The sequence below is a fragment of the Amycolatopsis sp. 195334CR genome, from assembly GCF_017309385.1.
Taxonomy (GTDB): Bacteria; Actinomycetota; Actinomycetes; order Mycobacteriales; family Pseudonocardiaceae; genus Amycolatopsis.
Genome location: NZ_JAFJMJ010000003.1, coordinates 508579 through 566249 on the forward strand (window position 1 = coordinate 508579; position 57671 = coordinate 566249).

The 57671-nt window shown below is 71.5% G+C and carries 46 protein-coding genes and 1 pseudogene (2 of these 47 only partly in view); 17 read left to right on the top strand and 30 right to left on the bottom strand.

Features of this window, described 5'->3' with window-relative positions:
* On the bottom strand, nt 1-518 hold the beginning of the coding sequence (locus tag JYK18_RS39465) for a GMC family oxidoreductase (RefSeq protein ID WP_206808960.1). Its footprint begins 1000 nt before the window's first position; the window shows 518 of its 1518 coding nt (coding positions 1-518); its start codon is at nt 516-518; its stop codon lies off the left edge, out of view.
* A 169-nt stretch (nt 519-687) separates the two neighbouring features.
* Between JYK18_RS39465 and JYK18_RS39470 the strand changes: the two genes are divergently transcribed.
* On the top strand, nt 688-1647 hold the full coding sequence (locus JYK18_RS39470; protein WP_206808961.1) for a helix-turn-helix domain-containing protein: 960 nt from the start codon (nt 688-690) through the stop codon (nt 1645-1647).
* Here the strand turns inward: JYK18_RS39470 and styD are convergent.
* Nucleotides 1631-3097, bottom strand: a complete 1467-nt coding sequence (styD, locus tag JYK18_RS39475) for a phenylacetaldehyde dehydrogenase StyD (protein ID WP_206808962.1) — start codon at nt 3095-3097, stop codon at nt 1631-1633. The two genes, JYK18_RS39470 and styD, sit on opposite strands and share 17 nt — an antisense overlap.
* 182 nt (nt 3098-3279) lie before the next feature.
* Here styD and JYK18_RS39480 point away from each other — a divergent pair, with 182 nt between their 5' ends.
* The 7 genes from JYK18_RS39480 (at nt 3280) to JYK18_RS39510 (ending at nt 10988) form a co-directional block, all read left to right on the top strand.
* Entirely contained in the window at nt 3280-4428 is a 1149-nt protein-coding gene (locus JYK18_RS39480; protein WP_206808963.1) for a helix-turn-helix domain-containing protein, read from the top strand.
* A 100-nt stretch (nt 4429-4528) separates the two neighbouring features.
* On the top strand, nt 4529-5488 hold the full coding sequence (locus JYK18_RS39485; RefSeq protein ID WP_206808964.1) for a thiamine pyrophosphate-dependent dehydrogenase E1 component subunit alpha: 960 nt from the start codon (nt 4529-4531) through the stop codon (nt 5486-5488).
* Between the two features lie 4 nt (nt 5489-5492).
* On the top strand, nt 5493-6440 hold the full coding sequence (locus JYK18_RS39490; protein WP_206808965.1) for an alpha-ketoacid dehydrogenase subunit beta: 948 nt from the start codon (nt 5493-5495) through the stop codon (nt 6438-6440).
* Nucleotides 6437-7195: a ferritin-like domain-containing protein gene (locus JYK18_RS39495; protein ID WP_206808966.1), complete on the top strand. Its 759-nt coding sequence runs from the start codon at nt 6437-6439 to the stop codon at nt 7193-7195. Before JYK18_RS39490 ends, JYK18_RS39495 begins: the two co-directional genes overlap by 4 nt.
* A 155-nt stretch (nt 7196-7350) precedes the next feature.
* Nucleotides 7351-9177, top strand: coding sequence for a RiPP maturation radical SAM C-methyltransferase (locus tag JYK18_RS39500; RefSeq protein WP_206808967.1), 1827 nt, complete (start codon nt 7351-7353; stop codon nt 9175-9177).
* Nucleotides 9178-9744 carry a DUF5825 family protein gene (locus JYK18_RS39505; RefSeq protein ID WP_206808968.1) on the top strand — a complete coding sequence of 189 codons (567 nt, stop codon included), beginning with the start codon at nt 9178-9180 and terminating at the stop codon, nt 9742-9744.
* Between the two features lie 2 nt (nt 9745-9746).
* Nucleotides 9747-10988 carry an MFS transporter gene (locus JYK18_RS39510; RefSeq protein WP_206808969.1) on the top strand — a complete coding sequence of 414 codons (1242 nt, stop codon included), beginning with the start codon at nt 9747-9749 and terminating at the stop codon, nt 10986-10988.
* A 52-nt stretch (nt 10989-11040) separates the two neighbouring features.
* Here JYK18_RS39510 and JYK18_RS39515 read toward each other — a convergent pair whose 3' ends face one another.
* The 5 genes from JYK18_RS39515 to JYK18_RS39535 form a co-directional block, all read right to left on the bottom strand.
* The gene (locus JYK18_RS39515) at nt 11041-12621 is read right to left on the bottom strand and encodes an alkaline phosphatase D family protein (protein ID WP_307796262.1); all 1581 of its coding nucleotides are present in this window, start codon (nt 12619-12621) and stop codon (nt 11041-11043) included.
* Between the two features lie 125 nt (nt 12622-12746).
* On the bottom strand, nt 12747-15485 hold the full coding sequence (locus JYK18_RS39520) for a glycoside hydrolase family 78 protein (RefSeq protein ID WP_206808970.1): 2739 nt from the start codon (nt 15483-15485) through the stop codon (nt 12747-12749).
* On the bottom strand, nt 15482-16888 hold the full coding sequence (locus JYK18_RS39525; RefSeq protein WP_206808972.1) for an L-fucose/L-arabinose isomerase family protein: 1407 nt from the start codon (nt 16886-16888) through the stop codon (nt 15482-15484). The genes JYK18_RS39520 and JYK18_RS39525 overlap by 4 nt, the downstream gene beginning before the upstream one ends.
* Nucleotides 16885-20442: a hypothetical protein gene (locus JYK18_RS39530; protein WP_206808974.1), complete on the bottom strand. Its 3558-nt coding sequence runs from the start codon at nt 20440-20442 to the stop codon at nt 16885-16887. The genes JYK18_RS39525 and JYK18_RS39530 overlap by 4 nt, the downstream gene beginning before the upstream one ends.
* Nucleotides 20439-21728 carry an MFS transporter gene (locus JYK18_RS39535; protein ID WP_242583971.1) on the bottom strand — a complete coding sequence of 430 codons (1290 nt, stop codon included), beginning with the start codon at nt 21726-21728 and terminating at the stop codon, nt 20439-20441. Before JYK18_RS39535 ends, JYK18_RS39530 begins: the two co-directional genes overlap by 4 nt.
* A gap of 176 nt (nt 21729-21904) precedes the next feature.
* Here JYK18_RS39535 and JYK18_RS39540 point away from each other — a divergent pair, with 176 nt between their 5' ends.
* Nucleotides 21905-22900, top strand: a complete 996-nt coding sequence (locus tag JYK18_RS39540) for a LacI family DNA-binding transcriptional regulator (protein ID WP_206808976.1) — start codon at nt 21905-21907, stop codon at nt 22898-22900.
* A 42-nt stretch (nt 22901-22942) separates the two neighbouring features.
* Here JYK18_RS39540 and JYK18_RS39545 read toward each other — a convergent pair whose 3' ends face one another.
* From JYK18_RS39545 to JYK18_RS39585, 9 genes are all read right to left on the bottom strand, one after another.
* Nucleotides 22943-24025 (bottom strand): IS110 family transposase, encoded by a 1083-nt coding sequence (locus JYK18_RS39545; protein ID WP_206806962.1) that lies wholly within the window; start codon nt 24023-24025, stop codon nt 22943-22945.
* 385 nt (nt 24026-24410) lie between these two features.
* Entirely contained in the window at nt 24411-25904 is a 1494-nt protein-coding gene (locus JYK18_RS39550; protein ID WP_206808977.1) for an aldehyde dehydrogenase family protein, read from the bottom strand.
* On the bottom strand, nt 25901-27001 hold the full coding sequence (locus JYK18_RS39555; RefSeq protein WP_206808980.1) for a C45 family peptidase: 1101 nt from the start codon (nt 26999-27001) through the stop codon (nt 25901-25903). Before JYK18_RS39555 ends, JYK18_RS39550 begins: the two co-directional genes overlap by 4 nt.
* An 11-nt stretch (nt 27002-27012) precedes the next feature.
* Entirely contained in the window at nt 27013-28011 is a 999-nt protein-coding gene (locus JYK18_RS39560) for a P1 family peptidase (RefSeq protein WP_206808982.1), read from the bottom strand.
* Nucleotides 28008-28757, bottom strand: coding sequence for an ABC transporter ATP-binding protein (locus JYK18_RS39565; RefSeq protein WP_206808984.1), 750 nt, complete (start codon nt 28755-28757; stop codon nt 28008-28010). The genes JYK18_RS39560 and JYK18_RS39565 overlap by 4 nt, the downstream gene beginning before the upstream one ends.
* Nucleotides 28754-29692, bottom strand: a complete 939-nt coding sequence (locus tag JYK18_RS39570) for an ABC transporter ATP-binding protein (protein WP_206808986.1) — start codon at nt 29690-29692, stop codon at nt 28754-28756. Before JYK18_RS39570 ends, JYK18_RS39565 begins: the two co-directional genes overlap by 4 nt.
* Nucleotides 29689-30510, bottom strand: coding sequence for an ABC transporter permease (locus JYK18_RS39575; protein WP_206808987.1), 822 nt, complete (start codon nt 30508-30510; stop codon nt 29689-29691). The genes JYK18_RS39570 and JYK18_RS39575 overlap by 4 nt, the downstream gene beginning before the upstream one ends.
* The gene (locus JYK18_RS39580; protein WP_206808990.1) at nt 30510-31478 is read right to left on the bottom strand and encodes an ABC transporter permease; all 969 of its coding nucleotides are present in this window, start codon (nt 31476-31478) and stop codon (nt 30510-30512) included. The genes JYK18_RS39575 and JYK18_RS39580 overlap by 1 nt, the downstream gene beginning before the upstream one ends.
* Nucleotides 31479-31494: 16 nt before the next feature.
* On the bottom strand, nt 31495-33102 hold the full coding sequence (locus tag JYK18_RS39585) for an ABC transporter substrate-binding protein (protein ID WP_206808992.1): 1608 nt from the start codon (nt 33100-33102) through the stop codon (nt 31495-31497).
* Nucleotides 33103-33348: 246 nt separating this feature from the next.
* On the opposite strand from JYK18_RS39585, the gene JYK18_RS39590 reads away from it, so the two are divergent.
* Together JYK18_RS39590 and JYK18_RS39595 are read left to right on the top strand one after the other, a co-directional pair.
* The gene (locus JYK18_RS39590) at nt 33349-35301 is read left to right on the top strand and encodes a primary-amine oxidase (protein ID WP_307796263.1); all 1953 of its coding nucleotides are present in this window, start codon (nt 33349-33351) and stop codon (nt 35299-35301) included.
* Between the two features lie 10 nt (nt 35302-35311).
* Nucleotides 35312-36028: an FMN-binding negative transcriptional regulator gene (locus JYK18_RS39595; protein WP_206808993.1), complete on the top strand. Its 717-nt coding sequence runs from the start codon at nt 35312-35314 to the stop codon at nt 36026-36028.
* On the opposite strand, the gene gabT is transcribed toward JYK18_RS39595, so the two are convergent.
* The gene (gene gabT, locus JYK18_RS39600; protein ID WP_206808995.1) at nt 35935-37287 is read right to left on the bottom strand and encodes a 4-aminobutyrate--2-oxoglutarate transaminase; all 1353 of its coding nucleotides are present in this window, start codon (nt 37285-37287) and stop codon (nt 35935-35937) included. The genes JYK18_RS39595 and gabT overlap by 94 nt on opposite strands.
* A gap of 118 nt (nt 37288-37405) precedes the next feature.
* Between gabT and JYK18_RS39605 the strand changes: the two genes are divergently transcribed.
* Both JYK18_RS39605 and JYK18_RS39610 read left to right on the top strand, forming a co-directional pair.
* Nucleotides 37406-38521 carry a CoA transferase gene (locus tag JYK18_RS39605; RefSeq protein WP_307796264.1) on the top strand — a complete coding sequence of 372 codons (1116 nt, stop codon included), beginning with the start codon at nt 37406-37408 and terminating at the stop codon, nt 38519-38521.
* Nucleotides 38518-39678, top strand: coding sequence for an acyl-CoA dehydrogenase family protein (locus JYK18_RS39610; RefSeq protein WP_206808999.1), 1161 nt, complete (start codon nt 38518-38520; stop codon nt 39676-39678). The genes JYK18_RS39605 and JYK18_RS39610 overlap by 4 nt, the downstream gene beginning before the upstream one ends.
* On the opposite strand, the gene JYK18_RS39615 is transcribed toward JYK18_RS39610, so the two are convergent.
* Nucleotides 39669-41084 (bottom strand): PucR family transcriptional regulator, encoded by a 1416-nt coding sequence (locus JYK18_RS39615; RefSeq protein ID WP_206809001.1) that lies wholly within the window; start codon nt 41082-41084, stop codon nt 39669-39671. The two genes, JYK18_RS39610 and JYK18_RS39615, sit on opposite strands and share 10 nt — an antisense overlap.
* Nucleotides 41085-41417: 333 nt before the next feature.
* Nucleotides 41418-41993 (bottom strand): TetR/AcrR family transcriptional regulator, encoded by a 576-nt coding sequence (locus JYK18_RS39620; RefSeq protein WP_206809003.1) that lies wholly within the window; start codon nt 41991-41993, stop codon nt 41418-41420.
* Between the two features lie 188 nt (nt 41994-42181).
* Here JYK18_RS39620 and JYK18_RS39625 point away from each other — a divergent pair, with 188 nt between their 5' ends.
* The 3 genes from JYK18_RS39625 to JYK18_RS39635 are packed head-to-tail and all read left to right on the top strand — an operon-like array spanning nt 42182 to nt 45748.
* Nucleotides 42182-42634 (top strand): (2Fe-2S)-binding protein, encoded by a 453-nt coding sequence (locus JYK18_RS39625; protein ID WP_206809005.1) that lies wholly within the window; start codon nt 42182-42184, stop codon nt 42632-42634.
* Nucleotides 42621-43580, top strand: a complete 960-nt coding sequence (locus JYK18_RS39630) for a xanthine dehydrogenase family protein subunit M (protein ID WP_206809006.1) — start codon at nt 42621-42623, stop codon at nt 43578-43580. Before JYK18_RS39625 ends, JYK18_RS39630 begins: the two co-directional genes overlap by 14 nt.
* Complete coding sequence (locus JYK18_RS39635) at nt 43580-45748, top strand: xanthine dehydrogenase family protein molybdopterin-binding subunit (RefSeq protein WP_206809007.1); 2169 nt, start codon at nt 43580-43582, stop codon at nt 45746-45748. The genes JYK18_RS39630 and JYK18_RS39635 overlap by 1 nt, the downstream gene beginning before the upstream one ends.
* On the opposite strand, the gene JYK18_RS39640 is transcribed toward JYK18_RS39635, so the two are convergent.
* The 4 genes from JYK18_RS39640 to JYK18_RS39655 are packed head-to-tail and all read right to left on the bottom strand — an operon-like array spanning nt 45731 to nt 48811.
* Nucleotides 45731-46378, bottom strand: coding sequence for a phosphonatase-like hydrolase (locus JYK18_RS39640; protein WP_206809008.1), 648 nt, complete (start codon nt 46376-46378; stop codon nt 45731-45733). The two genes, JYK18_RS39635 and JYK18_RS39640, sit on opposite strands and share 18 nt — an antisense overlap.
* Complete coding sequence (gene phnE, locus JYK18_RS39645; RefSeq protein ID WP_206809009.1) at nt 46375-47202, bottom strand: phosphonate ABC transporter, permease protein PhnE; 828 nt, start codon at nt 47200-47202, stop codon at nt 46375-46377. The genes JYK18_RS39640 and phnE overlap by 4 nt, the downstream gene beginning before the upstream one ends.
* The gene (locus tag JYK18_RS39650; RefSeq protein ID WP_206809010.1) at nt 47199-47909 is read right to left on the bottom strand and encodes a phosphonate ABC transporter ATP-binding protein; all 711 of its coding nucleotides are present in this window, start codon (nt 47907-47909) and stop codon (nt 47199-47201) included. The genes phnE and JYK18_RS39650 overlap by 4 nt, the downstream gene beginning before the upstream one ends.
* Nucleotides 47909-48811, bottom strand: coding sequence for a phosphate/phosphite/phosphonate ABC transporter substrate-binding protein (locus tag JYK18_RS39655; RefSeq protein ID WP_307796265.1), 903 nt, complete (start codon nt 48809-48811; stop codon nt 47909-47911). Before JYK18_RS39655 ends, JYK18_RS39650 begins: the two co-directional genes overlap by 1 nt.
* 169 nt (nt 48812-48980) lie before the next feature.
* On the opposite strand from JYK18_RS39655, the gene JYK18_RS39660 reads away from it, so the two are divergent.
* A complete protein-coding gene (locus tag JYK18_RS39660; RefSeq protein WP_206809011.1) occupies nt 48981-49712 on the top strand; it encodes a GntR family transcriptional regulator in 732 nt (243 codons plus the stop codon).
* 92 nt (nt 49713-49804) lie between these two features.
* On the opposite strand, the gene JYK18_RS39665 is transcribed toward JYK18_RS39660, so the two are convergent.
* From JYK18_RS39665 to JYK18_RS39695, 7 genes and pseudogenes are all read right to left on the bottom strand, one after another.
* Entirely contained in the window at nt 49805-50851 is a 1047-nt protein-coding gene (locus JYK18_RS39665) for a zinc-binding dehydrogenase (protein ID WP_206809012.1), read from the bottom strand.
* Between the two features lie 65 nt (nt 50852-50916).
* Entirely contained in the window at nt 50917-51966 is a 1050-nt protein-coding gene (locus JYK18_RS39670) for an LLM class flavin-dependent oxidoreductase (protein ID WP_206809013.1), read from the bottom strand.
* Nucleotides 51967-51981: 15 nt separating this feature from the next.
* Complete coding sequence (locus JYK18_RS39675) at nt 51982-53406, bottom strand: gamma-aminobutyraldehyde dehydrogenase (RefSeq protein ID WP_206809015.1); 1425 nt, start codon at nt 53404-53406, stop codon at nt 51982-51984.
* A 118-nt stretch (nt 53407-53524) separates the two neighbouring features.
* A pseudogene (locus JYK18_RS39680) lies at nt 53525-54871 on the bottom strand (APC family permease); the annotation flags it as partial.
* On the bottom strand, nt 54868-55131 hold the full coding sequence (locus JYK18_RS39685; protein ID WP_206809016.1) for a hypothetical protein: 264 nt from the start codon (nt 55129-55131) through the stop codon (nt 54868-54870). The pseudogene JYK18_RS39680 and the gene JYK18_RS39685, both read right to left, overlap by 4 nt.
* Entirely contained in the window at nt 55128-56639 is a 1512-nt protein-coding gene (locus JYK18_RS39690) for an FAD-binding oxidoreductase (protein WP_206809017.1), read from the bottom strand. The genes JYK18_RS39685 and JYK18_RS39690 overlap by 4 nt, the downstream gene beginning before the upstream one ends.
* On the bottom strand, nt 56636-57671 hold the 3' portion of the coding sequence (locus JYK18_RS39695) for a (Fe-S)-binding protein (protein WP_206809018.1). Its footprint extends 197 nt past the window's final position; the window shows 1036 of its 1233 coding nt (coding positions 198-1233); its start codon lies off the right edge, out of view — the gene reads right to left on this strand; it ends in the stop codon at nt 56636-56638. The genes JYK18_RS39690 and JYK18_RS39695 overlap by 4 nt, the downstream gene beginning before the upstream one ends.

Sequence of the window (57671 nt, forward strand, 5' to 3'; positions counted from 1 at the left end):
TCCTCGTTGCGCTTGTGCCCGGCGGCCACCGCCGCGTCCACGAAGGCCCGCGCGGCCGGGTGCGGGCTGGTGATCGGGCTGACCGGCAGCGGGCCGCCGGTGCGGTGGTGCGCGTTCGCCCCGGTCAGGTGGTCCTCGGACCGCAGGAACAGCGGCAGCACGTCGTCCCACGCCCAGCCGGTGCAGCCCTGCGCCGCCCACCCGTCGTAGTCGCTCCGGTGCCCGCGCATGTAGATCATGCCGTTCAGCGAGCTGCTGCCGCCGAGCACCTTGCCCCGCGGCCAGAACAGCGACCGCCCGTTCGCGAACTCCTGCGGCACGGTCATCACGGCCCAGTCCTGCGGACCGGCCAGCAGCGCGGGCCAACCCTGCGGGCGGTGGATCGCCTCGGCCTCGTCGGCGGGACCGGCTTCGAGCACGTGCACGGTGCGGCCCGCGTCCACCAGGCGGCGGGCCAGCGCGCTCCCGGCCGACCCCGCGCCGACGATGACGTAGTCGCTGCTGGACCCAGAACCCATCGCGCACACCTCTTCGCTCGTCGTTGAACCAGGGAACCCAGTGTGGCCGCGGATCCCCGTCCGACTTGACTCCGCACGCACCGGACTTGGCTGGCCGCGCACGGTTGACTGACCGACCGTTCGGTGTTGTACGGTGCCCTGACCAGCGTTTACTCACCGAGGAGTTCGCATGGCAGGTGCAGCCGCGATGCCTGTCCCGCCGTCGAGCGGGTTCGACGACTGGGAGCACCGGATCTGCCGCACGTTCGTCCCGCTGCGGGCGCACCGGCCGGACGGACCGGAGTTCCGCGGCGGGGTGGGCTCGGCCAACCTCGGCTCGGTGGTGCTGGCCGGAGTGTCCGCCTCCTGCGCGGTGGTCGAACGCACCCGCCGCCTGATCCGCCAGGACGACCCCGAGCTGTACAAGTTCGGCCTCCAGGTCAGCGGCACCAGCGTGGTCGAGCAGGACGACCGGCAGGCCAGGCTGACCCCGGGCGACCTGGCCATCTACGACACCTCGCGGCCGTACCGGATCTCCTTCAGCGACGACTTCCGGATGACCGTGGCGATGTTCCCGCGCAAGCTGGTCCGGCTGCCCGAGCAGCGGATGGCTGGGCTGACCGCGGTCCGGCTGGCCGGCGACTCCGGGCTCGGCTCGCTGATCGCGCCGCTGCTGAAGGGGCTCGGCGGGGAACTCGACGCCACCACCACGGTGATCGCCACCCATCTCGGGGACGCCGTGGTCGACCTGGTCACCGCCGCGTTCGCGCAGCAGTTGCAGCAGCCGCTCGACGAGGACGACTCGGCGGCCCGCCGCGCGCTGCGGGCCAGGGTCGGCCGGTTCATCGACGACCACCTGGCCGACCCGGACCTCACCTCGACCGCCGTCGCCGAAGCGCACTTCGTCTCGGTCCGGCACCTGCAGAAGGTGTTCGAGGCCGAGGGCGTGCCGGTGTCGGCGCTGATCCGGTCGCGGCGGCTCGAGCACTGCCGCCGCGACCTCGCCGACCCGCGGTGCGCGCACCTGCCGATCGCCGCGATCGGCCGCCGGTGGGGGTTCACCGACGCCGCGCACTTCTCCCGCCTGTTCCGCGGCACCTTCGGCCGGTCGCCGCGGGAGTACCGCCGGGCGGTCACAGCACGATCGTGACCACCTTCTCCTCGGTGTTCGCCAGGATGCCGCTCCAGCCCAGTTCGCGGCCGATGCCGCTGCTCTTCATCCCGCCCCACGGCAGCGCCGGGTCGATCGCCGCCCAGCCGTTGACCCACACCGCGCCCGCGCGCACCTTCGCCGCCAGGTGGTGCGCGTTCGACACGTCACGGGTCCAGATGGTCGCGGCCAGGCCGTAGCGGGTGTCGTTGGCGATGGCGATCGCCTCGTCGAGCGTGTCGAACGGGAGCACCGCGCCGACCGGGCCGAAGATCTCCTCCTGCGCGATGGCCGAACCGTGGTCGACGTCGGCGAAAATGGCCGGGCGCACGAAGAACCCCGGCCCGTCGTGCGGTTCACCGCCCACGACCAGGCGGGCGCCGGAGGCCTTGCCCCGCTCGATGTAGTCGAGCACGCGCCGCTGCTGTTCGGCGTTGACCAGCGCGCCCATGGTGGTGTCCTCGGCGAACGGGTCGCCGAGCACCTGTGCCCGCGCGGCTTCGGCGAGGGCTTCGACCACCGTCTCGTAGTGCGACCGGTGCACCAGCACGCGGGTGCCCGCCGCGCAGACCTCGCCCTGGTTGAAGAACAGGCCCATGGCGATGCCCTGGATCGCGGCCCGCACGTCGGCGTCCTCGGCGACGATCTGCGGGCTCTTCCCGCCCAGTTCCAGCGTCACGCGCTTGACCGTGTCCGCCGCGGACTTCTGGATCAGCCGCCCCACTTCGGGCGAACCGGTGAAGCTGATCTTGTCCACGTCCGGGTGGGCGACGAGCGCGGCACCGGCGCCGCTGCCGAGGCCGGGCACGAGGTTCACCACGCCCGCCGGGAAACCGGCCTCCTCGATCAGCCTGCCCAGGTGCAGGATCGACAGCGGCGCGTCCTCGGCCGGTTTGACCACCAGGGTGTTGCCCGCGGCCAGCGCCGGGCCCAGTTTCCAGGCGGCGATCATCAGCGGGGTGTTCCACGGGATGATCGCGCCGATCACACCGACCGGTTCGCGCACGGTGTAGGAATGCGTCTTCGCCACGCCCAGGTACCCCGCGGTCGGGATGGTGGCACCCTGGATCTTGTCGGCCCAGCCGGCGAAGTGCCGGAAGGTGGCGATCGCGTTCGGCACGTCCAGCATCGCCGGTTGCCCGGCGGGTTTGCCGATGTCCAGCGCTTCGAGCCGGACGAGTTCCTCGGCGTCGCGTTCGACGAGGTCGGCGAGCTTGTTCAGCAACCGGCCGCGCACCACGCCGGGGGTTTCGCCCCAGGCACCGTCGAGCGCCTTGCGCGCCGCCCGCACGGCCCGGTCCACGTCTTCGGCACTGGCGTCGGCGACCTTCGTCAGCACCTCGCCCGTCACCGGGTTGAGGTCGTCGAAGGTGGCCGCCGCCTCCGACCACTCGCCGTCGATGAACAGTCCGCTGGTGAATCCGGCCCGGGGCTCGGCGGTCAACGTCATCGGGTTCCTCCTGCTCGCACTGGTTTCCGGCGCCCACGGTGGCAGGACCGGCGGTACCGGACTTGCCCGCCGCCGCACACGGGTTGACCAGCGGCGCACAACCGCTGCTGACGAGCGGAACGGCGGCTTTTCCCCTTCCGCCGATCGCCCTTACGCTTTTCCCATATCGAGGGGAGCCCGGGGTGGATGATCTTTTCGGGGTGCTGGCGAAACGCGCGGAAGCGAACGCTATCGCCGCGGTGGAAACCTTCGTCAGTCAAATACCGGATTACCGGCGGGAGGCGGCGAATCCGCGGGGGAAGGCGAAGTTGCTCGACCACGCCCTGTGGTTTCGAAGACACACCGCGGAAAAGGGGCGGACCGGCGAACCGCTGGACGAAAGCACGCTGGCGTTCATCGGCGCCATCGGCCGGTTGCGGGCGGCGGGCGGGTTCACCACCAGGTCCGTGGAATCCGCGCTGGCCCTGCACACCAACCTGATGCTGAGTGAGATCCAGGCGGCCGCGGCGGAAAACGGGGACGTGACCGAACTGCTCCGGTTGACCGCGTGGTTCGGCGCACAGGGGCTCCGTGGTTGCGCCGCTTATCTCAACGGTTATCTGGACGAGCACGCGTTGCGGGTGAAACTGGCCCAGCGGGTCCGGGATCTCGCCGAATCACTGCTGGCCAATGCCACCAGCACCGCCGAAATCGCCCACCGGCTGAGCATTGACGTGCACCCGGAGTATTTTGTCGCGGTACTGCGTTTCACCGCGAAATCAATCGGGGCCGCGGACGAAATCATCGAAGCCGCCTTCAAACAGCATTCGGTGGTGGCGACGTGGCACGAACCGGGTGAACTCGTCGCCCTGCTCCCGGTGGACCACGACCGGGCGCTGGCGGTGGTCCGGGAGATGGTGGCGCTGGGCCGGGTGCCGTGCGCGGTGGGCGCCGCGACCGGCCGCGCGGGCGCGCTGGCCGCGGCCGCCGAGGTGGCCAGGCGGGTGGCCGACGTCGCGCCACCCGAACGGGTGCCCAGCACGCTGTACGGCATTCCCGAGGTGTTCGTCGAGCTGGGCGTGGCCGGGGTGCCGGAGATCGACCACTGGCTGGGCGAACTGGTGCGGCGGCTGGCCGGCGGCCCGGAGCTGGTCGCGACGCTGGATGCCTACTACCGCAACGACATGAACCGCCTCGGCGCCGCGCTCGCGCTGCACATCCACCCGCGGACGCTGGACTACCGGCTGCGGCGGGTCCGCGAACTCGTCGGTGTCGATCCCGGATCCGTGCGCGGGGTGCGCATCCTGAGCAGCGCGGTCGCCCGTGCCGCGCACCGCGGTTGTCACAGATGACAACGGGCGCCGCGGCGCTTCTCACCTTGTCACGATGACGCGCCGCGGCCGGGCTTGCGATGGTGGGCTCAATCCCCCCACCACCCTCCCGGAGGTCTAGATGACGCTGGCGGACGCCGCAACCGCTGTCCAGCGCCGCGACCTGCCGTTGTACGAGACGATGCTCCGGATCCGCGCGTTCGAGGAGACCGCGCTGGAACTGCAGCGGCGCGGGGAGGTCCCCGGCGCGCTCCACCCGGCCACCGGGCACGAGGCGATCGCGGCCGGGGTCTGCGCGCACCTCGGCCCGGCCGACCACGTGGTCAGCTACTACCGCTGCCACGGGCACGCGCTGGCCGTCGGGGTGGACCCGGCCGCGATGTTCGCCGAACTGCTCGGCCGCGCCACCGGGCTCAACAAGGGCAAGGGCGGTTCGATGCACCTGGCCGACCGCTCGCACCGGTTCCTCGGCGGGAACTCCATCGTCGGCGCCAACGTCGGCATCGCCGCCGGAATGGCCGCCGCACTGCGGATCCGGCAGGAACCGGGCGCGGTGGTGGTGTTCTTCGGGGACGGCGCGGTCGGTGCCGGGGTGGTGCTGGAGACCCTGCGGATCGCCGCCCACCAGCGCCTGCCGCTGTTGTTCGTCTGCGAGAACAACGGGTACCAGGACCGCACGCGCAGCGAACTGGTGTCCGGCATCGCGCCGGGTGCCGTCGCCGCCGGTCTCGGGGTGCCTTCGACGAGCGTCGACGGGAACGACGCCAGGGCGGTCGCCGACGCCGCCGGCGCACTGCTCCCGATCGTGCGCGAGGAACGCACCGCGCGGTTCCTCGACGCCGCCACCTACCTGCGCGACTTCCACTGCCAGTTCGGTCCCGAACCACCCGGCGAATACCGCCCGGTGGACGAGGTCCGGCGGTGGCGTGCCCGCGATCCGTTGTCCCGTGCGGACTTCGACCTGACCGAGCCTCGGCGGCGCGCCGTCGACGAGATGCGCCTGGCCGCCGCGCACGCGCTCGCCCAGCCGGAGCCGTCCGTGAACACGGTCGACGACGACCTGACCGCGGCCCGGTGGTGAACCGATGATCGCCCTGCACGCCGCCCTCGTCCAGGCCCTGCGCCGCGATCCCGACCTGGTCTACCTGTGCACCTGGCAGCCGGACCTGTTCGTCGACGAGTTCGGGCCGGAGCGGATCCGCAGCATGCCGATCGCCGAGAACGCCACGCTCGACTTCGCCGTCGGGCTGGCCGCCGCCGGACTGCGGCCGGTGGTCGACCTGGCCCGGGCCGCGTTCCTGTTCACCGCGATGGATCCGCTGGTCAACCAGGCGACCAAGCTGCGGTACCTGACCGGTGGCCAGTACGCGGTGCCGCTGACCGTGCGCGCGCAGACCCGTGGCGGCGGTGAATCCCTTGGCGCGCAACACGAACACCTCCCGTACGCGATGCTCGCGCAGGTCCCGGGACTGGTGGTCGCGGTACCCGGCAGCGGTGCCGAAGCAGCCGGGCTGCTGGCGACCGCGATGACCCACCCCGATCCGGTGGTCATCCTGGAGTCCCCCGCGTTGTTCACCGACGAACCGCACTGGGCTGGCGGAGACGTCGCCGGAGTTCCGTTCGGCCGGGTCCGGATCGCCCGGCGCGGCAAGGACATCACCATCGTCGCCATCGGGCTCGGCGTGCGGCACGCGCTCACCGCCGCCGACCGGCTCGCCGAGTTCGGCGTCAGCGCGATGGTGGTCGACGTGCGCACGGTCGCCCCGCTGGACATCGCCGGGCTCGCCGAATCCGCCGCGGCGACCGGGTCCGTGCTGGTGGTCGACGAGGCCATCGGCCCCTGTTCGGTCGCCTCGGAGATCGTCGCGAACCTGGCCACCGCGGAGGTGGTGCGGCCACGGCAGGCCAGGCGCTGCACCGCGCTGCCGGTGCCGTCGCCGTTCAGCCCGGCGCTGCAGCGGGCGGTGTACCCCGGCCCCGAATCCATCGAACGGCAGGCACTGGCCCTGCTCGGCGAAAGGTCACCGGCATGACCCTGCTCAAACCCGAGATCACCGCACTGGACGACACCTCGTTCCAGCTCTTCGCCAGCGGCCGGAACAGCGAGCAGTGGTCGGCGCGCGAGATCATCGGCGACGGCGCCACCGAACTCGACGAGGCGGACACCGAGCGCGCCTGGATCCTCGCGTCCACTTCGTACTTCGCCGAGCAGGCCGGACTGGTGGCCGCCGCGGAACTGGTGTCGGAGACCGACGACGTCGCCCTGCGCCTGAGCTTCGCCACCGCGGTGTCCGACGAAGCCAGGCACGCCGACGCCTTCCTCGCTTACGCCGTGGCCCGCGGTGGTGACCTGGCGAACGTCTCCGAGGACGGCTTCCTCGACGAACTGCACGAGACGCTGTCCACCGTGAGCCATCTGGAGAAGTTCCTGATGCACACCACCTTCGAGGGTATCGCCGCAGACGAGTTCGTGTTGCTGCAACGAATCTTCGCCGGTGACCCGCTCGGTGAGATCTACCGGCACGTGCGCTCGGACGAGGTGCGCCACGTCGCGATCGGGCTGAACTACCTGCGCCGCAGTTACGCCACGCCGGAGGGCCGCGAGGAGTGGGACGCGCACTTCGGCGACTGGTCCGAGCGCGCGCTGCGGATCGCCAGGCTGCCGGAGGTGGCCGCCGGGCTCGGCGCGGTGATGGGCAAACCGGCCGAGCCGATCGAGCAGTGGTTCATGCGCCGGCATCGCGCACGTCTGCGCGGGGCCGGAATCCCCGTCCCGGAAAGGAGGTGAACCCATGGCGATCAAGAAGGTCCGGCTCGAGAAGTCGGTGACCGGCACCTGCCGGTACCTGGTGCCGATCAAGACGCAGGCGCGAACCGTGAAGAAGCACTGACCCACCCGTGGGGGGCGTGTGACCGCGCCCCCCACTCCGGCTTGGAGGCCCGATGCGCAAGCTCAACGTCCGGCTGGCCGCGATGCCGTGGCAGGCCCTCGACATGCCCTCGCTGCCGTTGGGCCTCCTCCGGGCGTCGTGCCGGTCGGCGGGCCGCGAGGCCCCGGCCTGTTACCACGGGAACATGCACTGGGCGGAGTTCCTGCTGGAGCGGTCCGACGGTGAACTCGGCCCGAACGAGTACCTGGAGGTGGCCGAGAACGGCATCTTCCACGGGATCGGCGACTTCGTGTTCACCGGGGTGCTGCACGGCGGCGACTTCGGCATGGCCGAGTTCACCGACCTGCTGCGGCGCCGGGGTTTCGACCCGGGCCGCGCGCTGGACATGCGCCCGCACGCCGAGGAGTTCATCGACCTGGCGGCCCGCGAGATCCTGGCCGGCGAGCCGGACCTGGTCGGGTTCAGCAGCACGTTCATGCAGAACGTGCCGAGCCTGGCGCTGGCGGCCAGGATCAAGCAGTACGCCCCGGGGGTATTGACCGTGCTCGGCGGCGGCAACTGCGACGGGCCGATGGGCGCCGCGCTCCACCGCAACTACGCCTGCCTGGACTACGTGGTGCGCGGTGAAGGCGAGGAGATCTTCCCGGCGCTGCTGGACGCGATCGAGCGCGAGGTGGAACCGGTGGACCTGCCCGGGCTGTGCTGGCGTCGTGACGGGGAAAGCGTCGCCAACCCCGACCGGCGCGAACCGCTGCCGCCGGGCCGCATCCCGATGCCGGACTTCGACGACTGGTTCGAGCTGGTCGAGAGCTCCCCGCTCGAAGGGCACGTCCAGCCGAAGCTGGTGCTCGAATCGGCCCGCGGCTGCTGGTGGGGCGAGCTGCACCACTGCACCTTCTGCGGGCTCAACGGGTCGCTGATGCAGTTCCGCAGCAAGGCGCCGGAGCGGGTGCTCGGCGAGATCTCGCACCTGGTGGCCCGGCACCGCACGCTCGACATCATCATGGTGGACAACATCATCGACAACGCCTACTTCACCACGCTGCTGCCCGACATCGCCGCGCTGGACTGGGACCTCCGCATCCACTACGAGGTCAAGGCGAACCTGACCCCGGCGCAGATCGGGGCCCTGCGCGACGCCCGCGTGGCGCACCTGCAGCCCGGCATCGAGTCGCTGAGCACGCGGGTGCTGAAGCTGATGGACAAGGGCGTGGACGCGATCCGGAACGTGCGCACCCTGCGCGACTGCCATTCCGCGCAGCTCGACACCACCTGGAACCTGCTCTTCGGCTTCCCCGGCGAGACCGACGACGACTACTGGCCGCTGATCCGCCAGCTGCCCGCGCTGGTCCACCTCCAGCCGCCGTCGGACGCCACGCCGATCCTGCTCGAACGGTTCAGCCCGAACTTCGACCGGCCGGAGCTGGGCTTCGGCTGGCGACGGCCCGCCGAGATCTACCGGCACGTCTACGACCTGCCGCAGCGGGAGCTGGAAGATCTGGTGTACCTGTTCGACAGCGAGGAGCTCGGCATTCTCGGCGAGGTGGTCGAGGCGCTCGAAGAGGCCATCGAGGAGTGGAAGAAACGGCACCACGAAAGCAGTCTGCTGCGCGTCGACTTCGACGGCGGGATCCTGCTGGAGGACCGCCGCAGCGGGTGGCCGGTGCGCGACCACCACATCGAGGACCCGGCGCTGGTCGCCGCCTACCGGGAGCTGGAGCAGGGCCGGTCCAGCCGGGCTCTGTTGTCCAAAGTGGAGATCACCGCGGCACGGCTGGAGGCCTGGCTCGGCGAACTCCGCGAGGCGGGCCTCGTTTTCCACGAGGGCGACCGGTTCCTCGCGCTCGCCACCACCAGCGTTCCGGTGAGGATCAAGTAGATGGACGTTTCGGTCGATCCACGGGTGCGCCACGTCGACCCGGTGGACCTGCTCGCGCTCGACCCCGCGGCGTTGTCCGCGGCCGGGGTGCAGCTGCTGGTGCTGCCCGAACCGGTGAGCTTCGGCTCGGACGACGAGCGGGACCTGCGGTTTCTGCGGTTGTTGCGGGAGGCGGTGTCCTACACCCTGCGGATCGAGTGGCGGGCGCGGGCGGTGCCGTTCGACCTGACCATGGTGGGGCACCTGCCGCCGCCGCTCGGGGACGAGGGCCGGGAATGGCGGGACACCTACCGGTTCGGCCTCTGCTACTACCAGCGCGGGCCGAACTTCGTGCTGTTGAAGGACGTGCGCGGTGAGGGCGGGGCGCGGTACCGGATCGACGACGAGCAGGCGATGTCGGTGTGGCCGGAACTGGAACCGGTGCGGCACCGGGATTCCCTCACCCCGGCGGCGCGGGAACTCTGCGCGCTGCTGGAGGAAGAGGAACTGCTGATGCGCCGCGGTGACTGGGTGACGCACCTGCCGTACCGGCTGCGCCGCTGGCCGGTGCCGTTCGACGCGATCTGACCGTGGCGCCGGGCCTGCTTCGCGCGCATCCGGTGTTCCGCTCGGTGCTCGCGGCGCGGGCGGTCAGCGCGCTGGGTGACCGGTTCTCGCTGGTCGCCGTGCCGGTGCTGGCCCTGTCGTCGGCCGGGGCGACGGCGGGGCAGGTGGCGCTGCTGTGGACGGTGCAGCTGCTGCCCGGCGCGGTGCTGGCCCTGCCCGCCGCCGCGAACCTGGTCGGCCGGCCGGAGCGGGCCGCGATGATCGCCTGCGACCTGCTGCGGGCGGTGTTGCTGCTGGGCGTGTTCGGCCTGGCGGCGGGCGGTGAGCTGCGGTTGTGGCACCTGTTCGCGGTGGTGCCGGTGATCGGCGTGCTGACCACGGTGTTCGACGTGGGCGCGCAGGCCTACGTGCCGCGGATCGTCGACCGCGCCGACTACGCCGAGGCGAACAGCCGGTTCACCCAGGCCGAAAGCGCCGCGGACGTGGCCGGACCGCTCATCGCGGGCGTGCTGATCGGTTTCGCGGGCGCGGGCACGGCGTTGCTGGTGGACGCGGTGAGCTTCCTGCTGTCGGCGGTGTTCCTGGCCCCGATCCGGCCGGTGCACGACCAGCCGGTCGAAGTGGCGCCTTCGGGGTGGTGGCGCAACCTGCGCGACGGACTCCGGTTCGTCGCGGGCCGCCCGGTGCTGCGGGCGCTGGTGGCGGCGTTCGCGTTGTTCAACTTCGGGGGCGCGGTGGTCAGCTCGCTCTGGTTCGCCTACCTGCTCGACCACCTGCGGTTGTCGCCTTCGGTGACCGGCGGGCTGATCACCGTCGGCGGGGTCAGCGGGCTGGTCGCGGCGCTGGCCACGGGCCGGGTGCTGCGGCGGGCCAGCCCGCGCGTGGTGTTGCCGGTGTCGCTGGTGGTCATCGTGGTTTCGCTGTGGTTCGTGCCGCTGGCCGCCCTCGGGTCACCGATCGCCCTGCTGGCCGCCTACCAGGCCTTGTTCGGTGCGGGGGTGGCTTTCTTCGCGGTCACCGCCGCCACGGTCCGGCAGCTGCTGACGCCCGTCGACCAGCAGGGGCGGGTGTACGCGGTGTTCTACACATTCTCCTTGCTGACCGTGCCTTTCGGCGGTTTGCTGGGCAGCGCGCTCGCCACGTCGTTCTCGCCGGTGGTCGCCATCGCGGTGGGCGCGGGCGTCGCGGCCACCAGCCTGCTCACGCTGCGCCGCTATCATTCGCGGGATGTCGACCTGGCTGACCGACACCCGGACCTCCTATGACACCGTCGCCGTTTGAGGTCGGCTCAATGACCAGCCTGCCCCTGGCCGAATGTCACGCGGGTTGCACGCCGGGACGGTGGTCTTCGACGACGTAGCTGGCTCGCGTCGAGACAGGCGCGCCCGGCTTCGTGACGTACGGCAGGACCCGGAAGTCGCTGCGCCACCGGTGCCGGTCGACGTCGACGCGCACGTAACCCCGCTGGGCGTTGAAGAACTTCATGTGCGGGTTCGCCGCCAGGAACTTCACGCCGTCGTCGTTCAGGTCCGCGCCGTCGGCCCCGCTGCTCACCGAGGTCCCGACGAACTCACTGGCCACCACCGGCGAATCCGGGTCGGCGAAGTCCCGCTTCAGGTCCCACGCGTAGTTCTGGTGCCGGTCCCCGGTGATCACCACCAGGTTCCGCACGTTCCGGTCCTGCGCGGCGGCCAGCACCCGGTCGCGGTCGGCCACGTACCCGTCCCACGGGTCGTACCAGACGTCGACCGCCGGGCCCGGGTCGCGGTCGGTCTGCCCGATCGGCGCCTGGTTGCCCAGGATCTGCCACCGCGCGTCGGACCGGCTGAAGCCGTCGAGCAGCCACTCGCGCTGTGCGGCGCCGAGGATCGTGCGGTCGGTGTCGAACCGGTCGGCGCAGTCGACCCCACCACCGTCACCGCACGGCTGGTCGTCCCGGTACTGCCGGGTGTCGATCATCGTGAGATCCGCCAGCCGCCCGTACTTCAGGCGGCGGTGCATGCGGATGTCCGCGCCCGACGGCATCTGCGCCCGCCGCAGCGGCAGGTTCTCGTACATCGCCTGGAAAGCCGCGGCCCGCCGCGCCCGGAACACCGCGGGGTCCTGGTCGGGTTCGGTGTCCGCCTGGGAGATGTCGCCCGCCCAGTTGTTCTCCACCTCGTGGTCGTCGAAGGTCACGATCCACGGGAACCGCGCGTGCGCCAGCTGGAGCGGGGCCTCCATTTTGTACAGTGAGTACTGCAGCCGGTACCGGGCCAGGTCGAAGGTCTCGGTGTGGAACCGCGGGTCGACGGTCACCCCGCGCTTGTTCGTGCCGACCCCGGTTTCGTAGAGGTAGTCCCCGAGGTGCACCACGAAGTCGAGGTCCTCGGCGGCCATGTGGTCGTACGCGGTGAAGTACCCGTCCTGCCACGCCTGGCACGAGGCGAACGCGAACCGCAGTTCGTTCGGGTTGGCCCACGCCGCGGGCATCGTCCTGGTCCGGCCGACCGGCGAGACCTCGCCACCCACCCGGAACCGGTAGTGGTACTCACGATCCGGCGCCAGGCCGTGGATCTCGGGGTGCACCGAATGCCCCAGCTCGGGCGTGGCCACCACGCTGCCGCGGCGCACCACCTGCCGGAAGCGCTCGTCCCGCGCGAGTTCGTACTCCACCCGCACCGGTTTGGCCGGCATGCCACCCGCACCGTCCACAGCGAACGGATCCGGGGCGAGCCGCGTCCACAGCACCACGCCGTCCGGCGCCGGATCGCCCGAGGCGACCCCGAGGGTGAACGGGTTCGACGTCCCCGCCGGCGCGGCGAAGGCACCCGCCGCGTTCCACACTCCGTTGCCGAGCAGCACCGCCCCGATCCCGGCTCCGCCGTACCCGAGCAGCTGCCGACGCGAAATCGTCACTTCAGGATCTCCTGTCCTCACCGAACTCGCGGAATTTCATAACCCGGGCCGTTAGCGCGCAACAAGGGTTCTGCCCGAAGTACAGGCCGTGTTCACGTCGCCGACGCCGGATGGAACGGCAGAAGTCACCCGAGGACCGCGGCGAGCGCGGCTTCGGCGGCGGATCCGTCGCGGGACGGGTCCTTCATCGCGAGCAGCCCGGCGAGTTCGGCGGCGGGCCGGTCGAGGAACGGCGCCGCCTCCTTGGCGATCTCCGCCGAACCCGCGCCGAGGCCCAGTTCTCCCAGCAGCGCCACCGCTTTCGGCCACAGTTCCGCGTGGTCCAGCAGATCCCGGACGGTCACCGGGACGGGACGCGGGGTCACCGGATCCGGCACCGTCCACTCGTGACGGCCGTGCCGCACCTCCACCGGCTCTCCACCGGGAAGCCGCACTTCGGCCGAAGCACCCACCGGTACCTCAACCTCCACAGTGAACTCCCCGCCGTCCCGCCGCCACGACACCGACGCCGTGCCGTACGGCGTCTCGTGCCGCGCGGAGGCGTGCGTCAGGGCGGCGTCCGGAACGGGTTGAACGGTGATCCGCCGGTAGCCCGGCGCCGCCGGGGCCAGGCCCGCGACCGTGCGGTGCATCCAGTCGGCGACCGCCCCCAGCGCGTAGTGGTTGAACGAGGTCATCTCGCCGGGGTTGATCGAACCGTCGGGCAGCATGCTGTCCCAGCGTTCCCAGATGGTGGTGGCGCCCATGGTCACCGGGTACAGCCACGACGGGCAACCGCGTTCGAGGAGCAGCCGGTACGCCAGATCGGGGCGCCCGGCCGAGGTCAGCGCGTCGGTCACCAGCGGCGTGCCGACGAACCCCGTACCGATGCGGAACCCGTTGGCCCGCACCAGGTCCGCCAGCCGCTCGGCCGCGTGCGCGCGCTGATCGGCGGTGGGCAGCAGGTCCCACGCCAACGCCAGCGCGTACACCGTCGGCGCGTCGCTGAGCACCCGTCCCGAATCGGTGACGTAGTGCCGGACGAACGCTTCCTTCGTTTCGGCGGCCAGTTTCTCGTAGTGCCCGGCGTCCCGGCCGAGCACGCGCGCGATCTCGGCGACCATTTCCGCCGACCGGATCAGGTACGCCGTGGCCACCACATCGGGATCTGCCTTGGCGGCGAAGGGGTTCTCCGGCGGGGCGGTCGGATCGAGCCAGTCGCCGAACTGGAAACCGCCCGCCCACACGCCGTCCGTGGTCAGTGAGGCGATCTTGTCCACCCAGGCGCGCATGCTGTCGAACTGCCGCGCGAGCACGCCCGTGTCGCCGTTGCGCCGGTACAGCACCCAGGGCACCACGGCCGCCGCGTCACCCCACGCCGTGGCGGTCGGCGACTTCCCGTAGAGCACGTCCGGGATGACGTACGGGACCGAGCCGTCCTCCTGCTGGTCGGCCGCGAGATCGGCCAGCCAGGTGCTGAGGAAGCCCGCGGTGTCGAACAGGAACCCGGCGGTGGGCGCGAAGACCTGGATGTCGCCGGTCCAGCCGAGGCGCTCGTCGCGCTGCGGGCAGTCCGTCGGCACGTCCAGGAAGTTGCCGCGCATGCCCCAGACCACGTTGCGGTGGAACTGCTCGAGATCGTGCTCGGAGCAGGAGAACCAGCCGGTCCGCCGCAGGTCGGTGCCCACCACCACGGCGGCCAGGTCCTCCACCGCCACCTCGGCACCGGTGATCTCCGCGTACCGGAAGCCGTGGAAGGTCAGGTTCGGTTCCACCACCACTTCGGCCGCGTCGGCGAGCACGTAGGTGTCCGTCGCCTTCGCCGTGCGCAGCGGCCGCACGCCGAGTTCGTCGTGCTCCAGCACCTCCGCGTGCCGCACCACGACCTCTTGCCCGGCCCGGGTGTCGTGCAGGTGGATCCGGACCCAGCCGACCACGTTCTGCCCGAAGTCGACCAGCGTTTTGCCCGACGGTGACTGCCACACCTTCAACGCGGGCAGCACCTCGGTCGCCCGCACCGGCGGCCCCTCGGGCGCGACCAGCCTGCCCAGATCGGCGTCCACCACTTCGACTCGATCCACTGTGGACGACGTGGCCCCGAGGTCGGTGAGCTGACCGTCGTACAGGTCGTCGGCCAGAACCGTGCTGTTCCGGGCGGTCCACTGCTCGTCGGTGCCGATCACATCGACCGTGCCGTCCGCGTAGGTGACTTCCAGCTGGGCGAGCAAGGCCAGCCGGTCACCGTAGTGCGCGCGCTTGCCCGCCCAGGCCAGGCGGCCGCGGAACCAGCCGTTGCCCAGCAGGACATCGAGTTCGTTCTCGCCCTCGCGCAGCAACGCCGACACGTCGTGGGTTTGGTACCGCAACCGGGCCTGGTAGCTGGTCCAGCCCGGCGCGAGCACCTCGTCACCGACGCGCTCGCCGTTCAGCCGAGCCTCGTACACCCCGTGCGCGGTGGCGTACAGCCGGGCGGACGCGATACCGGACCGCAAGGTCACCGCTCGGCTCAGGATCGGCGCGGGGGAACCGATTCCGCCCAGCGTGACCGGACTGACGAACCGCGCGGACCAGTCCGCCGTCGACAGCAGCCCTGTTTCTACAGTGGACGATTCGCTCCACGGCGACCAGTCGCCACCGGAAGCCACGCGCACGCGGACCGCGGCACGCGCGCGCGAGGGCAGCGGCTCGAACGGCCACGGCACGAGCACCTGCTCGGCGGAGTCCACCCGGACCACCGAGCCGTCCAGCTCCAGCTCGTACGCGGTCTGCGTCCATTCCGGATCGTCGGTGCGCACCTGCCAGGACAGCCGCGGTGTCGCGGTGCCCAGCCCCAGCGGGTCGTCGCGGTGCTCGAAGCGGACCGGGCCGGCGGTGGTGGCTGTCAACGGATGCCCTCCTGCGTGACGGTGACCAGTTCGTGGCCGCAGAGATCCGCGACCGCGCGCAGTTCGGCTGCGCGATGCCCGACGCCGAGCGCCCAGTGGTGGCCGATCCCGGTCATGCTCCAGTCGTCGGTCCACTCGCCGGGATGCCGCCCGAAGTCCACCCGGGACGTGGTGTTCCCGATGCGCAGCAACGGCCCGTCCACCACGGTGCCCTCCGAGGCGACGAAGCGGAACGAACCGTCGGGCTGCTGGCCGAGGCCGAACGCGGTGACCGGCCCGTGCTTGACGTCGAACTCCACGGACACGCCCCAGCCGCGTTTCCCGTGGTAAACGCCCAGGCCGCGCAGGATCGGCTTCCCGTCGCTGATCGCCAGGTGCGCCGGCCCGTCGTGGCCCATCTCCACCACGTCGTCGCGGAAGCTCAGCGCCTGCAACTCGGTGAACGAACCACCCGCGCCGAGCTGGTCGAGGATGAGCATGGCCAGCGAGGTGCGCAGTTCGTACTCACCGGCGGCGGGGATCCCGCGGGCGGTGAGCAGGGAGGCGCCGAGGATCATGCCCGCGCCCACGCGCTCGTGGGTTTCGCCGTTCAGGCCGCGGTGGTAGTAGGCGAGACTGTCCAGGCCGAAGTCGTCCACGAGCTGGTCCAGCGCCACGGAAACCTTGGCCGCCCAGCGGAGATCGTCGTCCACGACGGACGAGTCCACTGTGAACACTTCACGTGCGTGCGCCACCCTGTCGTCGGTGGCGGCGTCGCCGACCTGCTCGACGCGCACACGCAGATCGTCGATCTCCAGCACCTCGACGTGCCCGCCGAAGGCACGCGGAACCAGCGTGAGGTCCGTGGACACGTCGAGCATGCCCGGGTACAGGTGCCCGAGGAGGCCGTGCCTGCCGCGCCGCAGCTTCGCCCGGACCCCGGCCGCGCGCACCCAGCGGCCGATCTTGTCCCACGCCGCGGGTTCCTCCAGGTACCCGCTGACACAACGAGCCTCCACGCCGCACCGGCGGAAGGCGTTGACCATCTCCGGCAGCGGGCAGGCACCGCAGTAGGCGAGCCACGCACCGGTGTCGAAGGTGGCGTGGTCCATCGCTTCGGTGGGTTGCAGGTTCAGCAGCAGCACGGGCGCGCCGCTGCGCTGCGCCACCGGCATCAGCATGTTCGAGGTCATGTACGTGGTCAGGAAGGCCACGATGATGTCGCACCCGGCGGCCCGCAGCTGTTCGGCGGCGCGGTCGCCCTCCCGCGGGTCGGCGATGAAGCCGACGTCGACCACTTCGCAGTCGAACTCCCGCATCCGCTCGGAAACGCGTTCGGCGGAGAGCTTCAGCTGGGGCAGCAGCTCCGGGAACTGGGGCCAGTAGGCACCCAGCCCACCGGCGACAAGGCCGACCTTCGTCATGGTTCCTCTCCGTGTCGGATGAGCCGGACCGGGCCGAACAGGCCGGTGCGGACCTGCCCGGCGGCCACGGCGGTGGTCGGTGAGGCGTCGTCGAGATAGCCCGCGAGCGTGCCGCGCACGACGATCTCCAGCTCGTTCTCGCCGTCCCGCAGCGCGTCCGTGATTTCGGCACGCCACGGCGCCCACACCAGCTGGTCGACGAGTTGCCCGTTGACCAGCACGTCGGCGGTGCCCCGGACCTCGCCGAGGTCGAGCACCACGCGTCCGCCCGGGGCGGTGAACGTGGTGCGGTAGCGCATCCGCCCGCCGAGCGAACGCAACCCGAGTTCCGCCCAGCCACGCAGTTCCACCGGCGCTTCGGCGACCTCCACCTCGATCGCGGAGTCCAGCAGGGCGCCGCCCCGGCGGCCGTCGGTCGCGCGGAAGTCCAGCCGCACCGGCGTTCCGGCGGCGAGCGGGGACGGCAGGCCGACCCGGCCGCCGACCGGCTTGTGCTCGGTTCCGTCGATGACCGCGACCACCTCCAGCCCGGACGGGATCCGCAGGGACACCGTACCCAGCGGCGCCGGGAACTCCAGTGACTCGACGCGCTCCCCGGACGGCGCCGGATCGGGCACCACCGGCACGACCACGTCGCCGGGTGCCGCCTCCGGCTCCAGCCACCAGGCGCCGGGCAGCGGGTGCGGCCGCGGCCGGAGGCAGAGGAACCGGGGGTCACGCGGGTGCCTGCGGCGCAACCCGTCGCAGGTCCATTCGGGACCGCTCGTGATGCCCGGGTCCGGCGCGTCGACCGCGGCGACCGCACCGGGCCCGAGCAGCAGGGTCAGCGTGTTCTCCCCCGGCCGCAACGCCAGTTCGTACGGGTGCACCCGGATCTCGCGGTGGCCGGGGTACGGGTTGAAGTCGCCCTGCCTGCCGATCTCCGTGCCGTTCAGCAGCACCCGGCAGGCGCCTTCGCTGGCCACCTGCACGACCGCCGTGTCATCGGTGTGCCGGAAGGTACGGCTGACCTCCGCGCCGACCATCCACTCCGGACGGCGGTACCGTTCGAAATCGGTGACCACGGCGAAGGAAGCCCGCACCGGGCCGTCCTCCGACGCGGTGAACTCGATCTCCAGCCGGACGGTCCGGCCGCCGGGCACCGGGCTGACCGTGTGGTACCCCTCGCCGGTCGACGGCACCTCGGCGCCGTCGATCCGCACCCGCCGCGCGGCCCCGGAGCCGACCACCAGCTGGAGCCCGTCCGACGGCGGCAGCTCCAGCCAGGTGCGCACGGCCACCGAGCCACCCGCAGGCACGTGCCGCCAGTCGAGGAACTCCTCGGCGACATATCCCTTCGGCCCCAGGGTTTCGTTGTGCACCGGGTCCTTGTGGATGCCACGGGACAGCGACCACTCCGCGTTCCGCCAGCCACCGTCGGCGTCACGCACCTCGGCGAACGGGCCGAACCCGGCGATCACCGGACCGCTCTCGTGGCTCAGCCGCCAGACTTCGATCGGCAGCACGCCATCGCGGGCCGCGCCCGCCAGGTCGCCCTCGCTGTTATCCAGAGTGGACTCGGCCAGCCCGAGCCACGGCCCGGCGACCGGCACCGACTCCAGCTCACGGCCGAGTGGACGCGCGTCCGCCGGCGGCAGGTCTTCCCCGAACACCACCAGGGAAATCGGGCCGTCGTCGAACGGGACTTCGAGAACTCCGTCGCGCACCACGAGTTCCGTGCGCTCGCCGGTGCGCGGGTTCCACTGCTGCGCCCGTCCGGGCAGGCCGCTGGTCCGCACGTGCGCCACCCGGCCGGTCGGCGGCACGAACCGGTAACCGTCCTCGCGAAGCCGTTGCCAGTACTCCTCCCACGGGAAACCGACCTCGGCCCAGTTCTCCCGCGCCAGGTCGACGATCGGCGCGAGCGTGCCGGTCCGCTCGTCGTGCGCGGTCAGCAGCAGGACGAACGAGTCACCGTCGCGGCGGAGCAGGAAGGGGGCGTCTGCCTGCACCGGGCCTTCGGGGATCAGCGCGGGCACGTCCTCGGGCCGGCCGACCACGGTCACGTCGTCCAGCGGAGCGACACCCACGCAGATCACCTGCCCGCCCGCGCGGGCGAATTCCGCCAGCTTCTCGGCAGCGGCCGGGTGCAGCAGCTCGACCTCCGGCAGCACCACCGTGCGGTAGGTCTCGTCACCGATCCGGAGGCGGTCGCCGACGACTTCTCCCCCGGCGATGGTGGCTTCGTCGAAGGTGTCGTGGTCGATTCCGGCGGCCTCCAGCACGCCGCGTTCTTCCGCGAACCAAACGCTTGCGCCGTTCAGCCGGTGGTAACACGCGGCGGCGCGTTCGGCGGGCGGAAGCGGACCGTCGAGCGTCAGGTACGCCTGCGTGGTGGTGGTCGGCGAGAGCAGGACGACGTCGCAGACGTGCGTGCCGATGGTCAGCACCGAGCACAACCGCGACACCGCCGTGGCGAACCGGTGGTAGGCGGGCCAGTACGGCTGGCGCCAGCACGTCGACGGCGGCGCCCACTCCCACCAGCCGCCGGCGGTCGAGTAGTAGACCGCGTGCGGGTCGTAGAGGTTGGCGCCACGCCGCAGGAACGGCGCGAGCCAGTCGTAGGTCTCCTCCAGCGTGCCGCCCCAGCCGGAGGAGTGGAACGCCTCGATCCAGGTGCGCGAGTGCCCGTTCGCGTGCGCCAGCGAACTGTGCACCTTCGGGTCGCCCCAGTGGTCGCTGCCCGGCGCGCCGAACCCGGAATGCGTGCCGAGGTAGTCGCCGTACACCTGGACACCGCCGATGGGATCGCCTTCGCGCGCCGGGGACGGCTGGTCGAAACCGCAGATCAGGCCGCGCTCGGCGAACCAGCGGTCGAGCGGGTCGAAGAAGGCGCGGCGGGCCAGGCGGGCGCGGTGCTCGTGGTAGTCGCGGCGGTTCCGGGCCGATTCGGCGTCCTTCCCGCCGTACAACGCGGGCAACGCCAGTTCGTAGCCGTAGTGCGCGGCGAAGGTCCCGGCGAAGTCGTGGCCCCAGGTCGGCATCGCGGGCAGCTCGTCCTGGAAGAACCCGGGGATCACCTTGCCGAACCAGTGGCCGAGCCCGCGTTCGAGCTCACCGTGGACCTGGTCCAGCAGGGTGGCGCAGGCGTCCACGCCGAAGTAGTCGAACCCGCTGACCTCCTCCCGGATCTCGCCACCGGGGTCCCGGTGCAGCGCCAGCCCGGCGAACTCCGGGTTCCGCGCGGTGATCCGGCCCTGGAAGTTCGCCCCGGAGAAGCCGATCTGGTCGTAGAGCCACAGCCGGAAGCCGATCCGCTCGGCGTCCTGGCAGGCGCCGTCGAACAACTCGATCCACTGTGGACTGAGGAACGGCGGGTCGTCGGCCACCGAGCCGAACATCGGGCCGGTGGGCGCCAGGCAGAGGACCACCGCCTGGCGCACCCCCTGCCCGGCGAGCCGGTCCATCTGCTCGCGCAGCCGCGTCCTGGTCACCTTCGCCCCGCTCCACCACCAGATCGGCAGCGGGGAGGACTCGGGCCCCGGTGCGCGGAACCGGCTCAGCAGCCCCGTCATACCAGCGCCCGCTCCTGTTCGATCTGTTCCAGTGACTTGCCGGAGGTGTCGGGCATGAAGAAGTACCCGACCACCCCGCTGATCAGCAGGCACGCCGCCAGCAGCGCGGCCACCGTCTCGATGCCCGCGGTGGCCAGCGTCGGCACGAAGAAGCTCCAGATGCCCAGGAAGGTCCGCGCCACGCCGAAGGTCAGGCCCTGGGCGGTCCCGCGGAGCATGGTCGGGAACAGCTCCTGGCTGAAGATCTTGTACACCGCTTCACCGGCGAAGGCGGCACCGACGCCGAACAACACGATGTTGGCGATGATCACCGGGATGGTGAACGGGAACACCAGGTACGCCACGAAGGCGAGCACCTGCATCACCGCACCGGCCGCCCACATGGTCCTGCGCTTCGAATGCCCGCGGTCGACCAGGCGCATGAACACCAGGGTGCCCAGGATGCCGATGACGAAGCCGGCGCAGGACAGCGCCACCCCCGCCGCCTGGCTGCCCGCGTTGAGCGTGGTGACGATGTACGGGGTGAAGATGCCGTTGGTCCCGGCGGCCACGTTCCAGAACAGGTAGATCGTGCCGGTCCACACCAGGGCCCGCAGGTTGGCGCCGCGGAAGAGCGCGCCGACCCGCGTCGCGACCGAGCCGGCCGCGGCGGCGGCCGTGGTCCACCGCGCCGATTCGGCGAGCCCCCGGCGCAGCGCCCAGGTGACCAGCGCGACCACGAAGAGGTGCAGGAACACGATCCTGATGCCGAGCAGTTCCAGCGGGGACAGCACCAGCGCGAGCAGCAGCACCACCACCGGCCCGGTGTTCCAGGCGATCTGCGTGAAGCTGAGCAGCTTGCCCCTGGCCTTGGACGGCGAGAACTCGCCGACCAGCGCGAGCGAGGTGGGCACGTCCGCGCCGACCGCGACACCGACCACGAAGGTGCCGATGAACAACATCGGCGCGTTGACCGCGAGCGCGATGCAGAGGATGCCCGCCGCGTAGACCAGCAGGTCGTACTTGTAGATCCGCTTGCGGCCGAGCTTGTCGCCCAGCCGCCCGCCGATCAGCGCGCCGAGCGCGCAGCCGATCGCGTTGGGGCCGATGGCGGCCAGCGCGCCGACCGCGTCGTTGCTCAACCCCAGGTAGGCCTGGAACAGGGCCAGGCCCGAGCCGAGCGCCACGATCGAGCCGGCGTCCAGATAGGACGCCATCGCGGCCAGCACCGACCATTTCCACTGCTGGCGACTGACCGTTCCGGACTCGTCCGCCGGTGCGTTGCCGACGGCTTCTGAGGAAGTCAAGTGAGTCTCCTCGTCCTCGTTGACGTAGGTCACACTTTGAAACGTATTAAGCGGCACAGTAGCGAAGCGGACCAGCGGACTCAAGGTCCGAAAACGGCCATCGACTAACGCAATGAATCGTTTCATATGCACTGGGTGCCGCGGGGTCACTGCCTGCCATCGGCTATCGTCGGCGGGTGGGCAAGGAAGAGCCGGTCACGCTGGTCGAAGTGGCTCGGGTGGCGGGGGTCTCCAAGACCACGGCGTCCGACGCGCTGCGCGGCTCCGGCCGCGTTTCGGAGCGCACCCGGCAGCTGGTCACCAGCACGGCGAACCGGCTCGGTTACTCCCCCAACGCCTCGGCGCGGTCGCTCCGGCGTGCGAACACCGGCGCGATCGGGCTGCACCTGCCCGACATCCTCGCGCGCTCCGAGTACTACATGTCCTTCGTCTTCGGCGTGGTCGACAAGGCCGCCGAGATGAACTACGACGTCACCCTGCTCACCTCGAAGCACCTGCCCGCGCCCGGCGCGTTCCACCGCGTCGACGGGGTGGTGCTGGGTGATCCGCTGGAGACCGATCCGATGGTGCGCGGGCTGCTGCGGGCGTCGGTTCCGGTGGTCACCTGCGAGCGGTTCACCGGGGACGCCAGCCCGGCCGGGATCGTGCTGTCCGACCACGCGGAGATGTTCGGGCGGCTGCTCGACCACCTGCACGCCGCGGGCGCGCGGCGGCCCGCGCTGCTCGCCTCCAGCGCCACCACCGACTGGGGAAACCAGCTGCAGCAAGCGTTCCGGGCCTGGTGCCGGAGCAGGGGCGTGCCCGCGCTGCTGCGCGAGCTGACCTTCGGCGCGCCGGCGGACGTGGTGCAGGACAACGTCAGCGCGCTGCTGGAGACCGATCCCGCGCTGGACGCGCTCATCTGCGCGCCGGACGGTTCGGCCACCGCCGCGCTGCCGGTGCTGCGGGCGGCGGGCCGCTCGGTCGGCGGCGACCTGCTGCTGGCGGCCTGTGTGGACGGCACGCCGCTGGCGCACAGCGATCCGCCGATCACCGCCATCGACCTGCACCCGCGCGAAGCGGGCGCGGCGTGCGCGGGGTTGCTGTTCGACCTGCTGGACGGGAAGGCCCCGGCGGGTACCGTGCGCTCACTGCCGATCGGCCTCACCGAACGCCGCTCCACCCGGCGGTAGCCCGCCCCAGGGCCCGTGCAGTGAATGATGCTCCTATTGAGGTCAAGGGGTTGTTGTGAGGTTGGCCATGTCTGTGGTGATGGTTCGGTGGATTTCGCGTGCGACGTAGCGTTTGAGGCAGCGGATGATGTGTCGTTTGGGGAGGCCTTCGCGGGTGCGTCGTTCGAGGTAGGCGCGGGTGCGGGGGCAGTGGCGCAGGCGGACGATCACTATTCGGTGGAGGGCGGCGTTGGCGTGGCGGTCGCCGCCGCGGTTGAGGCGGTGGCGGTTGTTGCGGCCGCTGCTGGCGTCGATCGGGGCGGTGCCGCAGAGGTGGGCGAACTGGGCTTCGGTGGTGATGCGGTCGGGGTTGTCTCCGGCGGTGGCCAGGAGCTGGGCGGCGGTGTCGGGGCCGACGCCGAACACGGCGGTGGTGGCGGGCAGGACCTGGCGGGTCAGGGTGTTCAGGTCGGTTTTGGCGTCGGTGATCTCGGTGGTGAGGTCGGTGATGCGCCGGGCGAGGCGGCGGAGCGCGGTTTTCGTGGCGTTGACGGGGCTGGTGAGGTCGGTGCCGGGGCGCAGCCGGGCGCAGGCCCTGATCAGGGTTGTGCCGGTCAGGCCGGACAAGGATTCGCGTAGCGGGGCGGGGGCGGTGACGATCAGGGCGTGGAGCTGGTTGAGCGCGGCGGTGCGGGATTTGACCGCGCTGGTCAGCGCGGTGCGCAGGGCGGTGATCGCGGCGGCGGGCCCGGTGCCGGCTTTGGGGGTGGCCTCAGCGTGGCCGGCCAGGACGGCGCGGGCGGTGTTGATCGCGTCCTGGGTGTCGGTCTTTCCCTTGCGGCGGCGGGCATGCCGGTCGGGCTGGTTGACCTCCACCACCGTGACACCCTCGCCGGCCAGGTAGCGGGCCAGGCCCGCGCCGTAGGAACCGGTGCCCTCCACCCCGGCCGCGGACACCGTGCCGAACCCGGCCAGCCAGGTGCCCAGCGCGGTGTAGCCGGCGGTGGTGGCCGGGAAGGTGTGCGTGCCCAGTACCCGGCCGACAGGATCGAGCGCGGCGGCGGTGTGGGTGTCTTTATGGGTATCGACCCCGGCGATCACCGCGGTGTGCTGGGCAGTGTCGACGCCGGTGTGCTGATCAGTCATCCTGGTCTCTGCCGTCCCGTGGTGTTCAGTGGTCAGGGAGGGCACGTACCGGGCCAGCAGGGGTGGACAGCACAGTGATGGGTGTCCTGGTGGCACAGGCTCCTATCAAGTCACATCCCCTGGCCTGGTGACGTGCACGAACGGAGACCACCCCGGAACCGGCAGATCATTCGCAAGACAACCCCGGCCAGGGCGTCAGTGGCTTTCCGGGCCAAGCCCCGGGGCAGCCCCCGTCCATACACACCATCATCACTGTGGCTTTCACAGCACATTCCGCAGTGAAAGCCACATTCACTGCGCCTGGCGCAGCGCGCGGGTCAGGTGAGCGCGCGGGTCAGGTGAGCGCGCGGGTCAGGTGAGCGCGCGGGTCAGGTGAGCGCGCGGGTCAGGTGAGCGTGCCGTCCACGCGGCGCGGCAGGTGCCACGGGTTGTCCGCGCGCAGCGGGGCGGGCAGCGCCGCGTCCGGCACGCTCTGGTACGCCACCGGCCTGGTGAACCGCACCAGGGCACCGGCGCCGACCGACGTGGTGGCCGGGGCCGTCGTGGCGGGCCACGGGCCGCCGTGGTGCTGGGCCCAGGTGATCGCGACGCCGGTCGGCCAGTCGTTCACCGTGACCCGGCCGGCGAGGCCGCTGAGCTTGCCGACCAGGTCCGCGACGTCCGGGTCCTCGTCCCCGCCGGTCATCACCGCCGCGGTCAGCGTGCCCTGCAGCTCGCCGAGCGCGGCGTCCAGCTCGGCCAGTGAGGCGTATTCGGCGACCAGCACCACCGGCCCGAAGCACTCCTCCAGCAACCGCGAACCGCTGACCAGCTTCTCGATCGGCACCGACAACACCGCCGGCGCCACCGTCCAGCCCTCGCCCGGTCCCTCGGTCGAGCCGACCACCCGGCCACCGGCGGTGACCAGTTCACCCACGCCCGCCGCCGCGTCACGGGCGATCCGCTCGGTGAGCATCCACGACTTCGGCGCGCGCCGCTCCAGTTCCGCGGCCACCACCTCGGCCGCCGAGTGTCCACTCGGGACGAACAGCAGGCCGGGCTTCGTGCAGTACTGCCCGGTACCCAGGGTGAACGAGCCGACGAAGCCCTCGGCGAGTTCCGCCAGCCGGTCCGCGCCTGCCGGGGTCACCACGACCGGGTTGACCGTGCCCATCTCGGCGAAGACCGGGATGACCACCTCCCGTTCGTTCGCCATCTGCCACAACGCCAGCCCGGCCCGCTGCGAACCGGTGAACGCGACCGCCGCGGTGTGCGCCGAACGCACCAACCGGGCGCCCGCGTCGAATCCGGCCACCAGCTCGAACAGGCCCTCCGGCGCGGACGTGCCCGCCAGCGCCGTCCTGGTCAGCGAAGCCAGCCGCGCGCTGAGCCGCGGGTGCGCGGGATGCGCCTTGACCACCACCGGGCAACCCGCCGCGAGCGCCGAGGCGGTGTCCGTGCCGAGCACGCTGAACGCGAACGGGAAGTTGCTCGCGCCGAACACCGTGACCGGCCCGAGCGGGACCTGCACCCTGGCGATCCCCGGCGTCGGCGGCTTCGGCGCGTCGATGGTCGCCTGGAGGTACGAGCCCTCGACCGCGACGTCGGCGTAGTACCGCAGCTGGCCCGAGGTGCGGCCGATCTCCATCCGCAGCCGGGGTTCGCCGAGCGCGGTCTCCGCGTCCGCGAGCGCGATCAGTTCGTCCACAGTGGACGGCTCGTCGAGCGCGTCGGCGATCGCGTACAGCCAGGCCGACCGGTCCGCCGGTGAGGTGGCGGCGACGACCGGCGCGGCGGCGGCCGCCCGCGCGAGTGCCGCGTCCACCTCCGCGTCCGGCGTGGCCTCGACCTCACCCGCCGCGGCGCCGGTTCGCGGGTCGTAACTGATGTCGGCGGTCATACCCGGCCCTTCTCGTCGAACGGAACTTGCTGCCAGCCATCGGGTTCGATCCGGCACGGCCCGCCTTCGTGCGCGTACAGCCGCCCGGCCGCCACGTCCAGGCTGATCGTGGCCAGGCTCTCCCAGCGCAGGTGAGCGGGCAGTGAAAGATCGGCGTGCGCGCAGATGGCCGGGCCCTCACCGCGGTGCGAGTGCAGTGCCCGCGCGCGCTCGGTCCGGTCGTCGGTGTTCAGCGCGGTCACCCGCTCGCGCAGCCCGGGAAGCCGGTCGAAGGTGCTGGACACCTCGTTCGTGGTCTTCTCCCCCGCCGCCAGCTTCTCGTCGAGGAAGTGGTTGGTGTGCAAGAGAACCCCGTCCGGGTCGACGGGCAGTTCACCGACGCGCTCGGGCGACAGCTCGAGGCCGATGGCGTCCCCGCGCTCCCCGTCGTAGGTCACCACGGTGAGCACGGTGGACGCCGAGAGCCGCGCCGACCGCGCCAGCTCGACCGCCTCGCCGACGGTGGTCGCCTCGTCCAGGATGCGCCGGGCGACCACGTGCACCGGCACGCCGATGTCGGTGTGGTCCGAGGCGTGGCGCAGCACGTTGAAGTGCAGCCCGAGGCCGTCGCTGTTCACCCCGACCTTGCCGACCACACCGAACTCGGTGAACGTGTGCACCCGGCGGCCCGGCCGCGGTTCCAGCGACCACAACAGCATTCCGTCGCGGAAGGTGTCGTGCCAGTCCCAGGTCTGCACCGTCCGCGGCGCGCCGGACTGGGGCACCAGCACCGCCGCCGAGCACTCCCCTTCCCCGGTGACCGCGAGCGCGGCGAGGATCTCGGTGCGCCCGTTGAGCGCGCCGAGCTGCCACGGTTCGAGACCGGCACCTTCCGCCGTGCCGGTCATCTCCGCGGCCAGTTCCGGCGCCCAGGCGGCCGTCTCGGCCAGCGCCCGGGCGCCCCAGTCGGCCACCTGGCCCGCTCGCGCGCCCTCGGCAGCGAACAGTTCGTCGTACCGGGCGAAGGCGGCGTGCAGTTCGGCACGCCGAGCCCGGCCCAGTTCCCGGCCTCGGGCGGCAGGCTCGATCTCCGTGGAGAGGTGGGTGGCGATCGGCATCGTGGCCCCTCTCATTCGGCGGCGCTCAGCACCGCGTCCCAGGCCACCTCGGAGGCGATGGCGCCGAGGCCGGTCGCGGTGATCCCGGTGAGGTCCACCTCGTCGGTGGTCACGGTGAACAGGATGTCACCGTCGATCTCGGTGTGGAACGGCTGGATCGCGCGGTGCATCGAGCTGTGCACCTGGGTGCCGAGCTGGCGCAGCGACACCTCGGGCAGGCGCACGTTGGTCACCAGCACGGTCAGCGTGGTGTTCCCGGCGAGCGTGCCCACCGGCTGCCCACCGCCCGCGGCCAGCGCGTAGTCCTCGACCGGGAGCTTGCGCTCGCCCGTGTCCGCGTGCACGTTCCCGCGCACCACCCGGCCGTCGCGGTCGACCACCACGCCGACCGCGTTGACCACGGTGGCGACCAGCACCTTCATCCCGCCGATCTCGCGGAACGCGGCACCCTGGCCGGCAAACTCGGCCCGGCCGAAGTCGATCTTGCCCACCGAGGCGGTCCGTCCCGCGCCACAGCGGCCCACCGGGAACTCGCCCGGCTTGGCGTTGCGCAGCGCCGCCCGGCCCAGCGCCGCGTCGGGCGCGATGGCGGTGTCACGGGCGGAGAAGTCGTAGATGACCGCACCGGAGACGTGCTGCAACGCCGCCCAGTGCGTGCGGTTCTCCACGCGGTGCAGCAGTTCCGTGCCGACCCCGGCGGCGGCCTCCAGCCCGTAGACCGACCCACCGGCGAACACGATCGCCTGGTGGATGTCGTACCCGCCGCTCAGGCCCACCGCGCCGCCCCTGGCGTCGATCGCGGTGCGCACGCCGTCGGGGAAGTGCAGCACCGTGCAGCCGGTCGGGCCTTCGGCGTATTCGGCCGTGCCGACGAGCACGCCCGGCAGGTCGAACGGGACCACCGCGCGGCCCTCGCTCGGCTGCGGGGTCAGTTCGGCGTCGTCGTTCGTCAGCGCCCCCGGGGCGAAGGCCGACGGCCTGGCCAGCCGGGTTTCGGGCGCGTTGCTCACAGTGCCTCCATCAGTTGTCGCGAGTACTCGTGTTCCGGTTCCCGGTAGAAGACCGCCGCGTCGTTGTCCTCCACGATCTCACCGCCGCGCATCACCGCGATCCGATCCGCGACGTACCGGACGGCGCCGAGGTCGTGCGAGATGAACAGGGCGGCGAAGCCCAGTTCGGCCTGCAGGTCCTTGATCAGGTTCAGGATCTGCGCCTGCACCGAGACGTCGAGCGCGCTCACCGCCTCGTCGAAGACCAGGAACGGCGGCCGGGTGACCAGCGCCCTGGCGATCGAGACGCGCTGGCGCTGCCCGCCGGAGAGCTGGTGCGGGTAGCGCTGGGCGAACGAGGCGTCCAGGCCGACCTGCGCCAGTATCTCCTCGGTGCGCCCGGCGGGATCGGTCCTCCCCAGCACGGTGAGCGGTTCCGCGACCGAACGCCCGACGCGCTGACGCGGGTCGAGCGACCACTGCGGGTGTTGCAGCACCGCCTGCATCCGCCCGGCCAGTGCCCGGCGGCGCTTCGGGAACGGCTCGCCGTCGAACCGCACCACCCCGCTGGCCGGCCGGCGCAGGCCGAGCGCCACCATGCTGGTGGTGGTCTTGCCGGAACCGGATTCGCCGACCAGGCCGACCGTCTGGCCGGGCTCGATCCGCAGGCTGACCCCGCGCATGGCGTGGACCGACCGGCGGCGCAGCGGCGGGCCCGAGGTGAAGGTGACGGTCACGTCGTCGAGTTCGAGGATCGGAGTGCTCATCGGCTCGCTCCCACCGTGGCGCGGTGGCACAGCACGTCTCGATCGGCGGAGACGTGCAGCAGCGGGCGTTCCCCCGCGCAGGAGTCCAGCACCTCGGGGCACCGCGCGGCGAACGCGCAACCGGCGGACGCGCCGGAGAGCACCGGCGGCTGACCGGGGATCGACACCAGCCGCTCGCCCTCGGCCACCGCGCCGGGCACGGACCCGGCCAGCGCGGCGGTGTACGGGTGCCGGGGTTCACCGAGCACGGCCGAGGCGGCACCGGATTCGACCACGCGGCCGCCGTACATCACCACCACCCGCGAACACCGGCGCGCGACCGCGGGCAGGTCGTGGCTGAGCCACAGGATCGTCGTGCCCGCCGCCGCGGCGAGCGCGAACACCAGGTCGAGCACCTCGTCGCGGACCTGGCTGTCCAGTGCCGCGGTGGGTTCGTCGGCGATCAGCAGTTCCGGTTCGGTGGCCATCGCCATCGCGATCGCCACCCGCTGGGCCATGCCGCCGGAGAGCTGGTGCGGATAACTGCGCGCGACCCGGGCGGGATCGGCGAGCTTCACCGACGCCAGCCGGTCGAGGACCTCGGCCTTCCCGGCGCGACCGGCCAGCGCGACCTGCTTGCCGACGCGCATGGTCGGATCGAGCGAGCCGATCGGCTCCTGGAAGATGAACCCCAGTCGCTCACGGCGAAGCGCCCGCAGTTCGCGGGGTGCGAGCCCGCCGACCGCGACCCCGCCGACGCGCACCTCACCACCGGCGACGGTGGCCGCCCGCGGCAGCAGTCCGCCGATCGCCGCGCCCAAAGTGGACTTCCCGGACCCGCTTTCCCCGACTATGCCGACGGTTTCCCCGCGGTCGACCGACAGCGAGGCGCCGTCGAGCGCGCGGACCGGGCCGTAGTCGACCGCCAGCCGGTCGACTTCCAGCAGCTGCGTCATACCAGTGACCTCGACTCCCTCGGTTCGAGCCGGTCGCGCAGACCGTCCCCGAACACGTTGACGGCCAGGATCGCCACCACCAGCACGGCACCGGGGAAGGCCAGCAGCCACGGTGCCGCGAGCAGGTAGATCCCGCCCTGCTGGATGAGCACGCCGAGCGAGGAATCCGGGGGCTGCACGCCGAACCCGAGAAAGCTCAGCCCGCCTTCGACCAGGATGCCCACCGACAGCGCGTAGGTGCCCTGCACGGCGATGGTGCCCGCCACGTTCGGCAGCACGTGCCCGGTCAGGATCCGCCACCGGCCGACCCCGCTGATCACCGCGGAGGTGATGTAGTCGCGCTGCGCCACGGTCACCGCGGCGGCCCGGACCAGCCGGGTCATCAGCGGGATGGTGACCAGCACGATGCTGGCCATGGTGGCCGCCTGCCCCGGCCCGACCACCGCGGCGACCAGGATGGCCAGCACGATCGCCGGGAACGAGTAGAGCACGTCCACCGAGCGCAGCACCAGTTCGCCGAGCCAGCCGCCGCGGTACCCGGCGACGATGCCGAGCAGGGTGCTCAGCGCGGCGGTCACCACCACCGCGATGGTGGACAGCAGCAGCGTGGTGCCGATGCCTTCGAGCACCCTCGGCAGCATGGACCGGCCGAGCTGGTCGGTGCCGAGCAGCCAGTCGCCGCCGGGTGGGGCGAGGCGCGGGCCGACGATCGCGTCCGGCTCACCACCGAGGCCGAACACCGTACCCGCGAGCGCGGCGAGCACCAGCACCCCGAGGCACCACAGCCCGGCGCGGGCGAGCCGATCGAGCTTGGCCATCAGCCTGCCGCCTTCCGCTGGGTCCCGAAGCGCGGATCGAGCACGCCCGACACCGCGTCCGAGAGCATGTTGAGCACCACGAAGACCACCGCGGCGAGCAGCACGCCCGCCTGGACCACCGCGTAGTCGCGGCGGCCGACGGCCTGCACCACGTACGAGCCGATGCCGGGCAGGTTGAACAGGTGCTCGATGATCACCGCGCCGCCGAGCAGGTAGGCGGTGGTCGAGGTGAGCACCACCAGGATCGGGATGGACGCGTTGCGCAGCACGTGCCTGCCGATGATGAACAGCGGGGTCTCGCCCCGGGCCACCGACGCGGTGATGTACGGCTCGACCAGCACGTTCATCACCGCGTCGCGGGTGGTCCGCGCGGTCACCGCGATAGCGAACACCGACAGCACCGCCGCCGGCAGCACCATCGACCGCAGGTTCGCGCCGAGGTCCTCGCCGAGCGGCCGGTAACCGCCGACGGTGAGCCCCAGCGCGTACCGCGAGAACACGAACACCACCAGGCTGCCGAGCACGAACTCGGGCACGCTCACGCCGAGCCCGCCGGCCAGCCTGCCCAGCGCGCCGCCACCCCGCTGGCCCGCCCGCACCGCGGTGTACACCCCCAGTGGCACACCGATCAGCACGGCCGCGCCGATGCCGAGCAGGGTCAGTTCGACGGTGACCGGGATGCGCAGGCCGAACTCACCCGCGACCGGTTCCCCGCTGAGCAGCGAGGTCCCGAGATCACCGCCGAGCACGGCGGAGAGCCAGAGCCCGTACTGGCTGAACAGGCTCTGGTCCAGCCCGTACTTCTCGGCCATCGCGGCCCGCTGGTCCGGGGTGGCGAACGGGCCGAGCACCACCTCGGCGAACCCGCCGGGCATCAGCCGCGAGGCGGCGAAGATCAGGACGGACACCACGAACAGGGTCAGCACCGCGCTCACCAGCCTGCGGACCCACCAGGAAACCAGGCGCACTACCGTTTTCCTCTCATCAGGGTCTGCCGACCAGGCGGAAATCGGCCAGCCCGCGGAAGGCGTTGCCGTAGCCCTCGGTGGCGTACACCGTGGGGCTGACCGAGTCGTTGCGGTAACCGACCAGCACCGGACGGGTCACCAGCGGGATCATCTGCGCGTCCTCGTCCACCGCGGTGCACAGCTCGCGCAGCACCGGCGCCCGGTTCGGCCCGTCCGGTTCGGTCGCCGCCTTGTCGATCACCCGGTTCAGCTCCGGGTTCGGCTTCATGAAGCCGAGGTTGAAGGCGGCCTGCTCCGGGTTCCACCACTTCGCCACCATGCCCGCCCCGGCGTACCCGGCGAACCACGACAGCGCGGCGTCGAACCCGGCGGGCACCGAGCCGTACACCTTGCCCGCCCAGCTGCCCTCGTCGAGCTGTTCGATGGTCACTTCGATGCCGATGCGCGCCAGGTTCTGCTGGATCACTTGCGCGACCGCCGGCGCCGGTTCGGTGGCGTAGGCGGTGATGACGAACTTCAGGTCCCGCACCCCCGCCTCGGCCAGCAGCTGCCGGGCGCGGTCGAGACCGGCCGTCGCCGACGGCAGGGTCGCCGGATCGCAGGCGTCCGGCAGGTCCACCGGGGTCACCCCGGTCGGCTTGCCGAGCCCGTTCGTCGCCACTTCGGCGATCTGCGCCCGGTCCATCGCGATGTTGATCGCCGTGCGCACCCGGGGATCGGCGAACTTGCCGCCGGGCGCGTTGCTGTTCAGCATCAGGTAGTAGAAGTCCGTTGTGGACTGTGCGCGCACGGTCACCCCGCGCACACCGGCCAGTACCTGCGGAGCGTCCACATTGCCCAGTACCGCCAGGTTCGCGCTGTTGTTCTGCAGCGAGGCGATCCTGGTCGGCTCCTGCGGCACGATCGAGATGTTCACCGCGTCCACGGCGGGCTTGCCGGGCGCCCAGTAGTCCGGGCGGCGCTTGAACCGCCACAGCACGTCCTGCCGGTGGAAGGTGTCCACGAACGGGCCGGTGCCGAGCATGGTCTTGGCCGGGTCGACCGAACCGTTCTCGATCTCGGTCATCGGCAGCACCGCGGCCGGGGTGTTCGCCAGCGCGGACAGGAACGGCGTGTAGGGAGCGGAAAGCTTGAACCGCACGGTCGCCGGGTCGAGCGCGGTCACCGATTCGACCGGCCCGATCTGCGTCCGCCAGACGCCTTCGCCCGCGAGCAGCCGGTTCACGCTGCCCACCACGTCGGCCGCGGTCATCGCGCGGCCGTTGGAGAAGGTGACCCCCGGTCGCAGGTGGAACACGTATTCGGTGGGGCTCGGGGTTTCCCAGCGCTGCGCCAGTCCGGGCAGCGGCTCGAAGTCCGGACCGACGGTGACCAGCGTTTCGTAGACCAGTGACATCAGCTGCCACGACACCGCGACGTCGGCCAGCTGCGGGTCGAGCCCGCCCGCCGCGCCGGTGTCCACCGGCATCTGCAGTTCGACCGTGCCACCGGGCGGGAGCGCGCCGTCGGCGGCCGCCAGGTAACCGGGCACCTGGGTGGCCGTCGGCTCGGGAACCGCCTGCGCGGCACAGGAAGCGACGAGCGGGACCACGGCCAGCGCGGTGCAGAACCGTCTGATCCGCATACGACCTCACTCTCCGGGGATGGCCGGACGATCTGCCGGAACGTTCCGACATGGGTGGTGATTAAACGATGGGCACCCCGGTCCGTCAAGGGCCTCCGCCGAATCCGTCGCGCCGACATCTGCTTGAAACAAAGGGAAAACCCGGGCGGGCCACCGGCATTGACCGGACTCGCGCCAGCGGGTTAACCTGCCGGACGATGCCGGAACGTTCCGGCAATCCAGGTCACCACCAGGCAGGGAGAATTCGTGACGGACTGTTGCCACACGCCGACCGGCGGTGCCGTGGTCACCGAGGCGGCCGCCCACCCGCTCGACTCGCTGACCGGCGTCGAATTCCTGCGTACCCGCGAAATCCTCGAAGAAGCCGGGGTGCTGCGCGAGTCCACCCGGTTCTCCTACGCGGGTCTGGCCGAACCGGCTAAAGACCGGCTCGCGCGCTACGAGGCCGACGGTGCGCCGGTACCGCGCGAAGTGCGCGCGCTGCTGCTGGACATCAAATCCGGTGACGCCGAGGACGTGCTGGTCCGGCTCGACGAACCCGGGGTGGTTTCGCGGACGCCGATCGATTCCGAAGCGGCAGGCCACGTCCCGGTGCTGGCCGAGGAGCACACCACCGTCCGCGAGATCATGGCCGCCGACGAGGGCTGGCTGGCCGCCCTGCGCAAACGCGGCATCGAGGACCCCGCGCAGGTCTACCTGGCCGCGTTGTCCGCCGGCCGGTTCGACTCCATCCCGGACGCCCACCGGCGGATGGTGCGTGTGCTGGCGCACTGGCGGCCGGAACCGTCCACAATGGTCTGGGCGCACCCGATCGACGGACTGGTGGCGTACGTGGACCTGATCGCGCGTGAGGTGTGCGAGATCGTCGACACCGGCGTGGTGCCGATCCCGCGGGAATCCGGTGACTACGACGACCCCGAGGTGCGCGGGCCACTGCGGACCTCCCAGCGCGCCATCGAGATCACCCAGCCGGACGGCCCGAGCTTCACCCTGCACGGCAACGTGCTGAGCTGGGAGAACTGGGAGGTCCGGCTCGGCTACGACATGCGCGAGGGGCTCGTCCTGCACCAGCTCGGCTTCCGCGACGGTGACCGCCTGCGCCCGGTGGTGCACCGCGCGTCGGTCGCCGAGATGGTGGTGCCCTACGCCGACCCCGGCCCGATCCGGTTCTGGCAGAACTACTTCGACACCGGCGAGTACCAGCTCGGCAGCCTGGCGAACGCGCTCGAACTCGGCTGCGACTGCCTCGGCGACATCACCTACGTCGACGCCGTGGTGGCCGGCGGGGACGGGCGCCCGGTGACCCTGCCCAACGCGATCTGCATCCACGAGGAGGACGACGGCGTGCTGTGGAAGCACACCGACCCGTCCAACGGCAGCAGGCAGACCCGGCGGCAGCGGCGCCTGGTGGTCTCGTTCTTCGTCACCGTCGGCAACTACGACTACGGTTTCTACTGGTACCTCTACCTCGACGGCACGATCGAGCTGAAGGCCAAGGCCACCGGCATCGTGTTCACCGCCCGCTACGACGAGCGCATCGCGCCGTACGCCTCGCAGGTGGCGCCCGACCTCGCCGCGCCGTATCACCAGCACCTGTTCAACGTGCGCCTGGACATGGCCGTGGACGGCCCCGCCAACGCGGTCGACGAGGTCGAGGTCGAACGGGTGCCGATGGGCCCGGACAACCCGCACGGCAACGCCTTCCGCCGCCGCGCCACCCGGCTGCGGCGGGAGTCCGAGGCGCAGCGGCTGGCCGAGCCCGCGGCCGGGCGGACCTGGCTGGTGGTCAACCCCGAGCGCCGCAACCGGCTCGGCGACGCGCCGGGGTACGCGCTGATCCCGGAGGGCCAGCCGGTGCTGCTCGCCGACGAGGCCTCCGCGATCCACGGCCGGGCCACCTTCGCCACGCGGCACCTGTGGGTCACCGAGTACCACCCCGAGGAGCGCTTCCCGGCCGGTGACCTGGTCAACCAGGGGCCGCCGGGGGCCGGACTGCCCGCCTACACCGCCGCGGACCGCGACCTCGACGGCACGGACCTGGTGCTGTGGCACACCTTCGGGCTGACCCACTTCCCCCGCCCGGAAGACTGGCCGGTGATGCCGGTGGACCACTGCGGCTTCCTGCTCCGGCCGGTCGGTTTCTTCGACCGGAACCCGACGCTGGACGTGCCGTCCCCCGGCGGCCACTGCGCGAGCTGAAGGAGCTGCCATGCGTGTCTACGGGCCTTACGTCGCGCCGTCACCGGCGATGGAGGTGGAGTTCGTGCGGCGGCACCCGTTCGCCGTGGTGGTCAGCGCGGACCCGGGCCGGGCGCCGGTGGCCACCCACCTGCCGGTGATCTTCCCCCGGCACGACCAGCCGCCCGCCGCACTGGCCGGGGTGACCATGCTCGGCCACCTGGCCCGCAAGAATCCACAGTGGACACAGTTCGCCGACGGCCGGGAGATCCTGGTGATCTTCTCCGGCCAGCACGGTTACGTCTCCCCCAGCACCTACGGCTTCGAGCCGGCCGTGCCCACGCTGAACTACGCCGCGGTGCACCTGACCGGCACGGTCGAGCTGACCGACACCAGGGAGGAATCCCTGCACGTGGTGGAGGAAACCGTGCGCACCATGGAGAGCATGCGCGATCCCGCGTGGGACATGACGGCGTCGCGGGAGAAGTTCACCGAGCTGGTCGAGCACGTGGTGTCGTTCAAGGTGCACGTCACCGACGTGCAGGCGATGTTCAAGCTCAGCCAGGACATGGCGCCCGAGGTCCGCGCGCGGGTGCGCGCGGACCTCGGCGCCGGTGGCCACCCCGGGCTCGCCGGGCTGATGGCCGAGGTCGATCAGCCGCACGCGGCCGCCAGCACCGCCAGCCCCTCGGTGAGCAGTGAGTCCGGAATGGACAGCGGCGGCAGGAACCGGAGCACGTTGCCGTAGCTGCCCGCGGTCAGGGTGAGCAACCCACCGGCGTGGCACCGCTTGCTGATTTCGGCGGTGCGCGCCGGGTCCGGGGTGCGGTCGGGTCCGCGCACGATCTCGATGGCGAGCATCGCGCCCCGGCCACGGACCTCACCGACGAAGGTGTGCCGCTCGGCCAGTTCCGCCAGTGCGGGCCGCATGATCCGCTCGATCTCGGCGGCCCGGCGCAGCAGGTCCCCGCGCTCGATCTCGTCGAACACGCCCAGCGCCGCCTCGCAGGCGACCGGGTTGCCGCTGTACGTACCACCGAGCCCGCCCGCGGGGACCGCGTCCATCAGCTCGGCGCGGCCGGTCACCGCACCGATCGGCAGGCCGCCGCCCAGGCCCTTCGCCGTGGTGATCAGGTCCGGTTGGACGCCCTCGTGCTCGCAGGCGAACATCGCGCCGGTGCGGGCGATCCCGGTCTGCACCTCGTCGGCGATCAGCAGGATGCCGCGTTCCGCGCAGATCTCGGCCACCGCGGGCAGGAAACCGGGCGCCGACACGACGAACCCGCCTTCGCCCTGGATCGGCTCGACCACCACGGCGGCGATGTTGCCCGCGCCCACCTGGCGGTCGATCAGCTCGACCAGCGCGGCGGCGGCCTCCTCGGCACAGCGCTCCGGACCGCCGGGCCACCGGTACGGATAGGCCATCGGCGCGCGGTGCACGTCGGTGGCGAACGGGCCGAACCCCTGCTTGTACGGCACGTTCTTGGCGGTCATGCTCATCGTCAGCAGCGTCCGGCCGTGGTAACCGTGGTCGAACACCACCACGCCGGGCCGTCCGGTCGCCGCGCGGGCGATCTTCACCGCGTTCTCCACCGCCTCGGCGCCGGTGTTCACCAGCAGCGTGCGCTTCTCGCCGGGGACCGGGGCCAGCCGGTTGAGCCGTTCGCAGACCTCCACATAGGACTCGTAGGGGTTCACCAGGAAACAGGTGTGGGTGAACCGGTGCAGCTGCGCGGCGGCGCGTTCGGCCACCCGGGGCGCGGCGTTGCCCACGGTGGTCACCGCGATCCCGCTGCCGAAGTCGATGAAGGAGTTGCCGTCGGCGTCGACGACCACCCCGCCACCGGCAGCGGTGATGAAAACCGGCAGTGCCGAGCCGACGCCCGCGGGCAGGGCGGCCCGCTGCCGGGCGAGCAGTTCCGCCGACCGCGGTCCGGGCACCTCCGTCCGCACCCGCCTGACCTGCGCGAGCCCGGGACCGCCTTGCTGTGTTTCGACAACGTCCATACGCGCACGCTAGGCAGGCGACCCGGCCGCCACGATGGACGGAACGGCGAACCGCGTGCTCCGGAATTCGACAGGTCGTCGAGTGCCCGGCTCGCGCCGGGGCCCGAGACTCAGGCCCGTGACTTCCCTGTCCGGACTGCTGGTCGCCGACTTCTCCCGGGTGCTGGCGGCGCCGTACGCCACCATGCTGCTGGCCGATCTCGGCGCCGACGTGATCAAGGTCGAGCACCCGGACCGCGGCGACGACACCCGGGCCTGGGGTCCGCCGTTCGCCGGCGACCAGGCCACCTACTTCCTGTCGGTGAACCGCAACAAGCGCTCGCTGGCGCTCGACCTGCGGTCGGAGACCGGCCGCCGCCGCGCCGCCGAACTGGTCCGCCGCGCCGACGTGGTGATCGAGAACTTCCGGCCCGGCACGATGGCCAAGCACGGCCTCTCCCCCGACCACGTCCGCTCGCTCAACCCGCGCGCGGTGTACTGCTCGGTCACCGGCTTCGGTGCCGAGTCGGACCTGCCCGGCTATGACCTGCTCGCGCAGGCGGTCGGCGGGCTGATGAGCGTCACCGGCAGCGGCGAACCGGTCAAGGTGGGCGTCGCGCTGGTCGACGTGCTGACCGGGTTGCACGCGGCGGTCGGCGTGCTGGCCGCGCTGCGCGACCGGGAACGCACCGGTGAGGGCCAGCTCGTCGAGGTGAACCTGCTGAGCACGCTGTTGTCCAGCATGGTCAACCAGAGCGCCGGCTACGCACTGGCCGGGGTGGTGCCGCGGGCGATGGGCAACCGGCACCCGTCCATCGCGCCCTACGCCGTGTTCACCGCCGCCGACCGGCCGTTCGTGCTGGCGGTCGGCAACGACCGGCAGTTCTTCGCGCTGTGCCAGGGAATCGGGCTGCCGGAGGACACGCGGTTCGCCACGAACACCTCGCGGGTCGCGCACGTCGAGGAGCTGACCGAGTTGATCGACGAGCGCCTCGGCACCCGGACCGCCGACGAGTGGTTCAAGATCCTGAGCCCGCTCGGCGTGCCGTGCGGTCCGGTGAACGACGTCGCCGGGGCGTTCGCGCTCGCCGAGGAGCTCGGCCTGCGCCCGCTGGCCGACGGGTTCGTGGCCAATCCGATCGGCCTGTCCCGCACCCCGCCCGGCTACCACCGCCCGCCACCCCGGCTCGGCGAGCACACCGAGGAGCTCGCCGCCTGGCTGGACCGTCCACTATCCACAGGAGACCCCGCATGACCGACCCGTTGCAGCTGCTGGACATCCCGGCGACCCTGCCCGCGGACGAGCGCGACATCCAGGCCACGGTGGCCCGGTTCGCCGAGGACCGGCTGCGGCCGGGCATCCGCGAGTGGTACGAATCCGGGCGGTTCCCGCGTGAGCTGGCACCGGAGTTCGGCAAGCTCGGCGTGCTGGGCATGCACCTGGACGGGTACGGCTGCGCCGGCGCCAGCGCGCTGGCGTACGGACTGGCCTGCCTCGAACTGGAGGCTGCCGACTCCGGGTTCCGCAGTTTTGTCTCGGTGCAGGGTTCGCTGGCGATGTTCTCGATCCACCGCTACGGCTCGGAAGAGCAGAAGGCGGAGTGGCTGCCGCGGATGGCGGCGGGCGAGGCGATCGGCTGCTTCGGGCTCACCGAACCGGACTTCGGCTCCGATCCCGGCGGGATGCGCACGCGCGCGGTCCGCGACGGTTCCGACTGGGTGCTCGACGGCACGAAGATGTGGATCACCAACGGTTCCGTCGCCGACGTGGCCACCGTCTGGGCCCGCACCGAGGAGGGCATCCGGGGTTTTGTGGTGCCGACGGACACGCCGGGCTTCAGCGCGCGGGCGGTCGGGCACAAGCTGTCGTTGCGCGCGTCGATCACCGCCGAACTGGTGCTGGACGGCGTCCGGTTGCCCGGCAGCGCGATGCTGCCCGAGGCGCGCGGGTTGTCGGCGCCGCTGTCGTGCTTGAACGAAGCGCGGTTCGGGATCGTCTTCGGCGCGGTCGGCGCGGCCCGGGATTCGATCGGCTGCGCGCTGGACTACGCGAAGAACCGGACGCAGTTCGGCAAGCCGATCGCCGGGTTCCAGCTGACGCAGCGCAAGCTCGCGGACATGACGGTGTCGGCGGGCAACGCGATGCTGCTCGCGCTGCACCTGGCGCGGTTGAAGGACGCGGGCACGATCCGCGGTGAGCAGATCAGCGTGGGCAAGCTGAACAACGTCCGGGAGGCGATCGCGATCGCCAGGGAGTGCCGCACGATTCTCGGCGGCAGCGGGATCACCACCGAGTATTCGCCGCTGCGGCACGCGAACAACCTGGAGTCCGTGCTGACCTACGAAGGCACGTCCGAGGTGCACACGCTGGTGATCGGGCAGGCGCTGACCGGGATCGCGGCCTACCGCTGACGGCTTTCCCAGGCGAGGACGGCGAGCAGGAGCTCGGCTCGCACACGCGCCGAACCGAGGTCGCGGCCGAGCAGTTCGCCGATCCGGTCGAGCCGGTTGCGCAGGGTGTGCCGGTGCACGCCGATGCTCGCCGCGGCGGCTTCCCACTGGCCGTTGAGTTCGAGGAACGTGCGCAACGAGGTGATCAGGACCGGGTCGAGCTTCGCGATGGTGGCGCCGGCGACGGTGTCGAGCACGGCGCGGCTGGCCGGGGTGGCGAGCAGGGTGGCCCCGGCCAGTTCGGTGAATTCGGCGAGCCCGGCATCCGACGCGGCGGCGAGGCGGGCTTGCGCAAGCGCTTGCGGTAGCTCGGACAGCGGGTGGGGGCTGCTCAATCCGGCTTTGGTCAACTCGGGCAGGGACGCCTGGGTGAAGCCGCCCGGGAGCAGGACCAGCGTTTCGTGCTCGGTTTCCTGCGCGAGCAACGGGAGATCGCGCTCGGCGAGTGCGGCGTCGATGGCGGGAAGGTCGGTTTCCGTGGTGAGCACGCGGATGCCGTGGTTGTCGACGATGTCCGCGAACTGGGGCCGCAGCTGTGGTTCGAGCGTGGGGTCGGACAGCAGCAGGCCGAAGAGCGTGGCACCGAGCCGGTTCCGCTCGCCGCGCAGGCGTCGCGGCTTCTCGCGGTCCAGTGCCAGCAGCGAGGCCGCGTGCCCGAGCAGCACCTGCTCCACCTGGCCGAGCGCCCGGTCCCCGACGACGCCGAGCCACCCGTGCACGGCGGCGCCGACGCCGACTGTCTGCACGCTGACCGCCCGGCCCTCGCGCACCACGGCGGCGCCGGTCACGTCCTCGCGCACCAGGGCCACGACGTCGGCGATGTCGTCCACTGTGGCCTTGGCGGCTTCGGGTTCCTTGTCGGTGCCGAGGAACACCGTGGCCGCGCCGGTCGCGGCGGACAGCTCGCGCACGATCCCGGCGGCGCCTTCCTTGAGCGCGGCGCGGGTCATCCTCGGCTGGGCGCGGGACACCCGCAGGACCTCTTCGTACCGCTGTTCGGCGATCCGCTCCAGCACGGCCTTGGTGATGGCGGCGAACGGCGTCGGCAACGGGATCTCGACGAGCGGCAGGCCGAGCTCGTCGGCTGTGTCCACAATGGTCTGGGGGATTTCGGCGTGGGAGAGGCCGATCCCGAAGCCGAGCGCCGCCACCCCGGCGCGGTGCAGGCCCTCGACGTACTCGCGGGGGTTCGCGGGGAGGTGCGCGCCGGTGGTCAGGACCAGCTCGCCGCCGGAAAGCCAGGGGCACGGGTCGGCCAGATCGATGCTGTGCGCGAACACCAGCGGCCGACCGGCCCCGGCCGCCCCCGCCACCAGCCGGAGCCCGAGCTCCGGCCGGTCGAGCAGCCACCGCAGCGAAACACCCATCCGCCGACCCTAACCGCCCCCCGCCCGCCCGGCGCCCCGCCCGCCCGGCGCCCCGCCCAGCCTCCGCCCCGCCCGGCCCGCACCCTCTCCCGGCCCGCGCCCTCGCCCGGCCCGCGCCCCCTCCCCGGCTGCGCCTCTCCCGGCCCGCGTCCCCTCCCGGGCTGCGCCCCGCCCAGGCCGCGCCCCCTCCCCGGCTGCGCCTCTCCCGGGCTGCGCCCCCGCATGCGCCCCTCCCGGGCTGCGCCCTCGCGTGCAGTGAATGTGGCTTTCACTGCGGATTTCGCAGTGAAAGCCACATTCACTGCATCGGGGCGGGGATCCGGGGAGGTCGCGTCAGTCTCGGTGGGTGCACATGCCGCGCCACAGCAGGTCGGCCAGGGCGGCGGCCTGCTTCCGCCATTCGTCCGCCGAGTCGAGGTACAAAAGGCCGCCCAGGCCGCGGAGCACGGTTTCCGGCTCCAGTTCCGCGCGCACGGTGCCCGCCTCGACGTTGGCCTTCAACAGCGTCGCGACCGCACCGACCATGGCTTCGTAGGCGTTCGCCGGGAGGTCGCCGCCGGTGGCCGAGGCGCTGCGCAGCGCGGTCGCCAGGCCCCGCTTGGTCATCATGTAGTGGGCCAGGTGGTCCGTGGTCCACACCCGGAACGCCTGCTCCGGCGGGTGTTCGGCGAGCAGCGCGGGCACCACCTCGACCAGGTGCCGCACCTCGCGCCGGTAGACCGCCAGGATCAGCGCCTCCGGGGTGGGGAAGTGCCGGTACACCGTGCCCACACCCACCCCGGCGTGCTTCGCGATGGCGTTGAACGAAACCTCACCCGATCCGGCGAGCGACTCCGCCGCCGCGATGAGGATGCGCTCGTGGTTGCGCCGGGTGTCCGCACGCCGCGGGTTGACCGATCCCGTCGTCATCCGTCCCTCCCTCGCGCCCGGCCGTGTCCGCTGAATCTAATGCACCACCCCCGGTGAGCTGGAGCAACTCCAGGGTGACCGGTTCGTTGCGAAGCGGATTCTAATCCGCTAGCCTCGCGATGGAACCGGATGGTTATCCGCTTCACTCCCGCTCTCCCACCACGGACGATCTGCGGAAAGAGATTCAGTTGGACCTCTCCCTCGAAGTCAACGGCCGCACCGAGCACCTCAGCGTCGAGCCGGGGGTGACCCTGCTCGACGCGCTGCGCGAACGGCTCGACCTGACCGGCCCGAAGAAGGGCTGCGACCGCGGCCAGTGCGGGGCCTGCACCGTGCACGTCGACGGCCGCCCCGTGCTCGCCTGCCTCACCCTGGCCGCCACCGTGCGCCGTCCGGTGACCACCGTCGAAGCACTGTCCACAGGGGACGAACTGCACCCGGTGCAGCGGGCGTTCGTCGACCAGGACGCGCTGCAGTGCGGGTTCTGCACCTCCGGCCAGGTGATGTCCGCGGTGGCCGCGGTCGAGCAGCGGGTCGACGACGTGCGCGAGTTCATGTCCGGCAACCTGTGCCGGTGCTCGGCCTACCCGAACATCGTCGCCGCGATCAACCAGGCGAGGAGCGCCGATGCGACCGTTTGAGCTGACCGCACCCTCCACTGTGGACGAAGCCGCCGGCGCGGACGGCACCTTCCTGGCCGGTGGCACCACCCTGGTCGACCTGATGAAGCTGGAGGTGCTGACCCCGCGCCGCGTGCTGGACATCAACCAGGTCCCGTTGCACGGCATCGACACCGGCGACGGGCTGCGCGTCGGCGCGCTGGAGCGGATGAGCGACATCGCCGCGCACCCAGGCGTCTACCCGATGATCTCCCGCGCCCTGCTGCTGAGCGCGTCGCAGCAGATCCGGAACATGGCCAGCATCGGCGGCAACCTGATGCAGCGCACCCGCTGCACGTACTTCCGCGACGTGGCCACGCCGTGCAACAAGCGGAACCCGGGCAGCGGCTGTCCCGCCATCGAGGGCGCCAACCGGATGCACGCCGTGCTCGGCACGAGCGACTCGTGCGTGGCCACCCACGCCAGCGACGTGGCGGTCGCACTGGTCGCACTGGACGCGGAACTCAAGCTGGTCAGCGACGCCGGCACCCGGACCGTGAAGCTCGCCGACTTCTACCAGCTGCCGGGTGAGACGCCCGAGCAGGAGCACGACCTGCGCCCCGGTGAGCTGATCACCGAGGTGGTCGTGCCGAAGCTGGACTGGGCCGCCCACTCCACCTACGTGAAGGTGCGCGACCGGCAGTCCTACGAGTTCGCGCTGTGCTCGGCCGCGGTCGCGCTGGACATCCAGGACTCCCGCATCGCCGGGGCCCGGATCGCGGCCGGCGGCGTGGGCACGGTGCCCTGGCGGCTGCCCGCGGTCGAGGCCGCGCTGGTCGGCGCGCCGGTGACCACGGAAGCCTTCGAGGCGGCCGCTTCGGTGGCGGCCGAGGGGGCCCGGCCGTTGTCCGGCAACAAGTTCAAGCCCGCCCTGCTGCGCCGGACCATCGTCCGCGCCCTGCGTGAACTGACCGAGGGGAGCCGCTGATGACCAGCAGGCTGGACGGGCCGGCGAAGGTCACCGGCCGGGCCAAGTACGGCGTCGACCACAACGTGCCCGGCATGGCCTACGGCTACGTCGTGCTCAGCACCATCGCGCACGGCGAGATCGAGGCCATGGACGTCACCGCGGCGAAGAGCGCGCCCGGTGTGCTCGCCGTGTACTCGCCGTTCGACCAACTGGGGCTGAAAACCGCCAGCAGCCCGCTCTTCGGTGAGACCTGGGTGCCGATGCAGGACACCGAGGTCACCTACTACGGGCAGGCGATCGGCTTCGTGGTGGCGGAAACCTTCGAGCAGGCCAGGGACGCGGCCATGCTGGTCGAGGTCAGCTACCGCGAACGGCCCGCGCGGACCTCGCTGGAGGAGGGCCTGGCCACCGCCGAGGACGCCCCGGCGGCCAGGGACGGCTCGCCGGCCACCCTCGACATCCTCGCCGAGGGCGTCGAGTCCATCGACGACGCCTTCGCGGCGAGCCCGGTGGTGGTCGAGGCCACCTACCACACCGCCACCCAGAACCACGCCGCGATGGAACCGCATTCCGCGGTCGCCTACTGGGAATCCGGTGAGCTGACCATCCACAGTGGAAACCAGGCGAGCGACCTGCAGGCGGTGGAGCTGGCCAGCGCGCTGGGCCTGGAACCCTCGTCGGTGCACGCGCTGAACCCGTACGTCGGCGGGGCCTTCGGCGGGAAGGGCCGGACCTCCGCGCCCGCCTTCCTCGCCGCGGCCGCGTCCAGGGCGCTGGACCGGCCGATCAAGGCCGCGCTGACCAGGGAGCAGGTGTTCACCGCGACCGCGGGCCGTGCCGCGACCGTGCAGAAGCTCAAGCTCGGCGCGGACCGCTCCGGCACGCTGATCGCGCTGCGCCACGATTCGTGGTGCACCACCGACCTCGCCCGGTCCTTTGTGGAGCCCACCTCGCACGGCACCTCGCGCGAGTACTACGCCACGCAGAACCTGGCGCTCACCCAGAAGGTCGTGCCGCTGAACGTGCCGTCGACCACCTTCATGCGCGCCCCCGGTGAGGCGCCGGGCTCGTTCGCGCTGGAGAGCGCGATGGACGAACTGGCCGTCGCGCTGGACATGGACCCGATCGAACTGCGGCTGCGCAACAACTCCACCGCGCCGGCCGGCAAGGACCTGCAGTGGTCGAGCAAGCACCTCGACGAGTGCTTCCGCGCCGGGGCCGAGCGGTTCGGCTGGGCGAACCGGAAGCCGGGCGGCCACCGCGACGGTGACTGGCTCGTCGGCATGGGCGTGGCCTCCGCGTTGTTCCCCGCGCTGCGCTTCCCCGCCACGGTGGGGATCACCCTGCGCGAGGACGAAACGGCCGTGGTCGCCACCAGTGGCGCGGACCCCGGCACCGGCCTGCTGACGGTGCTTTCGCTGATCGGCGGGGAATCGCTGGACATCCCGCCGGAGCGGATCGTGCCGAAGCTCGGGGACTCCTCGCTGCCCTCGGGTGGCCTGTCCGGTGGTTCGACGGCCACCGCGAGCGCCGGGACGGCGATCATGGTCGCCGCCACCAACGCGATCGACGAACTGCTCGCACTGGCCGCGAAACCGTTCGATGGCGCGGAAGTCACCTACGCCGACGGCCGCGTGCACGGCGGCGGCCGGAGCATGACCTTCGGCGAGGTGCTGCGCGCCACCGGCCGCACTTCGCTGGAGGTCACCGGTTCCTCGGCGCCCGGCGAGGAGCTGACCAAGCACTCGTTCAGCTCGTTCGGGGCCCAGTTCTGCGAAGTCCGGGTGCACGAGTGGACGCGGGAAGCCCGCGTTTCGCGCATGCTCGGCGTGTTCGACGCCGGCCGGATCATCAACCGGAAGGCGGCCCGCAGCCAGATCATCGGCGGCATGATCTGGGGTGTTTCGGCGGCCCTGCACGAAGGTCTGGAGATCGAGGCCAGCGGACGGCTGGCCAACGGCGACTTCGCCGGCTACCTGCTGCCGGTGAACGCGGACATCTCCGAGGTGGACGTGCACTTCGTCGAGTACCCGGACACCCTGCACAACGCGGTGGGTGCCCGGGGCCTCGGTGAGATCGGCACGGTCGGCATGGCGGCGGCGGTGGCCAACGCGATCTACAACGCCACCGGCATCCGGGCGCGCCACCTGCCGATCACCATCGAGGACCTACTCGAACAGCGGTAACCGCGTCACGTCGGCGACGATGTGGGTGGGGTGCTCGGCGGCCAGTTCGGCCTCGGTCTGCGCCCCGCTGAGCACCCCCACCACCATCGCGGCGCGGGCGGCCCGCCCCGCCTGGACGTCCAGCGCGGTGTCCCCGGCGGCGAGCACCTCGCCGGGGTCGGTGACGCCGGTGAGGTCCATCGCGCGGTGGATCATGTTCGGCAGCGGGCGCCCGCCGCCCGCTTCCACCGCGCAGACCACCGCGTCGACCTCCACCCCGGACCGCCAGCCGATCGCGGCCAGCAGCGGATCGGTGATCTGCCGGTCGAAGCCGGTGGTCAGCACCACCCGCACACCCGACTCCCGGAGTTCCGCGATCGCTTGCGGCACACCGGGAATCGGCCGTGGCGGGTGCTGCTCGTAGGCGGCGCGCAGGCTGGTGACGAAGCGGTCGTGCAGGTCTTCCACGGCCGAGGGGTCTCCGGTGAGCGCGGCCAGCGCCTCCCGCTTGTCCGCCCCCATCCAGCGGCGGATGTCGGCTTCGGCGGCGGGTTTCCCGTGCGCGGCCACCACTTCGGCGAGCACGCGGTAGACGTGGTTGTCCTCGGCGACCGTGGTCCCGGCGATGTCGAGGGCGGCGAGCTTGATCACGAGCCACTCCCCAGCCGGCGCCGGACGAGCGCGGACAGCTGGTCGACCAGCACGATCAGCACCAGCACCACCAGGATGTGCGTGAGCATCCGGTCGAAGCGGAACAACTTGATCGACTGGTTGATCAGGAATCCGATACCGCCCGCCCCGACCAGGCCGAGCACCAGCGACGACCGCACGTTCACGTCGAACCGGTAGAGCAGCAGCCCGAACAGCTGCGGGGTGACCAGCGGCAGCAGCGCGTGCGTGGCCACCTGCGTGCGGCTCGCGCCGGTCGACCGGACGGCGAGCGCCGGGCCGGGGTCCGCGTCCTCCAGCGCCTCGGCCCAGAGCTTGCCCATCACGCCGACGTTGTGGAACACCAGCGCCAGCACCCCGGGGAACGGCCCGAGCCCGACCGCGGTGACGAAGATCAGCGCGAACACCACCTCCGGCACCGCCCGCAGGAACGACAGCAGCGAGCGCGCGGCCTGGTAGATCCAGCCCGACGGGGTGGTGCCGCGCGCCGCCAGCAGGGCCAGCACCAGCGCGAACGGTACGGACAGCGTGGTGCCGAGCAGGCCGATCCACAGGGTGACCAGCGCGCCTTCGAGCGACGGCCCGAGCACCTCCCAGCTCAGGTCCGGCGGGATCGCCTCGCCGAGGAACCCGGCCATGCCTTCCCAGCCTTCGGCGAGCGCGGCGGGTGAGAACTCCGTGGCGTCCCAGGCGATCACGTGCACGACGACCAGCACGGTGACGAGCGTGCCCACGCCGAACAGCACGCGCGGGCGGCGGGGTTTGGGCGGTATCGGCAGCCGCCGGACCGCTTCGGTGGTGGTCATGAGGTGGTCTCCAGAACCGGGTACGGGTAGAGGGAGCCGACCGGCTGGCCGGGGTCGCCGTCGAGCACCACGTGCCCGTCGCGCAGCCCGACGATCCGGTCGGCGTGCCGGGCGGCGAGGTCCGGCTGGTGCAGGACGGCCAGCACGGCGAGGCGTTCGTCGTGCGCGAGTTCGGCGAGCAGGGCCAGCACCTGTTCGGCGGCGGCCGGGTCCAAAGCGGACACCGGTTCGTCGGCGAGCAGCACCCGGGACCGCTGGCACAGCGCCCGCGCGACGGCGACCCGCTGCTGCTGGCCGCCGGAAAGGCTGCCCGCGCGGTCGTGCGCCCGATCGGCGAGGCCGACCCGGTCGAGGCAGGCCATCGCCTCCTCCTTGACCGCGCGCGGGAACAGCGCGGGTACCAGCGAATCCCGCAGCGACAGGCGGCCGAGCGCACCGGCGCACACGTTGTCGAGCACGCTGCGCCGCCGCACCAGGTGGATCTGCTGGAAGATCAGCGCCACGTCGAGGCGGCCGCGGTCGCGACCGGCCACGGTGACCGAGCCGGTGTGCGGGACGAGCCCGGCGGCCGCTCGCAGCAGGGTGGACTTGCCGGAGCCGTTGGCACCCAGCACGGCCAGCAGTTCGCCCTCGGCGACGGTGACCCCGGCGTCGTGCAGCACCTGGCGCTCGCCGAAGGACACGGAGATCCCGGACAGCGCGAGCATCAGGCGTCGTCCTCGGTCAGGCCGAGCTTGTCGGCCAGCTCGAACAGCGGCTGGTAGGTGCTCTGGTCGACCGGGACCAGCGGCCCCGGCGGGGAGACGTCGAGCAGCGCGCCGATTTCGCCGATCGCGGCGGGCGGCAGGCCGAGCAGGGCGTCGCGGATGGCGGTCTTGGTGGCCGGGTCGAGGTCCCCGCGCACGGTGACCGGGTCGTTCGGGATCGGCGCCGACTGCCAGACCTTGCGGAAGCCCGCCGGGTCGAACGTGCCCGCGCCGATCGCGCTGCTCTCCTGCTGGGAGTTGATCTCCGCAGCGTCCACCTTGCCGTTGGCCAGCGCCAGCAGCGCTTCGGGGTGCCCGCCGGCGTAGTCGATCCGGACGTCGGCCTCGGCCACGCCGGCGTCGGCCAGCGCCTGCCGGGGCAGCGCGTCACCGGAGGTGGACCCGGCCGAGGACAGCGCGAGCGAGTGGCCGCGCAACTGCGCCACCGTGGTGATCGGCGAGTTCGCCGGTACCCAGATCGCGGCGGTGTAGCTGGACAGCTTCCCGGTGGCGTCACCGAAGGAGGCGACCGCCTCGGCCTTGGCGCGGCGGTGCGCGAACACGTACCCGAGCGGGCCGAAGATGCCGACGTCGAGCTTGCCGTTCTCCATCGCGAGCACCTCGGCCGAGTAGTCCTCGGTAACGGTCAGCTCGACCGGGCAGGACAACGCGGTCGACAGCGAGTCGGCGAGCACCTTGGCGGCCGGGGTGAGCCGGGCGGGGTCTTCGAACGGTTCGACGCCGAACCGGATGCGACCGTCCGGACAGGACGGTGACGCGGACGAGGTTTCCGGTGCCCCGCAGGCGGTGGCCACGAGGCTGAGGCAGGTGAGCGCGACAAGCGCTCCACGGCGGATGAACACGGCGGGCTCCAGGGGGATCTGCTGGGGGTGTGCCCCGACCGTCGCAGGCCCGCCGGTCGGCGGTCAACGACCTGTATTGACAAGTCATGCAGTGTTCACCTGCGGATTTCCCGCCGTACTCGGAGTTGCTGGGTGCACTTGTCCAGTCATGCTGGGTAAGCTGGCGATCATGGCCCCCCTGCACCGGACGCTCGCCGCCGAACTCCGCCGCCGCATCCGCGAGGGTGAGCTGGCCGTCGGGGATTCGCTGCCCTCGGAAGCGCAGCTGTGCCTGGAGTTCGGCGCTTCCCGCGGGCCGGTCCGGCAGGCGCTGTCGGCGTTGCGCGAGGAGGGGCTGATCGGCGGCGGGCAGGGCAAGCGGGCCGTGGTGCTGGACGCCGTGCCGGCGCAGCCGTTCGAAACCTTCCTGTCGTTCACCCGGCGGGCCGAGCTGACCGGGCACGTGCCGGGGCAGCGGCTGCACGAGATCGCCCTGCGCCGTCCGGAACCGGCCATCGCCGCGGCACTCGGCGTGGAACCGGAAACCCATGTGGTGCAACTGGTCCGGCTCCGCCTGCTGGACGGCCGCCCGGCCATGCTGGAGCGGATGAACTACACCGAGCCGGTCGGGCGGCCCCTGCTGGAGGCCGATCTGAACGCGGGCTCGATCTACGCGCTGCTGCTGGCGCGCGGGGTCGACCTGCACAGCGCGCGGCACACCTTCGACGCGGTGGCCGCCGACGCGCTCGACGCGGAACTGCTCGAAGTGCCCGAAGGCGCGCCCCTGTTGCGGGAACGGCGGATGACCGCGGACTCCGCCGGAACCCCGCTGGAGTGGTCGGAGGATCGCTACCGCCCCGACCTCGCCACGGTCACCGTCACCAACACGCGCAGTTCACGCCCCACGGCCAACCGGCTCTGACGGCACCCCTCGCCCCGCCGATTGCTATGAGTGGGGCATTACTAGCGTTGAATGCAAGTAATGCCCCACTCATAGCAATCGCTGGCGATCGGTCAGGGGGTGACGGCCTGCCGCGCGGCTTCCCCGGCGCGGGCGGCGGTGAAGGCGGCGTCGAGCTGGTCGAGTCCGTACCGGCCGTGCACGAGTTCCGCGAAGGGGTGGTCGCGGTGGTGCGCGGCCAGGAAGTCGACCGCGGTCTGGAGGTCGTCCGGCCGGTAGTTGTGCACCCCGGTGATCGTGTGCAGCCCGCGGACCAGGAGTTCGGGCTCGACGGGGATCGCGGGGCCGGGGAAAACCGAACCGGCGAGCACGGCGATGCCCCCGACGGCCAAGGTGTCCAGACAAGTGGTGACGGCCTGGTGTGCGCCGGACAGCTCGATCGCCACGTCGAACTCGCCGGTGGGCTTCTCCGTGGCTTCGGCGGCGCCGAACCGCAGCGCCCGGTCGCGCCGGTCCTGGTGCGGGTCGACGGCGACCACGTGCGCGCCCTGGTGCGCGGCCATCGCCACGGCCGTCACGCCGAGCATGCCCGCGCCGGTGATCAGCACCCGTGCGCCCCGGAGATCCCGTGCTGCCCTGAGCGCCGCCGCGACCGTGGCCGTGGCGCAGGACGCCGGGGCCGCCACGACGTCGGGGATCTCCTCGGGGACCTCGACGATCGTGGTGCCGGGGACGAGCAGGCAGTGCGAGGCGAACCCGCCGGTCAGCGGCCGCTCGGGGCGCAGTTCCTGGTGCCCGTACTTGGTCAGGCGACGGCACTTCTGGGGCAGGTCCCGCGCGCAGCGGTCGCAGTCACCGCACGAGGCGGTGACCGACCAGACCACCCGGGCGCCCGTCTCGACCGGCGTCCCGTCGAGCAGCCGGGGCGCGGGCTCGCCGACCGCGACCACCGTGCCGACCTGCTCGTGCCCCAGCACGCCGGGCACCGGCGACGGCCGCGCGCCCGACACGGTGTGGACGTCGCTCCCGCAGACCGTCGCGAGGTCCACCCGGACCAGCGCCTCGCCGGGGCCCGGTGTCCGCGGCACCCCGGTCTCGACGACGTCGAAGGGCCGGTCGGCGCCGTTCCAGCGGGCGTAGCGAACGGAGGTGGTGATCATTCCAGCACCCTCGCACCGGAAGGTGTCTATACAAGCTCGGCCGGGTGGACCCGCGGTTACGGGAGTCAGGCGAACTGCGGCATCACCTCGTCGTGGATGAGGCGGAGCTGGTCCCGCATGGACGCCACACCCGGCATCTCCAGGCCGGAGAAGGCCTTCACCAGCGCGGCGTCGGTGATCGCCAGGATCAGGTGGTTCACCCCGGCCGAGGTGATCTCCGACTTGATCTTCTCCACGCACTCCGCCGGCGTGCCCGCCACCGACAGCCGGTCGGCCAGTTCCGGCGAGGTCAGCTCGTACGCGCGATCGACCCGCCCCTCCCCCACCGCGGCGATGATGTCGGTCAGCTCGGCCGGGTCGACGTTGTTGCGTTCCAGCTGCTCCACCGGCATCGACGACGCGTACAGCCCGACCATCGCCCGCGCGGCGTCCTTCGCCGCCTTCGAATCGGGGCCGGTGGCGAAGACGATCCACGCGCCGAGGTCCAAGGTGTTGACGTCCCGCCCGGCGCGTTCGGCGCCGATGCGCACGTTCTCCACCATGTACTCGTACGCCCGCTTCGTGTAGCTCAGCGCGTGGTGCACGCCGTCGGAGATCTCGCCCGCCACCTGGAACGACTTCGGGCCGCGCATGGCGCCCAGCTTCACCGGCACCCGTTCCTGCACCGGCCGGGCGAAGGTGAACAGGCCGTGGTACGAGTAGAACTCGCCGTCGTAGGTGATGGCGCCCTCGTCGAGCAGGGTGCGCACGGCGTGGTGCGCCTCCTTCATCCGGGTCAGCGGTTTGGTCTTGACCCAGTCGATGCCGTACTGCGCGAGCAGGCCGAAGTTGCCCGAGCCCAGCACGCACTCGGCCCGGCCGCCGGTCAGCTCGTCCAGCGTGGCGGTGGCCTGTGCGATCAGCGACGGCTCGCGCAGGGTCACCGCCGACAGGCTGGGGCCGAACCGGATGTTCTTCGTCTTGTCGGCCGCCGCCGCGAACAGCAGCCACAGGTCCTTGTGCCAGGTCTCGTCGGCCGCGTAGCAGGCGTGGAACCCCAGCTCGTCGGCGAGCTTGATCGACTCGATCGTGTCGCCGAGCGGGTAGTCGGGCAACATCACGTAGCTGAAGCGCATGATCCTCTCTCCCTATCAGACGTCCAAAGTGGACATGACGTGCTTGACCCTGGTGTAGTCCTCCAGCCCGTACATCGACAGATCCTTGCCATAGCCCGAATGCTTGAACCCGCCGTGCGGCATCTCGGCCACCAGCGGGATGTGCGTGTTGATCCACACGCAGCCGAAGTCCAGCCCCTTCGACATGCGCAGCGCCCGGCCGTGGTCCTTCGTCCACACCGAGGACGCCAGCCCGTACTCGACGTCGTTGGCCCAGCGCAGCGCCTCGGCCTCGTCACCGAACCGCTGCACGGTGATCACCGGCCCGAAGATCTCCTGCTGCACCGCCTCGTCGTCCTGGCGCAGGCCGGAAACCACGGTGGGGCGGTAGAAGTAGCCGGTGGCACCGGCCCTCGCGCCGCCGTGGTCCACCCGGGCGTGATCCGGCAGGCGGTCGACGAACCCGGAGACCCGGTCCAGCTGGTTGGCGTTGTTGAGCGGGCCGTAGACCGCGTCATCGCCGGTGCCGGTGGTGGTTCCGGCGGCCTGCTCGGCCAGCGCCGCGACGAAGTCGTCGTGCACCCCGGGCCCGGCGAGCACCCGGCTGGCGGCGGTGCAGTCCTGACCGGCGTTGAAGAACCCGGCCTCGGCGATGGCCTGGGCCGCGGCGGCCACGTCGGCGTCGTCGAACACGATCACCGGTGCCTTGCCGCCGAGTTCGAGGTGGACGCGCTTGAGGTCGGCGGCCGCGGCGGAAGCCACCTCCCGGCCCGCGCGCACGCTGCCGGTGATCGACGCCATCGCCGGGATCCGGTGCGAGACCAGGGAAGCGCCGGTCTCCCGGTCACCGCACACCACGTTGAACACACCGGGCGGCAGGAACTCCGCGGCCAGTTCGGCCAGGAACGCCGTGCTCACCGGGGTGGTGTCGGAAGGCTTGAGCACCACCGTGTTCCCGGCGGCGAGCGCGGGCGCGAACTTCCACAACGCCATCAGCGCCGGGTAGTTCCACGGCGTCACCTGCGCGCACACGCCGATCGGCTCCCGGCGGATCCACGAGGTGTGCCCCGCCAGGTACTCCCCCGCCGACTTGCCCTCCAGGACCCGCGCGGCCCCGGCGAAGAACCGCAGCTGGTCCAGCAGCATCGGCAGTTCCTCGGACCGCGTCAGCTCCAGCGGTTTCCCGGTGTTCTCGCATTCCAGCGCGAGCAGTTCGTCGGCGCGGTTCTCGATCGCGTCGGCGAACCGGGACAGCGCCAGCTGCCGCTCCCCCGGCGTCGACTCGCGCCAGGTGGTGAACGCCTCCGCGGCCGCGGTGAGCGCCCGGTCCACGTCCTCCGGGCCGGAGACCGGCGCCTCGGCGAACACCTCGCCGGTGGCCGGGTCCACCAGTTCGGCGGTCCGGCCGCTCAGCGCGTCGGTGTACTGCCCGCCGACGAAGTTGCGCACGGTGCGGGTCATGCGTCTTCACTCCAATCGCGTCACCGGCGACGGCGCCGGAGTTCCGGTGGGGCCGCAGCAGCACGAGCACCAGCAGACCGGCGCCGACCACGACGACCCCGGACAGCAGGGTCAGGTAGTTGTCGTACCAAGGGGCTTCCGGCGTGCGCGGCCACACCATGTTGACCATCGCGGCCACGCCGTAGACCAGTGCCGCGACGGTCACCGGAAGGCCCCAGCGGCCGAGCGTGAACGGCCCGGACGGCCGCCACCCCTTCAGCCTGGCGCGCAACGCGGCCAGCACCACCAACTGGAAACCGAGGTAGATGCCCAGCACGGCGAACGAGATGATCTTCGTGGTGGCGTCCTCCGAGATCCCGGAACCGAGCACCACCACCGCCGGGACGACCGCGGCCAGCACCAGCGCCGCCGGCGGCACGCCACGCGCCCGCGAGAACGCCGCCAGCACGCGGCTCCCTGGCAGCATGCCGTCCCTGGCGTAGGAGTAGACCAGCCTGCTCGCCGCGGCCTGCAGGCTCAGCGCGCACGACAGGAACGAGATCAGCACGATCCCGAGCACCACGCGCGAACCCCAGTCACCGAAGGCGGTACCGAGCACGGTGGACACCGGATCGGGGTCGGCACCGGAGATCACCGCGCCGAAGTCCGGCACCGACAGCACCAGCGCCAGGCAGACGAAGGTGGCCGCGGCCCCACCGACGTAGATGGTCATCCGCATCGCCTTGGGGATCCGCCTGCTCGCGTCCGGCACCTCCTCGGCGACGTCCCCGCAGGCTTCGAAGCCGTAGTACTGGAAGATGCCGATCAGGCTCGCGGCCAGGAACGCCGCGAGGTACGAACCTTCCGGCGCCGCCCCGAAACCGTCGAACAACACGCCGAGCCCGTGGTGCCGTTCGGTGAGCAGCAGCCAGCCACCGACCGCGAGCGCGCCGATGATCTCCGTGCTGAACCCGATGATCGCGGCCAGCGCGAGCGCCCTGGTGCCGCCGACGTTGATCAGTGTGGCGAGCCCGATCATCACCAGCGCGCAGACGATCGTCGAGGTGGTGGACGCTTCGAGCCCGAGCAGCGCGGCCAGGTACGGCCCGGCGCCGTAGGTCACGCTCGCGATGGTCACCAGCAACGCGATGGCGTACACCCAGCCGGTCAGCCACGCCCACTTGCGGCCCCACAGCCGCCGCGCCCACGGGTACAGCCCACCGGCCAGCGGGTACTGCGAGACGATCTCGCCGAACACCAGCGCCACCAGCAGCTGCCCGAGCCCGACCACCAGCAGGCTCCAGATCATCGGCGGGCCACCGGCGGCCAGTGAGACGGCGAACAGCGTGTAGATGCCGACCACCGGCGACAGGTAGGTGAAGCCGAGCGAAAAGTTCGCCCACAGGCTCATGTCCCGCCGGAACTCCGAGGTGTACCCCAGCGCGGTCAGCCGTTCGCCGTCCGGGTCGGTGGTCGTGCTGGTCATCGCTCGCGGTCCAGTTCGTCGAGCAGTTCCTGGGCCGACAGGGTTTTCTCCGCCCAGTGCCGGTGCATCCACTCCAGGTGGTCGGTCCGCCCGGCGGCGATGCGCAGGGTGTCCCAGTTCGGGAACTCCTGCTGCTGGACGTGATCCGCCATCAGCTTCGGGTCGACCTCGAAGAGGTGCTCGAACCGTTCCACCGCGACGTCGGTGACCTGCCGGGCCGGGGGCGGCGTGTGCTCCTCGTCGTACCGGTAGCCGGTCATGCTCGGACCCCCTGTTCGTAAGCTCGCTGGAGCCCGTACTTGCCGGGGTTCATGATGTTGTTGGGGTCGACCGCGCGTTTCACGTCCAGCATCACGTCGTAACCGCCGCCGAGTTCGAGCGGCACCAGGTCGACCTCGCCCTCGCGGCAGGAACCGTGGCAGGCGCTGATCGAGCCACCCGCGCGCAACGCCACCGCGGCGATCTCCCGCTTGGCGTCCACCCAGGCCGCCCACGCCTCGTCGTCGAGTTCCTGTTCCCAGATGCCGATGTCGATCTCGGTGAGGTAGTCCACGCCGGTGTTCGCGCTGGTGTAGAAGAACATCCCCCAGTCGTCGAACACGTCGAAGCGGGCGCGGAGGCGCTCGACGATGGCGTGCCACTCGACCCGGACCCCGGCCAGTTCGGTGTAGTTGATCGCCGCGTCCTCGCAGTGCCAGCTCATCGGCGCGACCTGACCGGAGCGGGTCCGTCCGTGCAACGGGGTGGCGTAGCGGTCGTGCCGCGCGGCCCAGTCGCCTTGGGAGATCTCGTCGCCGAGATAACGCGCGCCCGCATCCCTGGCGATGCGCAGCAAACGTTTGCCACCCGCGCGGACCTCGTCCTCGTTGCCGTAGGCCACCGCGCACACCAGCGCGCGCACGTCCGCCGGTTGCGGGATGTACGCCTCGTCGTCGCGGCGGAGATAGTCCACTTTCCACTCATCAAAGAGGACAGCGCCGGCGAAGGTGGCCACCCCGGCGCGCGCGAGTTGCCCGACGCAGCGGTACGCGCTGTCGTAGTCCGGAAAGGACCAGAACGGCGAGAGTTCCGCCTCCGGCTTGGGGAACAGCTTCAGCGTCGCCTCGGTGGCGATGCCGAGCGTGCCCTGGTGCCCCATGAACAGGTGCTTGAGCTGGTACCCGCTGGAGCTCTTGGACACCTTCCGGCCACCGCCGTCGCCGAGGTGGATCACCTTGCCGGTGGGCAGCACGAAGTCGAAGCTGAGCACCAGGTCCCGCGAATGCCCGTACCGCGAGCCGACCAGCGACCAGCCGCTGGTGCCGATCCGGCCGCCGACCAGCGAGCACGGGTAGGAGGCCGGATCGTCCGGGTAGATCAGCCCGTGCTTGGCCAGCACCTCGTTCAGCTTGAGCGCGTTGATGCCGGTGCCCACCGTGCAGGTCCGGTTCTCCAGATCGATCTCCTTGATCTGGTTGAGGCGCTTGACGTCCACCACGATGCCGCGGCGTTCGGGCACCGCGCCGTCGGTCAGGCCGGTGCCGCCGTCACGGGGCACGATCGGGATGCGGTGCGCGTTGGCAATGCGCACCACCTCGGCCACCTCCTCGGTGGATCCGGGCAGCACCACCAGGTCCGGCACGCGTTCCGGCCACCGGTGCACCGGGAACGGCGCGGGCACCCTGGCCCGGTTGTAGCGCGCGGTCTTCGAGGTCAGCACGTGCTCGCCGCCGATCGCGCCGGCCAGTTCGGTGAGCACGCGGCCGGAGAGTTCCGGTGCGATGGTCATGCTCCCCGGCTCCCCCCGACCTCGATGCCGAGTGATTCGGCGAGCAGTTCGTGGATGTCGACCACGTCGATGGCGTGGGCCTCGCCCGCGGCGGACAGCGGGCGCTCGGACCACGGGCAGGCCGACACCAGCGTGTCGACCTCCAGCTCGGCCGCCTTCGCCAGCCGGTTCTCGCTGATCTTCGCGGTGAGTTCCGGTTTCTCCACCGGGAGCCCGCCACCGCCGCCGGAGCAGTAGGACCACTGCGTCACGCGGTCGACGTCGTTGAAGGTCAGCCCGGGGATCGACCGCAGGATCTCGCGGGGTTCCCGCCAGACGCCCTTGCGCTTGTTGAGCCGGCACGGGTCGTGGTAGGTGATCGTGTGCTCGATCGGGATCTCCGGGGTGAGCCTGCCCTCGGCGATCAACTTCGCCAGCAGTTCGACCACCAGCACGATCTCGATCTCGTAGTCGTCGCCGAAGTAGGCCGGGTAGTCCTCGGTGAAGGTGATGTAGTCGTGCGGGTCGAGCACCAGCACGCGCTTGACCCCGGAGGCCCGCCAGTCGGCCAGGTTGTGCTCGGCGAACCGCTTGGCCTGGTCGCGGTAGCCCATTTCGGCGGCGGGCCCGCCGCAGCACCACTGCTCGCGCATCAGGCCGAACTCCACGCCGGCGCGCTGCAGGATCTGCGCCACCGCACGCGGGACCGAAGTGCGGTAGAAGGCCGCCTCGCAGTCGACGAACAGAATGGTCTCGCCACCGATCGGCAGGTCCAGCCCGGACGACCAGTCGCGCACGTGGTCCTGGCTCACCGGCACCTCGCCGAGCACCGGCTCGTGCGTGCGCTCGTCGGTGAGCTGGTTCCAGCGCTGGTAACCGGGCTGGTGCACGCCGTTGTCCACGGCCAGCGCGCGCATCTGCTTGACCAGGTCGACCGTCCGGGTGCGGAAGCGGTAGAAGTCGCCGGTGAACAGGGTGTTGGGGCAGCGCAGTTCGCAGGCACCGCACTGGGTGCAGTTGACGTAGTCCTCGGCCACGTCGGAGACGGTCAGT

What these genes read in the sequence shown, in the direction of transcription:
- JYK18_RS39470 (WP_206808961.1), top strand. Translation starts at nt 688, where the DNA reads ATGGCAGGTGCAGCCGCGATGCCTGTCCCGCCGTCGAGCGGGTTCGAC.
- styD (WP_206808962.1), bottom strand. Translation starts at nt 3,097, where the DNA reads ATGACGTTGACCGCCGAGCCCCGGGCCGGATTCACCAGCGGACTGTTC.
- JYK18_RS39485 (WP_206808964.1), top strand. Translation starts at nt 4,529, where the DNA reads ATGACGCTGGCGGACGCCGCAACCGCTGTCCAGCGCCGCGACCTGCCG.
- JYK18_RS39490 (WP_206808965.1), top strand. Translation starts at nt 5,493, where the DNA reads ATGATCGCCCTGCACGCCGCCCTCGTCCAGGCCCTGCGCCGCGATCCC.
- JYK18_RS39495 (WP_206808966.1), top strand. Translation starts at nt 6,437, where the DNA reads ATGACCCTGCTCAAACCCGAGATCACCGCACTGGACGACACCTCGTTC.
- JYK18_RS39500 (WP_206808967.1), top strand. Translation starts at nt 7,351, where the DNA reads ATGCGCAAGCTCAACGTCCGGCTGGCCGCGATGCCGTGGCAGGCCCTC.
- JYK18_RS39505 (WP_206808968.1), top strand. Translation starts at nt 9,178, where the DNA reads ATGGACGTTTCGGTCGATCCACGGGTGCGCCACGTCGACCCGGTGGAC.
- JYK18_RS39525 (WP_206808972.1), bottom strand. Translation starts at nt 16,888, where the DNA reads ATGACGAAGGTCGGCCTTGTCGCCGGTGGGCTGGGTGCCTACTGGCCC.
- JYK18_RS39530 (WP_206808974.1), bottom strand. Translation starts at nt 20,442, where the DNA reads ATGACGGGGCTGCTGAGCCGGTTCCGCGCACCGGGGCCCGAGTCCTCC.
- JYK18_RS39545 (WP_206806962.1), bottom strand. Translation starts at nt 24,025, where the DNA reads ATGACTGATCAGCACACCGGCGTCGACACTGCCCAGCACACCGCGGTG.
- JYK18_RS39550 (WP_206808977.1), bottom strand. Translation starts at nt 25,904, where the DNA reads ATGACCGCCGACATCAGTTACGACCCGCGAACCGGCGCCGCGGCGGGT.
- JYK18_RS39555 (WP_206808980.1), bottom strand. Translation starts at nt 27,001, where the DNA reads ATGCCGATCGCCACCCACCTCTCCACGGAGATCGAGCCTGCCGCCCGA.
- JYK18_RS39565 (WP_206808984.1), bottom strand. Translation starts at nt 28,757, where the DNA reads ATGAGCACTCCGATCCTCGAACTCGACGACGTGACCGTCACCTTCACC.
- JYK18_RS39570 (WP_206808986.1), bottom strand. Translation starts at nt 29,692, where the DNA reads ATGACGCAGCTGCTGGAAGTCGACCGGCTGGCGGTCGACTACGGCCCG.
- JYK18_RS39575 (WP_206808987.1), bottom strand. Translation starts at nt 30,510, where the DNA reads ATGGCCAAGCTCGATCGGCTCGCCCGCGCCGGGCTGTGGTGCCTCGGG.
- JYK18_RS39585 (WP_206808992.1), bottom strand. Translation starts at nt 33,102, where the DNA reads ATGCGGATCAGACGGTTCTGCACCGCGCTGGCCGTGGTCCCGCTCGTC.
- JYK18_RS39595 (WP_206808993.1), top strand. Translation starts at nt 35,312, where the DNA reads ATGCGTGTCTACGGGCCTTACGTCGCGCCGTCACCGGCGATGGAGGTG.
- gabT (WP_206808995.1), bottom strand. Translation starts at nt 37,287, where the DNA reads ATGGACGTTGTCGAAACACAGCAAGGCGGTCCCGGGCTCGCGCAGGTC.
- JYK18_RS39610 (WP_206808999.1), top strand. Translation starts at nt 38,518, where the DNA reads ATGACCGACCCGTTGCAGCTGCTGGACATCCCGGCGACCCTGCCCGCG.
- JYK18_RS39615 (WP_206809001.1), bottom strand. Translation starts at nt 41,084, where the DNA reads ATGGGTGTTTCGCTGCGGTGGCTGCTCGACCGGCCGGAGCTCGGGCTC.
- JYK18_RS39620 (WP_206809003.1), bottom strand. Translation starts at nt 41,993, where the DNA reads ATGACGACGGGATCGGTCAACCCGCGGCGTGCGGACACCCGGCGCAAC.
- JYK18_RS39630 (WP_206809006.1), top strand. Translation starts at nt 42,621, where the DNA reads ATGCGACCGTTTGAGCTGACCGCACCCTCCACTGTGGACGAAGCCGCC.
- JYK18_RS39635 (WP_206809007.1), top strand. Translation starts at nt 43,580, where the DNA reads ATGACCAGCAGGCTGGACGGGCCGGCGAAGGTCACCGGCCGGGCCAAG.
- phnE (WP_206809009.1), bottom strand. Translation starts at nt 47,202, where the DNA reads ATGACCACCACCGAAGCGGTCCGGCGGCTGCCGATACCGCCCAAACCC.
- JYK18_RS39650 (WP_206809010.1), bottom strand. Translation starts at nt 47,909, where the DNA reads ATGCTCGCGCTGTCCGGGATCTCCGTGTCCTTCGGCGAGCGCCAGGTG.
- JYK18_RS39660 (WP_206809011.1), top strand. Translation starts at nt 48,981, where the DNA reads ATGGCCCCCCTGCACCGGACGCTCGCCGCCGAACTCCGCCGCCGCATC.
- JYK18_RS39665 (WP_206809012.1), bottom strand. Translation starts at nt 50,851, where the DNA reads ATGATCACCACCTCCGTTCGCTACGCCCGCTGGAACGGCGCCGACCGG.
- JYK18_RS39670 (WP_206809013.1), bottom strand. Translation starts at nt 51,966, where the DNA reads ATGCGCTTCAGCTACGTGATGTTGCCCGACTACCCGCTCGGCGACACG.
- JYK18_RS39675 (WP_206809015.1), bottom strand. Translation starts at nt 53,406, where the DNA reads ATGACCCGCACCGTGCGCAACTTCGTCGGCGGGCAGTACACCGACGCG.
- JYK18_RS39685 (WP_206809016.1), bottom strand. Translation starts at nt 55,131, where the DNA reads ATGACCGGCTACCGGTACGACGAGGAGCACACGCCGCCCCCGGCCCGG.
- JYK18_RS39690 (WP_206809017.1), bottom strand. Translation starts at nt 56,639, where the DNA reads ATGACCATCGCACCGGAACTCTCCGGCCGCGTGCTCACCGAACTGGCC.